This window comes from Streptomyces sp. NPDC002779, from assembly GCF_042888685.1.
GTDB lineage: Bacteria > Actinomycetota > Actinomycetes > Streptomycetales > Streptomycetaceae > Streptomyces.
This window is the reverse complement of record NZ_JBIAQC010000018.1, coordinates 19,232-74,916: the sequence shown is the minus strand read 5'-3', so window position 1 is coordinate 74,916 and position 55,685 is coordinate 19,232. Positions and strand designations below refer to the sequence as shown.

Below are 55,685 nucleotides of genomic sequence, written 5' to 3'. Positions count from 1 at the left end.
ACTCGGCCATCGCCTGGAAGACGGCCCTGTGGTACTGGAACACCCAGACCGGACCCGGCACCATGACTCCGCACAACGCCATGGTGAACGGCGCCGGTTTCGGCCAGACCATCCGCAGCATCAACGGCTCCCTGGAGTGCGACGGCAAGAACCCCGCGCAGGTGCAGAGCCGCGTGAACAACTACCAGCGGTTCACGCAGATCCTCGGGACGTCACCGGGCGGCAACCTCTACTGCTGACGGCGGGACACCGGATGCCGTGACACACGGGATGCATGCCCCCTGGCCAGTCGGGCCCAGGGGGCATGCATCCCGGCTGCGTGCAAGCGCGCCCCCGACCCCCACCAGCCGCCCCTGCACCACGTCAGGTAATCGGGCATATGCGCCAAGGCTGAAGGGCACCCCGTTCGGCCGGTCAGGGCGCTTTCGTGCCGTCAGACTCCTGGAAGGGAACGCTCCGGTGGGGCGTGGGCAGGGGTGATACGGGGTGGGTGTGGCTGAGTGGGGCGGGGCCGACGCCGAGGTGCGTCCAGACGTCGGGCCGGCGCGTGTGGTGCCGCGGCACGTGGCCTGCGTGATGGACGGCAACGGCCGTTGGGCGCTGCGGCGTTCGCTGCCCCGCACGGCGGGACACCGGGCAGCGGAGAGCACCGTCATCGACATCATCGAGGCGGCCCGTACCGCCGGTGTCGAGTGGCTGAGCCTGTACGCGTTCTCCACCGAGAACTGGAACCGTCCCGGCCCCGAGGTCGACTACCTCATGCGGCTGGTGCGCCGGGTCGTGCGCAAGCACGCGCCGCTGCTGCTGGCCCGCGGCATCCGCTGCCGCTTCCTGGGCGCCGCGGACCGGCGCATCCCCGGGGAACTGGCGCAGGACTTCGCCGACTTGGCGGCGCTGACCGCTGACAACCGGGGGATGACGCTGACCGTGGCCTTCGACCACGGCGGGCGCCGCGACATCGTCGAGGCCGCCCGGTCCCTGATCCGCAGCGGGACGCCCGCCGACGAGGTCAGCGAGCGGCTCTTCGCGGACCACCTGCCCTTCCCCGACACCCCGGACGTCGACCTCGTCATCCGCACCTCCGGCGAGCAGCGCATCTCCAACTTCATGCTGTGGCAGGTCGCCTACGCCGAGTGGGTCTTCCCTGAGGTGCTCTGGCCGGACTTCCGGGCCCCCGACTTCCTCGCCTGTCTGCACACCTACCGGCGCCGCGACCGCCGCTTCGGTGGCGTGCCGCCCCGGACGAACGGAGATCCGTCGTGACCGCATTACCCACCCAAAGGGCCGAGGAGACACCCCTGTTCGGCCCCGAGTCACACTTCAGCGCCTTCTTCGACGACCCGCGCTGGGCGCTGGCCATCATCCGTGCCACCGTGCTGGAGGCCGCTCACCCGCAGATCGGCGCCGCCCTCGTCGACAACTCCACCTTCGTCGCCCACCCCTGGCGCCGGCTGCGCAACACGTTCCTGAGCATGCGGCGCATGTTCGGCGCCGACCCGGTGGCACGCGAGCGGGAGGCCGCCCGGCTCAACCGGCTGCACGCCCGCATGAGCGGCACCGACGCCCGCGGGCGCGCCTACGACGCGATGGACCGGGCGACCCGGGCCTGGGTGGTCGCCACCCTTTTCGAGAGCGCCGTCACCATGTGCCGACTGAGCGGCCAGCCACTCGATCAGGACACGATGGAGCGGATGTACGCCGAGTACCGCTCGTACCTCGCCGCGCTCGACGGCGACGCCGGGGAACTGCCCGAGGACCTGCACGACTTCTGGCGGTACTTCGACCAGGTCGTCGAGAACGAGCTGGAGAACACCGAGGCCGCCCGGGTCATCCTCTACCGGCTCTTCGACCACCTGCCCGCCCCGGCGCTGTTCGAGGGCGCGCCGACCCTGTGGGCGGCAGGCCGGGCGGTGGTCGGTCCGCTCCTCGGCGCCATCACCGTCGCCTCGCTCCCCGAGTCGTACCGCCGCCGGGCCGGACTGATCGAGATGCCCGGCGCCGCCACCCTCATGCAGGGGGCCTACCTCGCCGCCGGGCTCACCCGTTTTCTGCCCGAAGGCTGGATCGACGCCGAAAGCATCATCGAAGTCGTCTCCCTGTCACCCGACAGCGACGACCCCCGCGCCCGGACCGTGACCGCCCTGCGCGCCCGCATGAAGCGGGCATCGGCCCTGATGCGCCTCCTGACCCCGCTGAGCGGCGACGCCGCCTCCGCACCGGCCCCTGCGGCGGGCACCGGGGAGAGCCGGCGCTCGGCGGAGGAGTTCTTCCGGCAGGTGCTGGACCAGACCGGCGACGGCTACCTCGACTGGCCCGACCTCGCCGCCATGGCCCGCGAACTCGCCACCCGCCTCGACCTGGACGAACCCGCGGAGACGCGGCTCTACGACGCCTTCGCCGCCTGGTGGCGCGAGCTGCAGGCGGCCCTGGACACCGACGGCGACGGCCGCGTCAGCGCCGAAGAGTACGCCGCGGCCGTCCCCGCCCTTGCCGGACCCGCGCTCATCCGCGTCGCGGAGGTCCTCTTCGACGCCACCGACAAGGACGGCAGCGGAACCATCGACGCCGACGAGTACCAGGCCCTCTTCCGCACTGCCTTCCACCGCGACCTCACCGCCACCGACGGCAGCTACGGCCAGAGCGCCTTCGTCAGCGACTTCCTGTCCTTCATGTCGGGCCGCCGGACGAACACCCCGTACGACCCCCTTCTCGCGGACGCCTGACGAAGCCGGTGCCCGGCGGGAGACGGCGGCAGGAATCAGGTCGCCGTCGAACGCGGGCACCGATCCGCCCGGCCGGTGCCATCAGTCCGCCATGGCCTGCTCGACGCTGGGGCGGCAGGGGATGACGTCGTCGACACCGACCAGCTGCAGGACGCGCAGGACTGACTCCTGTGCCGCGGCGATGCGCACCCAGCCGCCCGCGGCGCTCACCTGCTGATAGGCGGCGACGAAAACATTGATGCCGCTGGAGTCCATGAAGGTGACCTCGCTGAGGTCCGCCACGATGCGGGGCCGCTGAGCACCGGCCTCCACGCGCAGAGCCTCGCCGAGCACGTCCCTGACGTCGTGGTCGATCTCGCCGCGGAGGGACACGACACGGATACCGGAGACGATGCGCAGCTCGCTGCAGAGCCGGGCGGGCCGGTTGGCGTTCTCGATGGGGGTCACCGTCTCTTCGGCTGCGTGGGGCATGCCCGGATCGGGGCGTGCGCGGACGATTCTGCCCCACCGCCCAGCCGGATTCACTCGAACGGCTGTACTGGGCACCCCCTGCGGGCATGCGTGGCGAGGAATCGGGTACTGGCGCGCGCATCAGCGGGGAATGAGGGCGAGGCCAGTGGAGCAAGCCGACGGTGACGGCTGTACGACGCCGGATGAATGTCTGATGCGGGCCGGTTACGCGCTGGAGGGCGACGACGCGTGCATCGCGCATGCCCGCCACCACGCCGCGGCCTTCCTCGACAGGGCCCATGCCGACCACCGGCTGCCGGTCTCCGCCTGCGCGAGAGATCTCACGCAACTGGTGGTGAGCGAGCTGGTCACCAACGCCCGCAAGTACGCCCCCGGACCGGTCCTGATGGAGCTGCGCGTCAGCGCCCGCGCGGTGGACGTCGTCGTGTGGGACAGCGATCCGACGGTCCCCGTGGCCCGGCCCGCCGATCCGAGCCGGGTCGGCCAGCACGGTCTGGAGATCGTTCACGCGGTCACCGAGGACCTGACCGTCGAGCAGGAGCCGGTCGGCAAGCGGATCACGGCCCGTATCAGCCTGGCCGACACCCTCAACGGCAGCCGGACGTGACGCGGACGAAGGCGTAACCCCGCGCGGGTAGCCCGGTGGACAGGCGGGCAGTACCTGCCTGTCCCATCAACGCAGTTTTTGCAGACTTCCCGCGCCGCCAGCTCCCGTCGAGCGGCGGGTGTTCGGCAGCGCTCGACGAGACGGCGGCGCGCTTGGCTCACCGAGGTGATGGCGAGGCGGGGCTCGTGGGGGCCTCCTTCGGCGGTGAGATGCGGGCGACGAGGAAGAGCAGCACGCCGCAGGTGGCGACCAGGATCCAGCCCGGGCGGGAGGCGTGTGCGAGTTCCGTCGGCCCGGCAGCGGCGACCAGGCCCCCGGCGAGAGCGATGCCGATGGCGGAGCCGAGTTGCCGTGCGGTGGAGGTGATCGCCCCGGCCACACCGGCACGGTCGCGTGGCAGTCCATTGACCGCGGTGTTGGTGATCGGGGCATTGGCGAAGCCGAACCCGATGCCGATGAGCGCGTAGGCGGCCAGCAGCAGGAACACGCTCGTGTGCGGGGTGAGCCGCACCAGGCACAGAGCACCGGCCGTGATGAAACCGCCGGCCAGGAACAGCGGCAGCCGCGGTCCCGTGCGGCCGACCATGCGGCCGGACCAGGGGGCGCACAGGGTCGCTCCGAGAGCCAGGGGCAAGGTCGCCACGCCGGTGGCCAGCGGCGTCCATCCCCGGGTGTGCTGCAGGTAGAGGGTGTTCAGCAGCAGCGTCATGCTCAAGGCGACGAAGACCGCCACGGCGCCGACGGCGGCACCGCTGAAGACCGGGCGCCGGAAAAGCTGCAGATCCATGAGCGGCTCAGGTCGGCGGGACTCGACCCACACGAATGCGGCTGTCGCCGCGGCGCCACCCGCGTATCCCGCCAGCGCCGCAGGCGAGGTCCAGCCGATGCGCGGCCCTTCGATCAGCACGCCGACCACGACGGCGAGGACCACGGTCAGCAGGATCTGCCCAGGCAGGTCGAGCCGCCGGGCCCGCGGTGCCCGGGACTCCGGCACGAACACCGCACTGAGCAGCAGAGCGGCGCCGATGACGGGAGCGTTGATCCAGAACAGCGCCCGCCAGTCCAGCACCGCGAGCAGCGCGCCACCCGTCAAGGGCCCGGCGGCCATGCTCAGCCCGAACACCGACGCCCAGATACCGATCGCCTGCGCCCGTTCCTTCGGGTCCGGCATCGCGTTCACCACGATCGCGAGCGCCACCGGACTGAGCATGGAGGCACCGACGCCCTGCAGCGCGCGGGCCGCGATGAGTACGCCCGCTGACGGGGCGAGCGCGCACAGCAGGGAGGCCACGCCGAACACGGCCAGCCCGCACTGGAACACCCGGCGGCGTCCGAAGCGATCCGCCAGCGCGCCGGAGGAGATCAGCAGACTGGCCAGGACGAGGGTGTAGGCGTCCACGATCCATTCCAGACCGTGCGTGTCGACATCCAGGCCAGCCCCGATGGCCGGCAGACCCACATTGACGATGGTCGTGTCGAGGCCCACCAGGAACATGCTCAGACAGCAGACGGCCAGTACCGTCCAGCGTCGGCGCGCACTGAGCAGGGGTGGAACAGAGTGTGTCGTGGCGGTCATGGCCTGCCTCTGATCTGCGGGAACAATGCCCGGCTAGGCTCACCCCGAGCGGGGGTCGCGGCCCAGCAGTTTTGCGAACACTGCAAAACTGGGTCCATGAACACAGAACGCGAGGACGCGGAGCTGGAGCAGATCCTCGACGGCATCGGGCCCCGGCTGCGCAAGCTGCGCCAGGAACGGGGACTCACACTCGAGGCACTCGCCACCACGACGGGGATCTCCGTCAGCACGCTGTCCCGGGTGGAATCGGGCAAGCGCCGCCCTACGCTGGACCTGCTCATCCCGCTGGCACGGGCGCACCACGTCGCACTCGATCAGCTGGTGGCGGCACCGGCCACGGGAGACCCCCGGGTGCACCTGCGGCCCGTGCGCAAGGGGCGCGGCAGCGTCCTGGTACCCCTGACGCAGTACCCGGGCCGAGTGCAGGTCTTCAAGCAGGTGCTGGCACCCCGTGAGCCGGAACTGGTCACCCACGAGGGCTACGAATGGCTCTACGTCCTCGCCGGTCGGCTGCGCCTGATCCTCGGGTCGCAGGACGTCACGCTGCGGCCGGGCGAAGTGGCCGAGTTCGACACCACCGAGCCCCACTGGTTCGGCCCGGCGGACACCAACACCGTGGAGATCCTGCACCTGTTCGGCCCCCGAGGAGACCAGGCTGTCGTCCGCGCCAAACCGGCCGCCAGCGCTTCGGACGTACCGTCAACTGGGTGATGACCGGGCCCCGTCGAGGGTTCCGTGCCGGTGAACCGCTCCGGCGTGTGGTTTTCCCCACCCTCAAGGGGGGCTTACCGGATGGGCAACGAGGAGGGTGCGCTGCGATCGTATGCCCCAAGGACGACTGGCCGGCCGTTCATGACGAAGGGACACCTCATCGATGCGCATCCTCCTGATCGGGCCGCCCGGGGCCGGCAAAGGCACGCAGGCGGTGCGTCTTGCCGCGCATCTGTCGATCCCGCACATCTCCACCGGTGACCTGTTCCGCGAGCACATCGACCAGGGAAGCGAGCTTGGGCGGAACGCCCACGCGCACCTACGCGCCGGCCGTCTGGTACCGGACGACGTCACGATCGGGGTGATCGAGGAGCGTCTTGCCCGTCCGGACACCGAGGCGGGATTCCTGCTGGACGGCTTCCCGCGCAATCGGGCCCAGGCGGAGGCGCTGGACGGCCTCCTGGCCGACTCGGGGTCGAAGTTGGATGCCGTGCTGGAGCTGGAGATTCCCGAGGCCGAGGTGGTCGAGCGGATCGCTGGACGACGGTTGTGCCGTCAGGGCCGCGACCACATCTTCCACGTCGATTACAGCCCGCCTGCAGCGCCAGGAGTCTGCGATGTCTGCGGCGGCGAGCTGTACCAGCGCGATGACGACCGCGAGGCGACTATTCGTAAGCGGCTGGAGGTCTATCGCAGCGAGACGACACCGGTCGTCGACCATTACCAGGCTCAGGGTGTGGTGACCGCGATCTCGGCCGTCGGCCAGGTCCAGGAGGTCCTGGACCGCGCGCTGATCGCGATCGGCCACCGCCGGGACGATGCGTCGGGCGTGTAGAGCGGACGAACCGCACCTTGAGCGCCAGCTCGATCCGCCGCTCAGCAGCCGGGCGGGATCCGGTCCTGGGGCTCATCACCCCTCTGCGCCGCGCCGTCGTCCCTCTGCGAGCGCCCGGCCACGGCCGGGTCGGTCGAGTCGGAGATCAGCTCCGCGATGCGCAGGGTGCACTCCCACTCCGACAGCTTGCCTTTGATCACCACCAGGTATGTCTCCTGGTCGGTGAAGCGGTACACGCGGCGCCGCTTCTCGACGATGTTTCTGCTCGGTACATACGTGTGGACGGCGGCACGGAGCGCCTTCAGCGCCTGGTCCTCAGTTTCCAGCCCACGGCGGATGAACTCGGTCCTGTACACGTCGCTGTAGTACTCCGCGATCACGACCCAGTCGCCCATGCCCGCTCCCCGCTCGGCGCCGTTGCCAGTCAGTCACAGCTCAGGTTCCGGAGCAAGGGTGCTGCAGCGGAGGAGACGCTGACGTGGGCTGGGCGTATCACCTTCAGTGCGCACACCTCAAAGCCGAAACGAACACTCAGCTTTCGCCGAGGACACGGTTGAGAGTGTCCCGCACGACGGTGGCTGCTTCCAGCTTTGCGTCTGCTTGTTGGCTGCTTCCTTTGTGCGGGGTCAGCTTGTCGATTTCCGCTTGGGCATAGTCCCGCCCTGCCCGGACGTTCGACGCATGGAGGGTATGGTTGCCGGCCATTCCAGCCGCACCGCCCCGGGCTGCCCCTTTCACTCCCTCCTCGAATTCACGAAGCACCCTCAACTTCTTCTTGAACTCCTCGTCCCTGCTCACTGTGCTCCTCCATCGCATGCGGTGGCCTGATCGAGGTGTGTGCACTTCTAGGGGTCGGCAACCGCGGCACGTGACTTATCGCCCGCATGCCGATCATGACCACCCTGACAGTCGACAGAGCGTGACTTCCCTGTGACGAGCCGGGCCGCGTCTGTGCTCATCCGTGGGGCCGGAGTGTCACATTCGCACTGCTGTGCTTATCCCCGGATGAGCTGGGAACTCGCAGGTCATCACAACCGCCCAGCGTCGAGGGACGGGTCTCGTACCCGCCGAGGGAACAGCGCTCGGATACGTAGGAGTGACATTGACTATGCGCATCGGTGTGGAGGAGGAGTTTCACGTCCTGGAGGTGGAGAGCGGACTGCTGGTGCCGCGCGCCGACGCGCTCCTGCGGCGGCTTCCCCAGAAGACCTTCACGACAGAACTGCACCAGTGCACCGTTGAGGCGAACAGTTCGGTGCACGCGACTCTGGACGGCCTGAACGCCGACCTCACCCGCCTGAGACGGCAGCTGGACGCGGCCGCGTCCGCGCAGGGCCTGGCCGTGGTGGCCGCGGGGACGGCCCCGCTTGGGCCCGCGGACGCGGCGAGCCCCACAGCCGACGCCCGCTACCTCCATATGGCCGAGGAGTACCGCAAGGTCGCCGACGAGCAGCTCATCTGCGGTGCCCAGGTTCACGTGGACGTGCCCGACCGCGACACCGCCGTACAGGTCATGTGCGAGGTCGCGCCCTGGCTGCACGTGCTGCTGGCGGTCTCCACGAGTTCGCCCTTCTGGCAGGGGGCCGACACGGGGTACGCGAGCTGGCGTTCCATGGTGTGGCAGCGCTGGCCCACCGCAGGCCCGGCCGGCTGCTTCTCCGGCGCGGCCGAGTACGACGCGGCGGTGGAGGACTCCGTACGCGCCGGGATCATCAGCGACCCGGGGATGATCTACTACGACGTCCGCCCTTCCTCCCATCTGGACACGCTGGAACTGCGCATATGCGATGCCTGTCCACGTGCTGAGACCGTCGTGCTCATCGCCGGACTCTTCCGCGCCCTGGTGACCGAGGCCCTCGAACGGCTGCGCGAGCGCGGTCCCAGTTGCACCGGTCGGCACGAGTGGCTGCGGGGCGCGGCATGGCGTGCCGCCCGGTCCGGCCTCGAAGGTGCCCTGGTGGACCCCGAGACCCACCGCGCGGCACCCGCACGCCAGGTCCTGCGCAAGCTGCTCGCCCGGCTGCGGCCCGCCCTGGAGGCCCACGGGGACTGGGACACCGTCCTCGGGCTGACCGAGGCGGTCCTCGCGGACGGAAGCGCCGCCCGGCGCATCCGCCGTACGGCACAGCAGGAGGATGTCCTCGCCTGCGTCGACATGCTGATCGCCGAGACCCGCGGCGAACGCGCACCTCGCCGTTCCACGCCGCTCGGCCCCCGGCTCACCCCGGCCGTCGCCGGGCGCGGCCCGCGTTCTTCCGCCGGTTCCGGGGCGCCGGGGGCCATCGGCCTCTGATGGGTGGTGCGTGTCATGAGACCGCCACCGGTCCCGCAGCTTCCGCGCGCAGCGCCGGGCTGCAGGCGCTCGCCACCTCCGTCGGCCCGGCCTTCTCGGGCATCACCGCCCGCCGTGGTGCGTTCCGCCCCCGTTGTGGAACGTATGTCCTGTCCCCGTGCAGAAAGGGTTTTGTCATGTCGTGCAGTACCCCCCGGATCCCGTCCGGAGGGCGGGCACCGCTAATTCCGTCGCGGCGCACCGCCGCCGGTACCCGGAAGGGAGGCGGGACGTCATGTGCGGTCTGAGCGGGGAGATCCGTTTCGACGGCGAGCGGCCCGACCTGGCGGCCGTCGGACGCATGACCGACGGGCTGGCCGACCGCGGACCCGACGGGCAGGGCACCTGGACGCGGGGCGCGGTGGCGCTGGGACACCGGCGACTGAAGATCATCGACCTGTCGGACCGGGGAGGGCAGCCGATGACGGACGCCCGGGGAGAGGTCACCGGCGTCTTCAACGGCTGCATCTACAACTATCCCGAGCTGCGCGAGGAGCTGCGCCGCCTCGGGCACGTCTTCGAGTCGACCTCGGACACCGAGGTGGTGCTCAACGCCTACCTGCAGTGGGGCACCTCCTGCGTCGAGCACTTCCGCGGCATGTTCGCCTTCGCGATCGTCGAGCACCGGACCGGCCGGGTGATCCTCGCCCGTGACCGCCTCGGCATCAAGCCGCTGTACCTGGCACAGACACCGCAGCGGCTGCGGTTCGCCTCCACGCTGCCCGCCCTCCTCGCCGCCGGAGACGTAGACACCTCACTCGATCCGGTCGCCCTCCACCAGTACCTGAGCTGGCACGCCACGGTCGCGGCGCCGCACACCGTCCTCAAGGGCGTGCGCAAACTTCCCCCGGCCACGGTGCGGGTCATCGAGCCGGACGGCACCCACCAGGATCACTGTTACTGGCAGCCGTCCTACACACGCCGGGCGGAGTACGCCGGTATGAGCGCGGACGAATGGCGGGACGCGGTCCTGGACGCGCTGCGTACGGCCGTGCGCCGCCGCATGGTCTCCGACGTGCCGGTCGGCGTGCTGCTCTCGGGCGGGCTCGACTCGAGTCTGATCGTCGCTCTGCTGGCCGACGAGGGCCAGCGGGACCTGAAGACGTTCAGCGTCGGGTTCGAGACGGAGGGCGGTGAGAAGGGCGACGAGTTCCTGTACTCCGACCTGGTGGCCAGGGAGTTCGGCACCGACCACCGCCGGATGATGGTTCCCTCCGAGCGGGTCTCCACGGCGCTGGACGGGGCGGTCGCCGCGATGAGCGAGCCGATGATCAGCCACGACGTGGTCGCCTTCCACCTGCTGTCCGAGCAGGTGTCCAAGGAGGTGAAGGTCGTGCAGAGCGGGCAGGGCGCCGACGAGGTCTTCGCCGGCTACCACTGGTACCCGCGGTTGGCCGAGGTCTCCCGCGAGGACGAACCGGAGCGCTACGCCGAGACGTACTTCGACCGGTCGCACGCCGATCTCGCCCGCATCCTGCGCCCGGAACTGCTACCCGACGGTGACGTCTCGGGCGACTTCGTCCGCGACCACATGGCGGTTCCCGGCGCGCAGACCGCGCTGGACGCCGCGCTCCGCCTGGACACGCACGTCATGCTCGTCGACGACCCCGTCAAGCGGGTCGACAACATGACCATGGCCTGGGGCCTGGAGGCCCGCGTGCCCTTCCTCGACCACGAACTGGTGGAGCTGGCGGCAGCCTGCCCGCCGGAACTCAAACTGGCCGACGACGGCAAGGGCGTGCTGAAGGCGGCGGGCCGCAAGCTTCTGCCCCGCGAGGTCGTCGACCGCCCCAAGGGCTACTTCCCGGTACCGGCGATCCGGCACATGGCCGGACCCGTCCTGCAGCGGGTGCGCGAGGCCCTCGAGGCACCGGAGGCCAAGCAGCGCGGACTGTTCCAGGAGTCGTATGTCGCCGAGCTGCTCCAGGCGCCCGACGAGCACCGCACCAGGCGGGGCGCGAACGCCCTGTGGCAGATAGCTTTGCTGGAGATATGGCTGCAGACGCACGGAATCAAGTGACCGGCGACCGCGGCATGCGGGCGGTGGACGGCCCGGCGCCGGCCCCGCCCGCTCCCGGCACCCTGGGTCCGGCGCCCGTATCGCTGAAGGACGGCCGGACGTCGCTGAAGGACGGTCCGACGTCGCTGAGGGACGGCCGGACGTCGCTGAAGGACGACCGGACAGAGGACCGGCCGAGCACTGCCGACGCCGCCGCGCCCGCGCCCGCACTGGTGACGCTGCCCGAGGCGGGCGGCCCCCGAGACGCCGTGACCCGCCTGCGCGCGCACGGCTGCTGGTACCCCTCCGCCAACGCCGAGGGCACCGAGGCGGCCTTCATCTGCGACCGGGGCGGCGTGCCTCAGCTGTGGGCCGGTCCCGTCGGCAGCCACGAGGTGCGCCTGCTGGACTCCTCACCGGATCCCGTCAAAGAGGTGTCCTGGTCACCGGACGGCCGCTGGATCGCGTACACCACCGCGCCGGGCGGGGGCGAACACACGCGCGTGCTCTGCGTACGCCCCGACGGCACCGGCCGCCGCATTCTGGCCGGGGCCGATTTGGCGGGTTCCGCGTATCTGGGGTGCTGGGCGCACGACGGCTCGGCCGTCGCCGTCACCGTCGCGGCTCCGGCCCCGGTGGGGCAGACCCTGCTGGAGCACGGCGGCCGGGAGGACGGCCTGCTCACCGGGGCCCGCCCGGGGGCCGACTGGGCGGAGCGGGACGGTCACGCGACACTCCTCGGCCCGGCCGCGTACGACGCCACGTCGAGGACCGGGCCCACCGGGACGCCGGCCGACACCACGGCTCCCGCCGCCCGGCCCGGCGGCGGCCTGTCGGTCTACCTGATCGACCCCGACGGCCTCGCCTCCCCCGTGCTGCTCACCACGGAGACACACGCCGCCTCCCTGCGCGCGTGCGACCTCAGCCATGACGGCCGCTTCGCACTGCTGCGCCGGGGGCCGCGCGGACGGCGCGAGGCGGTCGTCCTCCGCACCGCCGACTCGGCCACCACCTGCGCCCTGCCGGTCGCCGACGGCGACCCCTGGATCGGACGGTTCTCCCCGGACGGGCGGACGCTGTGGCTGCGCAGCAACGCCGACCGGGAGTACGCGGCGCTCGTCGCCGTCGCCCTGGACGCCGGTGGAAGGCCGCAGAGTACGTCCGTCGCAGCGGAACGCGACGGAAACGACCTCGAACTCCTCGCCATCGCACACGACGGTTACACCGCCGCCCTGGCATGGAACGTGCAGGGCGCCAGCGAGCTGGAACTCGTCGAGACCTTCCCCACCGGGCAAGCCTCCGACGACACCGGAGCAGCCTCCGACGACACCGGCCCGCCACGTCCCCTGCCCCTGCCCCACGAGGTCGTCACCCGGGTGACCGCCGCCGGAGCCGGGCGGCTGCTGGTCGCACTGTCCGGGTCGCAACGCCGACCGGGTGTCTGGTGGGCCCACGAAGGCGTGTCCGTGCTGCGCACGCCCTGGTCCGCCCAGGACGAGGACGCCGTCCCGCCGGGGCGCCCACCGGTACGACCCGTCCCCTTGCGACTGACGGCACGCGACGGGCTGCCGCTGGGCGGCTGGTACTACCGGGCGCCCGGGCGCGCCCCCGACGAACCCGCACCGTGCGTCATCCACCTGCACGGAGGCCCCGAAGAACAGGAACGCCCGGTCTTCAATCCGCTCTACCACGAGCTGACCGGGCGCGGCCTGGACGTCTTCGCCCCCGACGTCCGCGGATCCCTGGGCCACGGCCGGTCGTTCGTCGACGCGGACCTGGGCGCGGGCCGCTTCGCCGCGTTCGACGACGTCGCGGACTGCGCGGCGCACGCGGTCACCGCGGGCCCCGCCGATCCGACGCGGCTGGCGGTCATGGGCCGCTCGTACGGCGGCTATCTGACGTTCGCCTCCCTCGTGTGGCACCCGGACCTCTTTCGCACCGGAGTCGCCGTCTGCGGCATGTCGGACCTCCTGACCTTCTTCGCCGGTACGGAGCCGTGGATCTCGGAGTCCGCGGCGCACAAGTACGGCCACCCGGAGCGCGACCGCGAGCTGCTGCGCGCCCTGTCACCGATGAGCCGCATCGAGGCGCTGCGTGTTCCGCTGCTTGCCGTGCACGGCGAACACGACACCAACGTGCCACCGGGGGAGTCCCAGCAGTTCGTACGGGCGGCGCGGGAACGGGGCATCCACGCCGAGCTGTTGACCCTGCGCGATGAGGGTCACGACTTCCTGCGCGCGGACAACCGGCGCCTGTTCCGTCGTGCGGCGGCCGACTGGCTGGAACGGCATCTGAACTACCGCTGATGAGATGTGGTGTTGGTGAACGCTCGTCGGCTGTGTACGAGCAACTCGCGCACCGCGGGGTTGTGCGCGCTTCTCCAGACCAGGGCAAGCAGGGCCGGTACGTCGACGTCATCGATGGTGCGGGCGGTGAGCTGGTCGCGGTAGCTCTCGGCCATCGATTTGCTGAGGACGGCGACGCCGAGCCCGCGGACGGCGAGGCCGGCGATGGCATCGGCGGCGCTGGCCTGCAGCGTGATAGTGGGCTGGAGGTTCTGGGCGGCGCAGGCCTGGTCGAACACCGCGCGCAGGCCCGTGCCGGGCGGCATGCACACGATCGGGTGGGCGGTCAGGTCGCGCAGGGTGACCCGCCGCCGCTTCGCCAAGGCGTGCCCGGCCGGAACCGCCGCGACGAGGCGTTCGCTGATGACGGTCAGCGCGGCCAGACCGTCGGGGGTGGCGGTTGCGGTACCGATGAGCGCCATGTCGACGGTGCCTGTACGCACCCCTTCGGCGAGCCGGTCGGAGCTGTCCTCCAGCAGCGAGATCTCCACTCCGGGATGTGCCTCGTGGAATGCGGCGAGGGCGTCGAACAACGGGGTGATGGTGCAGCCGATGACCATCCCGACGGTAAGCCGGCCTCGGATCAGGTCCGTCACCTCGCCCACCGCCTGGCCGACCGCCCCGGCTGCCGCGAGTGCGGTACGGGCGTGTTCGAGCGCGGCCTTCCCGGCGGGCGTGAGGGTGACGGTGCGGGCGGACCGGTCGAACAGCTCGGCGCCGAGTTCCCGTTCGAGCTGGCGGATCTGGGCGCTGACGCCGGACTGACTGATGTGCACCCGCTCGGCCGCACGCGTGAAGTTGCGCTCCTCGGCGACGGCGATGAAGTACTCCAACTGCCTCAGCTCCATAACTGGAAATTCTAGTGTTCAGAAAATCCAGCTGCTGGACTTCTGAGAGACCGCCGACCACGCTGAGAGGTACCGGAACCCGACCTCGCACGGAGGAAACCCATGCCGGAGTACGAGAAGGCCATGCGGCCCGAAGACATCACCCGCTTGTTCGTCGAGCGATCCAACGCGGGTGACGCGGCTGGGGTCGCCGCGCTCTACGAAGAGGATGCGGTGCTGGCCTACCCGCCCGGCGAGCTGACGGTGGGCCGGGAGGCGATCCGCGCGCTGTGGGAGAAGGTGCTGGCCAACGCTCCCCGCTTTGAGCCGGAATCACCCCTGCCGACGCTGGTCAACGGCGACATCGCTCTCGCCTCGACCCCACCCAAGGTTGGGGCCGGCGCCCGGGCACAGGTCGTCCGGCGCCAGCCCGACGGAAGCTGGCTGCGCATGCTGGACCAGCCCGAGTTCGTCCCACCCACTCGCTGACGCTGAATCGGCTCGACCCGGAAGCCGAGATCAAGCGGCGTGAGACGATCGGCGACCGCGTGACCGGGTGGCGGATCCTCCCCTCCCGCCCTGAATCAGCCGCAGGTGACGGGGCCGGGCATGGCGAGGCGCCTTGACCGAGCGCATCAACCAAGCCTCCAGCCGGTCCATACCGAACAGCAGGACCCCCACCACCGGCAGCACCATGCATGCAACGAGGACCACGCCCAGGCCTCCTCCGCGACCGACAACCCCTTCCTGGGTGCCCGGGCAGCGCCAGGCCAACAAGTCCCCGTGTGAAGAAGCCGTGCCGCTCCGGCGTTCCTCACGTGTTGGCCGGAACCACAACTGCCGTCGCCCGAAACTTAGTTGCCCCAGGCCACACTGGTTGACAGACTCGCTCCGCCGTCGCATGGATCACGGTCGCTTCGGCAACGGGGTACTTCATCTCTCAGGGGGAGATCAATGAGACTCAGCGCGCCCAAACGCGTCCTGGCCCGCGCCACAGCCGTCCTCGTACTGACCTTGGGCATGGCCACCGGCACGACCGGCCTGGTGTCCGGCACCGACGCGCACGCTCTGCCCGTCACCGAAGGATCCTTGAGCTTCAGCGGCGACGAGGGCGACTGGATCAGCCAAGGCCAGTCCTACGCCTACTCGACGGCGTCTGAGGACCGGCTGGACATCTCAGCCGACAACGCCAACAACTCGGTCCGCCTCTGGGTCGACGCGGCGAACGGTGACTGGTGGTCCCTCGATCTCGCGGCGCCCTCCGGCAACACCCTCGCGCCGGGTACCTACACCGGCGCCACCCGCCACCCCTTCAACGAACCGACCGAGCCGGGGCTGGACATCAGCGGGAACGGGCGCGGCTGCAACACGCTCACCGGCGAGTTCACCATCTCCGAGGTGGAGTTCGGCCCGCAGGGCTATGTGAAGAAGCTCGATGCCACCTTCGTGCAGCACTGCGAGGGAGGCACCGCCGCAGCGCGCGGCGAGGTCCACATCGACAACCCGACTCCGCCGGCCGAGCTCGACCTCGGCCTCGCCGTTGCCGTGGAGGGCACCGCGAGCACCCTGAACGGCGAAGCCACCCTGCACGGGACGGTGAGCTGCAACAAGCCGGTACAGGTGGACGTGTCGGGCGACGTCACCCAGGTGAAGAAGCAGAAGCTCATCCGCGGCTCCTTCACCACGCCGGTGTCCTGCACGCCGGGCTCTCCCGCGGCCTGGACCGCGACGGCCGTACCCACCGGAGACGTTCCCTTCCAGCGCGGCGACGTCGAGGTCGAGGCCCGCGCGACGGCAACGGACCCGGACTACGCCCAGCCGGTGACCGTCAGCGAGACGGTGGCGGTGCACCTGAAGCGGGCCTAGAGCAGAGGGCTTGCCCCGGGGCCGTCCGCATCAAAGCCGCGGCACCCGGGGCCTGAGCCTCCCGCACGGAGGCGAGCCGCAACACTCGTCCGGCCAATCGAGGGCTGTGACGTTCGGTGCCCATCTACGGTGCCGCGTCGAGGGTCACCGTCGCGGTTGACCGGTGCCGGGCGGAGGATTGGGCGGCGGGTATCAGGCCGCCCGCTGCTTATGACCGCCGCCGCTGACGAGAGCTCGGCGGCCCCAACATGCGCACCGCCTCCGTAGGTCGCGGACTCACGCGTCCATCAGGGCGTTCACCACCGCTTTGGCCACCCGGCTGGCCCGTTCCGGTGTCCAGTGACCCGGCTCCTCGATGGAGGAGATGTAGTAGCCGCGGGTCAGCAGAGACAGGACGTCGGCGGCGAGGGTGGCGTCGGCGACTCCCGCGTCGATGGATGCCTCCAGGAACTCCTGGCGTGTTTCACGGGGTTCCTGGCGGTCGACGCCCCCCGGGTCGGTATGTGCCGACGACAGCATCTCGACCCAGAGCATGCGAAGCAGCAGGTCCTCGGGTTCCGTGCTGAGGTGCCACTCCACCGTCGCGCGCAGCCGGTTGGCGCCGGTCAGGTCCTGCACCCGGGCTTCCAGGTCGGTCCGCCACCGCGACTCCGCGGCGCGGACGGCGTTGGTGATCAGGGCCATCCGCGTAGGCACGTAGTTCGTGACCATCGCCGTGGACCCGCCGAGTTCTTTGGCCACGGCACGGATGGTGACGGCTCGCGCACCGTCCCGGGCGGCGACAGCGAGAGTCGCCTCGGCGATTGCCTCGCGGCGCTGGACTTCGTCGACGTCGATCGGCATGGAAGCAACCTAGCTCAGAGGGGGGTTGACGTTAAACACACCTGGATGCAACGCTGTTATATCACGTTGTTTTCTAAAGATTCGCCCCGTGGAGGGCCTCATGAGCCTTGCCGTCCATCGCGTCACGCCCGAACCCGTCCCCGCGCAAGCGCGGCAGTACGCCGTGCGCATGCGCGACGGAGTGCGGTTGGCCACCGATGTGTACGGCGCCGGCCAGGAGGAGCCGGCGCCGGCTGTCCTGGCCCGCCTGCCCTACGACAAGAACAGCCGGTATGTGTTCTTCGAAAGGATCGCGGAAAGGTTCATCGCGCACGGCTACGTGGTGGTGGTCCAGGACGTCCGCGGCAAGTTCCGTTCGGAGGGGCGGACTCTGGGCTGGACCGGAGAGGTCGACGACGGCTACGACACCCTGGAGTGGATCACCCGCCAGCCGTGGTCCGACGGGACCGTGGGCATGTTCGGCGACTCGTACTACGGGTTCACCCAGTGGTCCGCGGTCTCCAGTCAGCATCCCGCTCTGCGAGCCATCGTCCCCCGGGTGACGTGCACGACGAATGCCCCCGGCACAGCCGCGTACGACCCGGGCTCCGGACGGCAGCCCGTGTGGTTGGAAGGAACCACGTACCAGGCGCAGGTGTGGATCGACAACGACAGTTACGAGTTCGACGTCGATCTCACCAGGCGCCCGGTCGTCGCCGTCTACGAGGAGGCGTTCGAGGCGATCGGGAAGCGCTCGCCGGGCTTCGACCTCATTGTCGGTGGCATCCCCCTCGATCCGTACAACGGACCGCACCCCTACGACGCTCGTCCCGTGCCGGTGCTGCACTGCGTGGGCTGGTTCGACAACCTCGGCACGGCCCACATGCGTGACTACGCGGAGCTGGCCAAGCGCCCCGGCTGGGCGGCCGTGCAGTATCTGATCGCCGACACGATCGACCACGAGAACTACTTCCTGGAGGACGCCCCGGCATCCCCTGCCACCGATCACCTGGCCGACGACGCCGCCCTCGAGCGCATGCTGGACTCCTACACCGGCCCCGCGATCGAGTTCTTCGACATCTTCCTCAAGGGCACCGCTCCACCGGACTCCCTGCCGCGAGTGCGCTGGAAGCTGGGCCATGAGGGCTGGCGCACCGCCGCCAGGTGGCCACTGCCCGAAGCGGCGACGATCCAGCTGTACCTCGCGGAGCCGGCCGCGTCGACCGGCACGGTCCCCGGCGGGACGCTCGCACCGCGTCCGGCGCAGACGTCCGACGCGGTGGAGTGGAGATACGACCCGGACGACCTCGTGCCGTCGGCCGCAGCCGACACCTTCTCGCAGTTGCGCGACCACGTCGACGAGCGTTCCACCCTCGACCGGGACGATGTCCTCGTGTTCACGGGGATCGCCTCCGACCGGCCGCTCGACCTCGCCGGACCCGTGCACGCGGTCCTGCACGTGGAGAGCACGGCACCCACCTTCGACGTCTTCGTCCGCCTCCTCGACCTGGCCCCGGACGGCACGGCGCGGCTGATCCTACGGGGCTGCGCCCAGGCCGACGCGCCCGGAGAGGTGGAGATCGCCCTGGGACACACCGGCTACCGGGTGCGGCCGGGACACCGTCTCGCCCTGATGATCGCCGGCAGTGACTTCCCGAACCACCTGCCCAACTCCGGCTCACAGGAAAGCCCGTGGCGGACGACCACCCCCAAAGCGAGCCTCCAAACGCTCCGGACCGGCTCCACCCACCTCTCCCGGCTGTGCCTGACCGTCCTGCCCACCAGCGGCGAATAGCCCCCGCACCCTGGAGGGCACATGCTCCCTCTGCGACAACTCCCCAGCACACCACGGGACATCGGCACCGCAGTGCACCGGCGTCTCCCGGCCACCGCACCCCACCGCGAGGGAAGTGATCCGAGGTGACCGGCCGCTTCATCGCCATCCGGCTGGGCATGCTCCTCGTCACCGTGGCCGTCTCCAGCCTGGCCATCTACGGCGCGATGTTCCTCACCCCGGGAGACCCCGCCACCCTGCTCGTCGGAGGCAGCCGGAATCCTGACCCGGCCGTACTGGCGCAGATCCACCGGGAGTACCACCTGGACGACCCGTTCCTCCAGGGCTACTGGCACTGGTTCAGCAACTGCCTGCAGGGCGACTTCGGGAAGTCTCTGGTCTACCGGGACTCCGTCGCCGACCTCATCGGCGCCCGCGCCGGGGACACCGTCGCACTCGTCGTCTACGCCTCCGTCCTGGTCCTCGCCGTCGGCACTGTGGCCGGCACTGTCGCCGCACTGCGCGGCGGCCGCACGGAGACCCTCGTCACGACCCTGACAGCCGGCGCGATGGCGGTTCCGACCTTCGTCATGGCGGTTCTGCTCATCTGGCTCTTCGCCGTCCAACTCCCCTGGTTCCCCGTCTACGGCGCGGGCGAGGGCTTCACCGGCACCCTCACGCACCTGACGCTGCCCGCGGTCGCACTGGCCCTGACCTGGATCGGATACGTCGCCCAGGTGACGCGGACCGCCGTCCGCGCGGAGACACGCTCGGAGCACGTGGAGACCGCCCGCAGCCGCGGTGTCCCCGAGCGCACGGTGATCCGACGGCACGTACTGCACAACGCGTCCGGTCCGGTCTTCGCCGTCTCCGGCGTCGGCATCGCCGGAATCATCGCGACCGCGGCGGTCGCCGAGCAGGCGTTCGGTACCGGAGGGCTCGGAGCGCTCATGATCGAGGCCGCCGCCAAGCAGGACATGGCCGTCGTCCAGGCCGTGTCGCTGATCTTCGTGGTGGTGTTCGTCGTCATCAACACCACCGTCGACCTGGTCAGCGCCGCCCTCGACCCCCGGGCCGCGCAGAAGGAGGCCCGATGACCACCGCCCTGCTCACCCCCCTGGTATCCAAGCGGCGTACCGGACGCCCGCGGGACCACCTGACGTTCGGCGCGGGCTGCGTCGTCGCGCTGTTCGTTCTGCTGGCGCTCGTCGGGCCGCTGCTCGCCCCGCACGACCCCAACGCGGTCGATCCCCTGAACGTGCACGCCGGACCGTCCACCGCTCACCTCCTGGGAACGGACGACACCGGACGCGATCTCCTCTCCCGGCTGATCACCGGAACACGCGCCAGCCTCGCCGCCCCCGCCCTGATCATCGCCGTCTCCACCCTGCTCGGCACCCTGCTCGCACTGGCGGCGGCCTGGTTCGGAGGCTGGCCGGACCGGCTGATCTCGGGCGCTCTGGACGTCATCTTCGGCTTCCCGGGACTCATCATGGCCGTCCTCGTCGCCGCTGTCTTCGGCGCCGGGCTCACCGCACCGATCGTCGCCCTGTCGATCGCGTACCTCCCCCTGATCACCCGCGTCGTCCGCTCCGCGGCGATCAAGGAGCGCAACCTCCCCTACGTCTCCGCGCTCCAGCTCCTCGGCGCACCCACCGCCCGCATCTGGCTGCGGCACCTGCTGCCGAACCTGCTGCCCCTCGTCCTCGTCCAGGCCACCATCGGCTTCGGCTACGCCCTCCTCGACGTCGCCGCGATCTCCTTCCTCGGCCTCGGCAGCCAGCCGCCGGACCCGGAATGGGGGCTGATGGTGACCAACGGAGCTCCCTCCATCCTCGCCGGCCAGCCCCAGCAGTCGCTGTACGCGGGCATCGCCATCCTGATCGTCGTCGTCGCGTTCAACCTGCTGGGGACGGGACTGTCCCGACGTCTGCTCGGAGAACACGCATGAGCCCATCGCCCCTGCTCCGGATCGACGCCCTCGGCATCGACCTGCCCCTCGACGGCGAGCTCCGGACCGTCGTCCACCGCGCCGACGTCAGCATCCCCGAGGGAGCGGCCGTAGCCCTGGTGGGGGAGTCCGGATCCGGCAAATCTCTGACGGCCCGTTCCGTTCTCGGCCTCCTGCCCCAGGGTGCCCGCGTCCACGGCGATGTGCTGTTCGCGGGGGAGTCCGTCCCGCGGATGAGACCCGACCGCCTCCGCGCCTTCCGGGCGAGTGAGGTCGCCATGGTGTTCCAGGACCCACGGGCCCACATCAACCCTGCCCGCAGCATCGGTGACTTCCTCGTCGAAGGTCTGACCACCACCAGGGGGGTCCGGGCCGCCGATGCCGTCGAGAAGGTCACCGGCATCCTGCGCGAGGTCGGCATCATCGACGCCGATCGGCGCATGCGCCAACGCCCCCACGAACTGTCGGGCGGCCTGCTTCAGCGCGTGATGATCGCCGCCGCCCTGGCGGCCGAGCCCCGCCTGCTCCTCGCCGACGAGCCCTCCACCGCCCTCGACGTGACCACGCAGGAGGAGGTGATGGCCATCATCGGAGAGGCCCGCGAAGCGCGCGGTCTCGCCATGCTGTTCATCACCCACGACCTCGAACTCGCGGCCGCCGTGTGCGAGCGCGTCGTGGTGATGTACGCGGGCACGACCGTGGAGGAACTGCCCGCCGACCGACTGCGCGGACGGGCCGCTCACCCTTACACCCGCGCGCTGCTCGCCTCGCGTCCCTCGGTGCTTGCCATCGGCGCGGAACTCCGTTCGATCCCGGGCAGACCGCTGTCCGGCTTCGAAGCACCCGACGGATGCGCCTTCAGCGACCGATGTCCTCGCGTCCAGGACCCCTGCCGCAGCCACCGGCCGGAACCGAGCCCGGCCGGTGACGGCACCGCCGCGTGCCACTTCCCCCACGCGTCCGCTTCCGAGGAGACCGCCCGCCATGCTTGAAGTACACAGCCTCCGTAAGGAGTTCGGCGGCTTCGTCGCCGTCGATGAGGTGACCTTCTCGCTCCCGGAGCGGGGCTCCTTGGCCATCGTCGGCGAGTCGGGGTCGGGCAAGACGACCACCGCGCGCATGATCGCCGGACTGGAGAGACCGAGCCGGGGCCGCGTCACCTTCGCCGAGGAGCACGTGCCGGGCCGTTCGGGCGGACACCGCCCCCGAGGGCGGCAGATTCAGATGGTCTTCCAGGATCCCTACTCCTCCCTGGACCGGCGCCAGCGCGTCGGCGACGCCGTCGCGGAGGCAGTCGCGCTGAATCGGCGCCTGCCGGCGGACCGGCTCCGCGCCCGCGTGGCCGAACTGCTCGACATGGTCGGCCTGGACGACCGGCAGGCGCGCTCGCTGCCGAAGGCACTATCCGGCGGACAGCGTCAGCGCGTTGCGATCGCCCGCGCCCTGGCCGCCGATCCGCGCGTTCTGATCCTGGACGAGGCCATCGCCGCCCTCGACGTGTCCATCCAGGCACAGATCCTGGGCCTGCTGGCCCGCATCCGTGCGGAGACGGGAGCCGCCCTGCTGTTCATCACGCACGACCTCGGGGCCATCCGGCACATCAGCGACGACGTCATGGTCATGCGGGCGGGGCGGGTCGTCGAACACGGCCCCGTCGCCACAGTCCTCGCCGATCCCCAGGACCCGTACACCCGGCGTCTGATCGCTTCCATCCCGAAGCCGGGGTGGAAGCCGCAGCGGCGAACGAACGAAGCTGCCGCCTGACCCACGGCACACACACGGTCCACCCGTCGACGAAGGACGTCTGTCCTGGCAAGCAACCGGACGGGCGTCCTTTCGCTTGTGTCAGCACGGCCGGTGGCGAGCTCGAGCACACGTGTGCACGCAGGCAAAAGAAAGCGGCGTGGGGGGGGCGGGGGGGGGGGGGGGGGGGGGCCCCCCCCCCCGGGGCCGCCCGCGGCGGGGGGGCCCCCCGGCCGCCCCCGCCCGGGGGGGGGGGGGGGGGGGGGGGGGGGGGCCGGCCGGCCTGGGGCCCCCCCCCTACAAACGCGGGGGGGGGGGGGGCTGGTTGTCGGCCCCCCCCCCCCCCCCCCCCGTCCGTGGGCCGCGCGGCGGATGGTCAGCCCGTCTGCGCCCAGGGCAGGGTGGGCCGGGTGCGCGGTGCTCTCGCCTCGATGGCCGTGGCCACGTGCAGCAGCAGATCTTCCTGGAAGCGTCCGCCGATGAGTTGGACGCCGGAGGGAAGGCCGTCACGGACGCCGGTGGGCACCGAGATGGCAGGGAAACCGAGGACCGGGACGCACTGCATCGGCCACTGCGCGGCCAGCAGTTGGCCCATCCGGATATCGCCGGCGAGGTCGGCGTCCTGCTCGAACGGCGGCTCGGCCGCGACCGGCGTCAGCACGATGGTGTCGCGGCCCAGGTACTGCTGGAGACGGCCGATCAGGGTGCCACGGCGGGCGTAGCCCCGGATGTAGTCGGCCAGCGTGGGCTGCTGGCCCCAGATCTCCGCGGCGGCCCGGAAGGAGGACGCCAGCGAGTCCCGGACCGCGTCGTCACCGAACAGTTCGATCTCGGACGTCATCGTTTGCAGCTCCTGGTAGAGCAGCAGTGACCACAGCCGGGCGGCCTCGCCGAGCTGGGGAAGCTCGACCTCCTCCACCTCGTGACCGGCCTCGGCGAGCCAGCGGGCGGCGTCGTCGATCGCGGCGCTCACGGCGGGGTGAGGCTTGACCACTCCGGCGTCGCGGACGACGGCGATCCTGACCTGGCCGGGCTCGCCCAGCGGTGGGCGCACCGGAATCCCGACGGGGTCGTTCAGGTCTGGCGTCACCATGGCGTGCAGTCCGCGCCGGACGTCGTCCACGGTCCAGCCGAGCGGTCCGTGCACCGCCATGGTCTGGAACGACAGCGGGCTGTCGAACTCCTCCGCCCCGCGTGGTTCCACGCCGGAGACCAGGCCCACGGTGGGTCGCAGACCGACGGCGCCGCAGCAGTAGGCAGGGAAGCGGACGGAACCGCCGATGTCGTTGCCCTGCGCGATCGGCGTCATTCCGGCAGCGACCGCTGCGGCGGCTCCTCCCGAGGAGCCGCCCGGGGTGTGGCCGGGGTGCCACGGGTTGAGGGTCCGGCCGTGCAGGTCGTTGGCGGTGAACCAGCGCACGGCGAAGGCGGGGCTGTTGCTCCGGCCCAGCAGCGTCGCCCCGGCCTCACGCAGGGCGGCGACGCAGACCGCGTCGTCCGAGGCGACGGCGCCGGCCCAGGCGACGACGCCGTGCGAGCTGGCGTACCCGCGCTGCGAGGTATTGATCTTGGTGGACACCGGAACGCCCAGCAGCGGGGGGAGGTCCCTGCCCGCGGCCACCGTCGCGTCGGCGTCGGCGGCCTGGGCGAGCACCTCGTCGGGCCGGATGTCCACGAGGGCCTTGAGGGCAGGGTTGGTCTCCTCGATGCGCGCGAGGAACGCCTGGGCGACCTCGGTCGCCGAGAAGCTTTTGGTCCGGATGCCGGCGGCCAGTTCGGCTGCCGAGCGGTCCCACAGTGGCTGGTCGCCCGTGGTGTCGGTCATCGTCGTCTCCAGATACGGGGCAGAGGGCCGGCTACTTGTCGGTGCCGCCGAGGTGGGCGGCCCACGGCATGCTCATGTAGGCGAATGAAGCGGGTGCGCCGCTGACCCGCTTGTTCATGAACATCCGCTCATGGGTGGTGGCGAGGAACACCGCCGGGGTGGTGGGGGTGAAGAGCGCCTGGGCCTTGGCGTACGCCGTGGCCGAGGCGTCCGGGTCGGAGGCGGTGCGGGCCTGCTCGAGCAGGCGGGTGACCTCGGGGTTGTCGTAGTTCGTCCAGTTGAAGATGCCCCCGGGAGTGACGCTCTCGGCGACGTAGGACGCCGGGTCGGGCATGCCGACGTAGCCGAAGGTGAGGATGAGGTCGAGGCTTTCGCGGGCTGAGGGATCGTAGAAGAGGGAGGACATCTCGGTCGGCTGCAGTTGCTTGATCTTGATGTCGACGTCGATCTTCTCGGCCGCGGCCTGGATGAAGGTCATGGCCTGGAGCGATCGCTGGTCCCCGGCGGGAATGGCGGCCACCAGGGGGCGGGTGAGGGGGTCGGCCTGTGCGACCAGTTTCCTCGCCTTGGCCGCGTCCGGCTTCGGGGTGTCGGGCAGCGCGGCGTAGGCCGCGTCGTACCGGGCGGCGGCCTTGTCCCCGTGCCAGGTGAACGGCGGAACGAGCGACTTCAGGGTGGTGGCGTCGCCGCCGAAGACGTTCTTGATCAGTGCTTCGCGGTCGATCACCAGGGACAGCGCGTCCAGCACCTTGCGATCGGCCGCGGGCGACGCGGCGTTCCCCGGGATCAGCAGCACGTTCTGGGTCGACGGGCCGAGGTGCACGGCCCCCTTGTCGGTTCTCGCCAGGGCGGTGGCGCTGCTCGGCGGCAACTCGTACGTGCCGTCGACCTCACCCGACAGCAGTGCGCCCGTCAGGCTGTTGTTGTTGGTGATGAACCGGAACTCGATCCGGCGCGCCTTGGGCTTGAGATCGGCGTCCCAGTAGGAGTCGTTGCGTTCCAGGGTGATACTGCCGCCGGACTTCCAGGACCCCAGCTTGAACGGCCCCGTACACATCAGGCCGCCCCTGGCCGTCCCGTACGCGGCCCCCGCCTGTTCGGTGTACGCCTTCTTGCTCACGGCGCCGAACGACGTCGACAGCGCCTTGGGCAGCGTCTGGTCGAACTCCTTGGTCCGCAGCGTCACCTGGTGGGGACCGGTGGCCTTGATCGACGTCACGGCGGTGAGGTAGTTCCCGTACAGCGCCTGTGTCTTGGGGTCGCGCTGGCGCTCCAGGCTGAAGACGACATCCTCGGGCGTCATCGGTGAGCCGTCCCAGAACGTCACTCCCGGGCGGAGGTCGAGCACCAGGGTGCTGTCGTTGCTCCAGGTGACCTTCTCGGCGAGTCCCGGCCGTTCGGAGAAGTCCGCGTTCATCCGCGTCAGCGTGTCGCAGAGGTTCGCCCCGACCGTCTGCGGCGAGTAGTCACCCACCTTCGCCGGGTCCAGGGTCGTCGGCTCACCGTAGGGCAGGGCCCAGGTCACGCGGTCGACCTGCGCGGTGCCGGGCGCCGTGGTGGTGGTCAGGCGGTCGGACTCGGCGGTCTCGCCGTTTCCGTTCGACGAACTGGTGCAGGCGGTGGCGGCCAGCAGTCCCACGCTGGTGAACACCGTCAGCACCGTCTTCTTCGCAGCCATAACTGATGCTCCTTGCCGAGAGCAGTGAGGGAAGAGGGGGACGCCCGACGCCGGGAGGTGAGAAGGGAAAGGTGACCAGACGTCGTCGTAAACGAGTGTCATATAACGCTGTTGCATGTCACGCTTGCATCTGATGAGCTAACGCGTCAAGAGCAGGACGCGACCATCTCGGGCCCCACAGGTCGCCCCTCATTCACAGAAGCGGAGAACCGCCATGTCCTTCACTCCCGCCCTCGACTTCGTCTTCGAGATCCGTGCTGAAGTGTCCGAGACGCTGCACATCGGCAACGGTGACGGAGAGGTCACCGAGTTCACCCCCATCACCGGCGGCAGCGTGGACGGGCCCCGGCTGCGGGGGAAGGTCCTGTCCGGCGGTGGCGACTGGAGCAGCACCCGCGGGGAAGTGTGCGAGCTGGAGGCCCGCTATCTCCTCCAGGCGGAGGACGGCGCCGTGATCGACGTCGTCAACCGCGGCTACTACCGGCCGAAGGCCGACACCCCGGACCAGTTCGACGGCGATCTGCAGGTCTCCGAGGCCGGTCACTACTACCGCACCTCACCGGTCTTCCGCACTGACGCCGCCGCGCACCGCTGGCTCGCGGAGACAGTCTTCGTCGGGCTCGCCCGACCGGACGGCGACGATGCCGTCATCATCCGCATGTACGCACTCCGGTAGAGGTCCCGCCCGCTCGGGTGCGCGTGGCCCTGCCGGTACGACGGCAGGAAGTACAACAGCTGGGCCGCCCGGTCCCGGGGATCCGCGACCGAGCGGGCGGCCGCCACTGACGGCGGCCGCCCGGTCGGGAACTCGCTGTCGTAGCGATGTGGCATGGATCACGCAGAGCGCGGCGAGATCTTGGAATGCCTGACTCCGTACGGCTGCTGCACTCGTTACGGGCTTTTCATGCCCAGGGAGCGCCGGGCAACGAGGCACGGCACCACCCCGTCCCCGACCAGCCGCACCGTCGCGGCCGCACCCGCTCCGAAAGGTTCTCCTGCGCCATGCCACTGGCTCTCCTGGCCCTGGCTGTTGTCGCTTTCGGCATCGGCACCACCGAATTCGCCACGATGGGGCTGCTGCCCCAGATCGCTGACGGGGTCGACGTGTCCGTGCCGCAGGCCGGCAACGTCGTCTCCGCCTACGCGCTGGGTGTCGTCGTCGGAGCCCCGGTGCTGACCGGCCTCGGCGCGCGCATACCCCACAAGCGGCTGCTGCTCCTCCTGTCCGGGCTGTTCGTCATCGGCAACGTCGCGTCCGCACTCGCCCCCGACTTCGGCCTGCTCTTCGCCGCACGCTTCCTGGCCGGCCTGCCCCACGGAGCGCTCTTCGGCGTCGGCGCGGTCGTCGCCTCCCGCCTGGTCGCCCCCGACCGGGCCGCACGCGCGGTGTCGAGGATGTTCCTCGGGCTGACCATCGCCAACATCATCGGCGTCCCGGCCGGTACGGCCCTCGGACAGCAGCTGGGCTGGCGGTCCGCCTACATCGCGGTCGCCGTCATCGGCCTCGTCGCCCTCGCCGCACTGGCCGCCTTCATCCCCCACCAGCCCCGCGGGGACCAGGCGGGCATCCGGCACGAACTGCGCGCCATGGGCAACCGGCAGGTGTTCATCGGCCTGGCCACGGCGGTCGTGGGCTTCGGCGGCTTCTTCGCCGTCTACAGCTACCTGGTCCCCATGCTGACGAACCTGACGGGCTTCTCCGACTCCTCGACCACGCTCGTCCTCGCGCTCTACGGCGTCGGCATGACGCTCGGCACCCTGGCCGCAGGCCCGCTCACGGACCGCGCTCTGCGCCCGACGCTGTACGCGGGCCTCGCCCTGCTGTCCTCGGCTCTGGTGGTGTTCTACTTCACCGTGCACAGCACCGTGCCCGCCCTGATCACGATCACCTTCATCGGCGCGATGGGCGCCCTCATCACCACCCCCGTCCAGATCCTGCTGATGGCCAAGGCGAAGAACGCCCCGACCATGGCGGCAGCCTCCAACCACTCCGCCTTCAACCTGGCCAACGCGGGCGGCGCCTGGCTCGGCGGCCTCGCGATCTCCGCGGGCTGGGGCTGGGCCTCACCGGCCCTGGTCGGCGCGGCCCTGGGCGCGGCGGGGTTGGGGCTGGCGTTCATGGGGGGCCGCATGGACCGGGGTGACCGGCACTCCGAGGTGATCACATCGTCGGGCCAGCAGACCGAACAGGTCGCTGCCGCTCAGTCCCAGAGCGGATAGGACACGGTCTGCGCGACCCGCTCCGGCCGGCTGTCCGTGTAGACGAGCGTGATGCGGGAGTAGTGCGAGAGCTCGGGCCGCTTCTTCCAGGGCTCCGCTCGGTCGAGCCGTACGGTCACCGGGTAGGCGTGGAAACGGCCCGCCGCACAGTACGGCTTGCAGTCGTTGACCCAGTTCACGCCCTCGGCCCGCGCCGCGCCCGCGTCCCACCGGGACCAGCGCAGGGAGGCCAGGCGACTGTTTCCGTCACCGCAGGCGAGGATGAACTCGGTCGGGCGCACTTCGGGGCGCCAGAAGCAGTCGACGAGGACAGGACGATCTGTGGGCTGCTGAGCGATCCGGGCGGCGGGCTCCGGGGCCGACCGGCTTTCGGTCGGTATGCCCGCCGCGGTGGTGGAGGCGGCCAGCGCCAAGAGTGTGACCGTCGTGGTGAGTGCGCGCATGTGCATGGCCGTTCTCCGCTGCCGCTCGCTGCCGGATGTCCCGGTTCCGACGCTACGACCGGGGACCTGATGGCACCACTCGAACGGCGTAGCGAGCCCTTCCGTCACCGCGAAGCTCGACGCATTGGAAGACGGTCCGCGTAAGATCACCGCCCGAGGGAGTGGTGGCATGACCATGAGGAACGACCGGTGGTCCGTGGCGATCGCGGCGACCCTGCTGCTGACCGGCTGTGGCGGCGACGCGGAGAGCGGCAGCGGGCACGGCAAGGCGGTGGCGCTGACGAAGGAACAAGTACGCGAGGCGTTGCCGGATGCCGAGGCCATGACGGGGTGGAAGGAGTCCGCTCCGCCCACGGCCGTCGAGATGGACAACCTCTACCGCTCGCAGGCCTGCCCCATCAAGCACGACGCGGGCTGCGAGAACTCCCGCTTCTACGGCGCCTCGACCTTCCGGCGCGACGACAACGCCGCCACCGCCAGCTTTCTCATCGTCGCCTACGACAGCGAACAGGCCGCCCGTCAGGCGTACGACGTGCTCTGGGACGGTTACTACGGCAAGAGGGCGGGACTGAGGGCCGAGGCGTTCGGGATCGGCCCGATCGGTGACGAGCGCGACGCCCGATTCGGTTCCTCCGGCTACAACGGCGAGCCCGGCGCCGTGACCCAGACCCGGGCCGGCACGACGCTGCTGTGGACCGAGACGGCTTCCGCCAAGAAGGGCGGCATCGACGAGGAGCAGGTCCGGGACCTGGCCACGGTGCTCGCCACGAGGGCCCAACAGGTCCAGAACGGGGACGCGCCCTCCGCCACGCTCGACGGCTGACCGGCTGACCGGCTGACCGGCTGACCGGGGGCCGGGGGCCGGGGCCACCATTCCGGGCCCCCCGCTGCTGCAGATCAAGCGACTCGTCCGCCCGGGTGGCGGCGCTCGGACCGGTGCTGGTGGAGGCCTGCGCGGTCAAGGACGGCGACCGGGTGCTGGACGTCGCCGCCGGGTCCGGGAACGCCACGATCCCGGCCGCGTTGGCAGGCGGGGATCTGGTGGCCTCCGACCTCACGCCCGAGTTGCTGGCCGTGAGGCGGCAGGAGGCCGAGGCCCGCGGCGCCACGCTGAACTGGCAGGAGGCGGACGCCGAGGCGCTGCCCTTCGAGGACACCAGCTTCGACACGGTGATGTCCTGCGTCGGGGTCATGTTCGCCCCGCAAGGCCGCCATCTCCGGCATCCCATCGCCGACCGCCTGCCGGACGACCTCAATGCGCCACGCCTGCCCGGGGATGGCAGGTTCTCCCCCTTGATGATCTGCGTCACCGCGTCATGCTGGCACGCCGCCCCGGTCAGGTCCACGGGCGGGTGAGACTAACCCAACAACCGGCGCCAGCGGTCCGCCAAGGTTTCCCGAGTACGCAGGTATGTCTGCTCGTGCACCAGCTCGGCAAGGGTGATACGGCACAGGATCCGCTTGTCGTCTTTTCCCGTGACCTCGACAAGCCACGAGCCGTCGACGGCTCGGAACACCTTGCGCGCGGGTGTGTCTTCCGGCCCCACGCTGACCTCTTTGGGGACGTACTCCATGGCGATCGTGCGCGCGAGTTCGTCGGCCGCCGCACGACCTCCTTCTGGGACAGGGCGCGTTGCCACGAGCTGCCAGCGGTGGTCCTCGTAAGCGGGGCAGGTCTCGGCCTCCACAAGGACGACCCACTTACCTTCCTTCTGCGGAACCACGTCATTGATCACGACCGCAAGGTAGTACCTGTTGCCTTCGCGGGTGAAGGCCCGCAAGGGGAGCCGAAATGGGGTGGCCCTGACGCTGTGAGCACACCGCTGTCGCCCGTCGGCGGAGCTCCGTGTACGGCGGGCTGCCCCGGGCTGTGGGTCGGTGATGGTGTCGCGAGACATTCCTTGACGAGAATATTCATGGTGAGGAATGCTTCTAGGCATGGACGCACTGCTCACCGCTTTGGCCGACCCTGCCCGCTGGAGGCTGGTGAAACTGCTGGCCGAGCGGCCCCGCTCGGTCGGTGTTCTTGCCCAGCTCGCCGAGGCGCGCCAGCCGCAGACGACCAAGCACCTGCAGACTCTTGAACGTGCTGGCATCGTGACCTCGCAGCGCACCGGCCAGCGCCGTATCTACGCGCTCCAGCCAGCCCCCTTGCGGGACCTGGCTGCTGTGCTGAACGGGCTCGCCGACACCGCGGACCGGGACGGTGGCTCACGCGCGACCTACGACCGCTACGGAATGAGTCTCCGCGCGGAGCGGTCCGCCGCGGAAGAGTCAGGCTGGGCCGACGGCCGCTCGTTCAGGTTCCACCGGTCGCTGGCGGGGCGCCCGGAACTGGCCTGGCGATATCTCACCGAGGCACCCCTGCTCGTCCGCTGGTGGACGCCGGAGGACCTGCGCGTCTCCGAGCTCGTCTTCGAGGCGCGACCGGGCGGCCGGATCGTCCAGGAGTACCGCGACGCCGAGGACACCGACGGCTCCGACCAGGTCGTCGGTCGCGCCGAGGGAGTCGTCGAGGACGTATGCCCTGGTGAACGCCTCAGTTACCGACTCTCTCCCGTGCTGCCCGACGGAGGCATCGCGTTCACCGCCCACGTCGACCTTGGCCTGCAGCCCACCGCTACCGGCACGGACCTCGACGTCCAGTGGCGGATCACTGACAGCACGGTCGACTCCGCCGACTTCATCGCAGGCATCGAGATCGGCTTCGGCCAGAGCCTCGACAAGCTCGTGGCGGCCCTCGCCGCAGACCCCCACCACCCCACCGACAGCACCGATACAAGGAGCGCGAAATGACCAACTCGACCGGCCGCAGAGTGACCGCGAACCTGGCTCTCAGCCTCGATGGCCGTTACAACGGTCCAGGCGGAGCCAGCGATTTCGGTGCCTTCATCCCGTACGTGACCACCGAGGTCGCGCGAAACCATCTCACTCGCATCTGGGAGAACGCGACGACGGCGCTTCTCGGCAGGATCAACGCCGAGGGCTTCCTGGGCTACTGGCCGTCGGTCGCCGCTGACGAGAACGCCGATCCGCGCGATCGTGGATATGCGAAGTGGTTGGTCGACACGGAAAAGGTGGTCCTCTCCACCACGCTGGCCGAGGCGCCGTGGGACCACAGCCGCGTGGTGAACGCTCCTGCTGCGCATGTCGTCGCCGACCTCAGGGCCACCGGCGAGGGCGACATCCTCGTCAACAGCAGCGCCAGCGTCATCAAGGCGCTTCTTTCCGCAGATCTGCTGGACCGGCTGTATCTCCTGATCTTGCCCGAGATCCTCGGGGGCGGGCAAAGGCTGTTCGACGACGGCCTGCCAAGCTCGAAATGGAAGCTCACCTATCAGGAGACCGGTGATCTGGGCGAGATCGCGATGGTCTACGACCGGGTGCGTTGATCCGGCCGGTCAGCTTGCTCCGCAGCCGAGAAGGACCCTCACCTCCCTGTACCCGGCTGACCACTCCCGTTCCTGTGGTGGTCTCGGCGGTGCGTTGGACGGCCGTTGCCGTGTGGCTGCTCGTGTGCAAGGCCGCCAGGCCACCCCTCGCCGGCGCGGGCACCCGTTGGCGGGACGGCCTGTTCAAGACCGTCCCTCTCTGCGTCGGCCGCTCGGGTTAGAGCTGGAATTCCGTGGGGGAGAGCCCAAGGGTCGTGCACGCTTCGCGGAGGATCATCTGCTCGGCTTGGGAGAAGTGGCCGTCGGCGCCGGCGATGACCATGCCGGTCTGGATGACCGCCCGGGCCTCAGTGGGCTTCTTGGCGGCCTTGGCGATGTCCTGCAGCGCCTCGGCCTTGCCCTGCGCGAAGTTCCGGGTGAGCTGATCGACGTGCTTGTGGAAGCGCTGGCGCAGCTGCTCGGGGGGAAAGTTCTGGAGCACCTCGTTGTTGAGGATCATGGACTCCATCTGCTGGATCTCGTTCGCGTCGACGTGCCCGTCGGCCGCGGCGACCAGCGCGCACATCGCCATGCTCGCGTCCCGGTAGGCACCGCTCTTCAGCTCGGTCTTGATCGAGCTGAGCTGGGTCTTCAGCAGACCCGTCAGCTGCGCGCGGGAGCCACCGCGCGAGCCTCCTTGCGGGGCACCGCCGTGCGAGCCGGCGTGCGGGGCACCGGCCTGCCTGCCCTGTGCCTGCTGCTGCAAGGTCTTGGCCTGGTCCTTGAGCCGGTCGAACAGTGCCATCGATTGTCACCTCGGTGCTCGAGCTGTGTGATCTTTTCCCGTGAACGCCCCGCCGCCGGAAAAGGTTCCACCGTCGGCGGGGCGGGTGACCGACCGTATACGCGGCCGCCCGGCCCTCCGCTGTCGCACTCACCGGGCTGCTCTCACCATCGGCCTCCTGGGCGCCGATCTGGAGGACTGCTCCTGTGCATCACGACCCGCGACATGGCGCCGAGCTGCCCGTGATCCCCATTCACCGGCTCGTTCCGGAGGCGTCGCCGAACAGAAGCGCAGGGCAACGCCTCTCCGGCGCCTGCCAGGGCTGGCGCCGATTTCGCTGGTCAGGGGTTTTCGGGGTGCTGGCCGGGGCGTTGGTCGTATCCGGCGAGGGGGGTGGGGGAGAGGTCGGTGGGTTCTTCGTCGGGTTCGAGCAGGGTGTCGGCGGCGCCGACGATGAGGGGGTCGGGTTTGCCTACGGCGGTGTGGTCTTTGGCGGGGTAGTCGCAGCGGTAGAGCAGGCTGCGCATGGCTTCGAGGCGGCCGCGGCGTTTGTCGTTGCTTTTGACCACGGTCCAGGGGGCGTGGGGTGTGTCGGTGGCTCGGAACATGTCGACTTTGGCTCTGGTGTAGTCGTCCCAGCGGTCGAGCGAGGCGAGGTCGGTGGGCGAGAGTTTCCAGCGGCGTACCGGGTCTACCTGCCGGATGGCGAAACGGGTGCGCTGTTCGGATTGGGAGACGGAGAACCAGAATTTTGCGAGCAGGATGCCGTCTTTGGTCAGCATTTCCTCGAAGAGGGGGGCCTGTTCCAAAAAGGTGCGGTATTCGGCCTCTGTGCAAAAGCCCATGACGCGCTCGACGCCGGCCCGATTGTACCAGGAGCGGTCGAAGAAGACGATCTCACCACGGGAGGGCAGGTGGGTCACATAGCGCTGGAAGTACCACTGGCCCTGTTCCCGTTCGGTCGGCTTCTCCAGCGCCACGACGCGGGCGCCTCGCGGGTTGAGCCGCTCGGTGAATCGTTGGATCGTGCCGCCCTTGCCGGCTGCGTCACGGCCCTCGCACAGCACGACGACCCGTTGGCCGGTCTCCTTCACCCAGCGCTGCAGCTTCAATAGCTCGATCTGCAGGACCCGCTTGGTCCGCTCGTACTCGGACCGCTTCAGCTTGTGGTCGTAGGGATAGTTCTCCCGCCAGGTGTCCAGAGGACTTCCGTCGGCTTCGAGGAGGATCGGCTTCTCCGGCCGCCGTTCGTCGACGCTGAGGCCGTCGAGCAGGTCCTCTTCGGCTGTCGTCGCGTCGTCCTCATGCGAACGGGCCGCGTCGTCGTTCTCTGGCATGACATATCTCCCGGTTGTTCCTGGGTGCCGACGCGGACGGTGTGCGCCCGACGCGTCGGCGAGTGTGGCTGGAGGACGGCCGCCGCGGCGGCCGGGGCTCACAAGGCATTACGGAAGAGGGCGGCGGGTCCCGGGGCCAGCGGAACTGCTGCGGCCGACCGCGCGGGAGCCGGAGCTGAAGGGCGTACTTCGCAGCCTCTCCAGTGTGCCGGGCGCCTGCGGCCGGGCGTGCCAGCCGGGGCCATGGCTGCGGTTCGCGCCGCTGTGCGGATGCGGAGACACAAGGGGGCAGGAAGGCCGGTACGGCCAGGACGGCACAGGCGGCAATGACCATGACGGACTCCCGGACCTCGCTGAGACGTCGTAGGACTGCGATCTGCTGGACCGCGTGCCCTTTCTGCCCGGGATCACGCCAGCTAGGCGGTGTTGTGGAAGCGGCCGGATGCGCCTGCTTCGCGTCGCAGATGATCTCGGTGTGGGGTGAGGGGATCCTGAGCGGGACCGCATCCGGCCGTCGCCCTGCCGCCGGTCTACACCGCCCCCCTCGGAGGCCCAGGAGCAGGTGCCAGTGACACCCGGGCTCCAGGAGATCGCGGCGGGGAAGCGCAGCGCCTTCTCGTGGACTGGGGCGCCGGCGATCCACGCTCTCGCGGTCGCGGGATATACCCAGCTCAGCCAGCTCAGCCAGCTCGCCAGCGCGTCGACGCCACGGCGCGGTTGTACCCAGGTGGCGCGATCGGCAACGAGCGCGGCCTCTGTCGCGGGTTGTGTCACTACACTGCCGCGTGGCATCGCAGGACGCCCACAGCAAGTGAGCGAGAAGAACGGGGAGTCGCATGGCTACGGGGGCATGGGGGCCGGGTCACGGCCCCGGTCAAGCTGACGGCAACGGACCAGGAGGCATGGGCGGTTCGGGTGCTCCCTACGGATCACCGCAGGGCGGCCCGTATGGTCCACCACCACCGAATCCGGGCCCGTACCCGAACCAGCCTCCCTATCCCTACGATCCCCAGTTCGCGAGGCCCGCCGTCCGGCGTTCCCGCGGCTGCCTGTCGTACCTCTCACTCTTCGGGCTGGTCTCCGCGATCCTGCGCTCCGCGCACCGCGTCGCCACCAGGCTCTTCGCACAGGAAGGCGAAGGCCGGATCGTGGACCGGGTCGTGGACCGGGTCCAACTGGCCCGCACGGTGCTCGGTGCTGCCGCCACCATCGCCCTGGTCCTCGCCTACAACGCGGACCGCGACCGCTGGGAGGACGCGGCCTGGGGCGGCGTCGCCAACCTCATCGTCGCGCCATTCGTGCTGCTCATCGCCGGGCCTTTGGTCATCCTCGGATTCATCTACTACGCGCCCCCGCACCAGCGACCGCATCTGCGCTCCCGGCTGCGCGCACCGCTCAAGGCGGTCGGGTGGTACGTGCTGACGCTGGCCGTGATCGGCGGAGTCCTTGTTCTCGCGCCCCAGATCGATGCCCACGACGGGAGGAGCCTGTGGGAATACGCATGGGCTGTCGCCGCGCTCATCGTCATCCTGTGGGGTCTCCCCTTCTTCTTCCTGGCGTCGCTGTACTCGGCCCGCAGTACCTTCAACAGCGCCCAGGTACACCCCATGCTGCCGCCCATCCTCACCCTGGCGCTGGTGTGGGTGTTCGCGGCCTTCAACCTCATCGACACCGGCATGCCGGGAGGCCCGCCCGTCGTCCAGTTCTCCTCCATGCTGGGGGGACCGCTGTCGGTGACGGCCGTCGCACTGTGGGAACTGCGGCGGATGAGGACCCGTTACGGCGTCACCCTGCGCGTCTGATCAGCCCTACGCATGGACCGAGACCGCGGACGAGATCGTCGCAGTTGCCGTCCGACTTCAGCACGGGCTGACCCGGCCGCGGCCGCCGGCGCACCCCCCAGCACGCCGGCGAATCGGCGCTCGCCGTATGAGCGCCGACCCGTTCCCCCACCCGGTCAGCAGACCGGGACTCCGGGCACCTGGTTGTCCGGCACGCTGAGGTAGATGTTGGTCATGTAGCCCCCGTACTGCGGCAGTTGGGCCCACCAGTCGTTGACGTAGGGCGGTTGGCTGACCTGCTGGCCGCGCTTCTGGCAGCCGACCAGGACCTCGACTCCGGCGGGCAGGGTGGTGATGGCCCCGGAGTCGGTCGTCGCCTGGGTACGGACCCGGACCCCGCTGCCCCAGGTGCCGATCCACGTACCGGCGGGGCGGGAGGCGCCGGGGACGTTCAGCGAACGGGTCAGCCGGCCGATGTCCGTGTAGGCCTTGCCGTAGGACGTTCCGCCGGCGTGCAGGGTGAAGACCGCCACGATGGAACGGTCACCCGCGCCCACCACACCCGTCGAGTGCAGTGCCGGACGGGAGAGGTCCACGGCGTCGGCGCCCGCCGGCGTCGGGGCGGCGGACGTTCCCGTCGGTTCCCCAGCGGCCTCATCGGCTGCAGCGGCCTTTGCGGCCGCCGACGTCGGTGCCGTACAGCCGCCCGAACTGAAGCCCGACCAGCCCTGCTTGACGGCCCAGGGGCGGTTGAAGGAGCCAGCGATGCCGAAGTGCTGGTCGTAGCCGTCGGTGGCGCAGCGGGTGGACTGCCGCAGGTTGCCGAGGAGGTAGTCGCGTGTCGCCGCCGGGGCGGAGTCCAGCAGATGGCGGTATATCTTCACGGTGTCTCGGGCCGAGAGAGCCGTGTAGCCCCAGAAGCCGGGGTGGGTCGACGGCGGGCGGGCGGTGTCCGTCAGGCCGAGCCGGGTGACCATCCGGTCGATGATCGCCCCGGAGCCGTTGTTCGACCAGAACGTGCTCGCGGCGGTGTCGTCGCTGCCGCGCAGCATGGTGTCGATCCGAGCCCGGTCGGTGGCCGTCAGGGCGTCGGGGCTGCGGTTCCAGAGCACGTCCAGGGCGATCAGCAGCTTCACCACCGACGCGGACCTGAACTGCGCGGAGGTGTTCAGCTGTTCGGTGAAGGTGCCGGTCTGGCGGTCGAAGACGGCGACGCCCGCCGTCACCCCGGCCGGCACGTCGGCTTGCACCGCCGCGGGGCGCGGCGAGGGGGACTCGGTGGACGCGACGGAGACGGTGGTCGCGGTGGTGCACAGGAGCGCGGCGAAGGCGGCGGTCAGCACGCCCGCCCGCGCCGCGCCCCGTGCGCTGCTCAAGGTGATCATGGTTGTCCTCAGGATCGGTGGAGAGGGGGGTGGTGGAGATGGAGATGGAGGCGGAGCCGGATGTGCGTCGCTCACACCACACGTAGGACGGGGGCACGTCCCGTGCCGTATGAGAGCCCAGATGGTGGATGAGAGCCCGAAACGCCGGATGCCCCGGGACCTGTCGTGGTCCCGGGGCATCCGGTCGGCGCGGGTCGTCGCTCAGCAGTTCGGCAGACCCGAATCCCGCTCGTCGTTGCCGCCTCCGACGAGGAAGATCTCACTCATGTACGAGGACGGGGCCATGCCCACCGCCGGGGTCTTCACCCACCAGGTGTGCCAGTAGTCGCCGTAGGTCGCACGGCCGCCCTTGACCTGGCACAGCACCATGAGGAAGCCGTCGTCGGGCGACGTGGCGGTGACCGGGGCCTGCGGATCGGGGGCGGAACGCAGGTTGATGTTCGAGCCCCAGATCGGGCACCGGAACCAGCCCTTGTAGTTCGGGTCAGGGGTGCAGGGCGCCGAGTCGGCGGCCTGCGCGGACGAGGTCAGGGCGGGGGAGAGGAGCAGCCCGGCGGCCAGCGCGACCGCTGCGGCCCCCTTTGTACCGGCGCGGAAGCGGCTCAAGGTGGCGGTCAGCACTGGTTCACTCCCGGCAGCCAGGCGTCGGGGTGGTCGATGTAGATGTTGGTGATGTAGCCGCCGAGTGCCGGGATGTAGGACCAGGCGTCGTTGGTGTAGCCCTCGGCGGTGACCGAGTCGCCGCGGGTCTGGCACTGCACGTAGACCGCGGTCGGGCCGGTCAGCGTGCGCACGACCCCCGCGTTCAGCCGCGGCTCCGTCCGGACGCGGACCGAGGTGCCCCAGGTGGTGAAGTTGGTGCTGGGCGTTCCGGCGCCCGGGGTGCACGGCAGGCTCACACCGCGCGCGGCCAGGTAGGGACCGGGGTCCATGCCCCGGGTGCTGGCCGTGGAGGCGTGCGCCTCGAAGTGCAGGTGGGGCCCGGTGGACTGGCCCTCGGAGCCCATGCGGGCGATCAGCTGGCCGCTGCTCACCCGCTGGTTCACGAAGACCAGACGCTCGTACATGTGGCCGTACTCGGTGACGGTGCCGTCGTCGTGCTTGATGCGGATCCACTGGCCGTAGCCGCTGGCGGTGCCGGAGACGATGACGGTGCCGGCCCCGGTGGAGTAGATCGGCGTGCCGCGGTTGTTGGCGATGTCGACGCCGTCGTGGCCGGAGTGGTACCACTGGGTCACGGTGCCGGCGGTCGGGCAGGAACCGGCGGCCGCGGCTGCGGCGACCGGGGCGGCGTCGGCCGTGCCGGCCGCGAGCGGGACCAGCCCGGCCGCGGCGACGGTGGCGATGAACAGGCCGATGGACTTGCTGCGCTTGAGTGTGCGCATGACGGAGTCTCCTCTGTGAGGGATGTCGGGTGCGAGATGTCGGATGCGAGGTGTCAGGTGTGTGCGGGATGTGGCGCGCCGGCCCTGTGGATCAGCAGGTGGGGACCCCGGGCAGCCAGGCCGCCGGGTCGTTGATGTAGATGTTCGAGATCCAGGCCTTGTACTTCGGCAGGTAGGACCAGGCGTCGTTGGTGTAGCCCTCGGCGGTGATCGACTCGCCGTGTGTCTGGCAGAGCACGTCCACGGCCGTGGGGCCGGGCAGCCGACCCACGGGAGGCTGCCGGGTGCTGGGATCAGGACGCAGGCTCACATCGGTGCCCCAGGTCATGAACCGCTTGGTGCCCGCGGGCGGCTGCTCGCCGCCGACGATCCGCATAGCCCCCGCGTACTGGGAGTTGAGCCGTACGTCACTGACCATCACCAGCGTCCCGGACTCCCGGGCCTCAACCATCTTGCCGTTGCCGAGGTAGATGGCGATGTGGTGGACGCTGCCGAGGTTGGCCGGGTCCGACCCCCACAGCAGCAGGTCGCCCGGCTGCAGCGGAGCGATCCCCTGGGCGCGGGAGAACCGGGCGGTGGCACCGCTCCACTTGGCCTGGTTCCACGTCCCCTCGGGCAGGGCGATGCCCGCTCCCTGCCACGCCGCGTACTGCACCAGGTGCGAGCAGTCGAAGCCCTTCACCTGGCTGTCGTGGGCGCCGGGACCGCCGCCGGGGTAGTCCTGACCGTACGTCGGCCCGTGGACGGAGCCACCGCCCCACGAGTACGGCACCCCGATCTGTGAGCACGCGGCGTTGACGATCGCCTGTGCCTGGGCGGACGCGTCCACCAGGGGACGGCAGTCGGCGGCGGCCACGGCCGTCGAGGAGACCGGCGACGAGGCGGCCATCGCCGTACCGGTACAGGTCAGTGCGGTGGCGAGCAGCAGTCCTCCCGCGGTCGCGAGAGTGCGGTTGGTACGGCGCATGGGTTCCCCCTGGTGTGGTCGGTGCGATGTACGTGGGTGCTGTACGGGTCGGCGGCGTCCGGCAGTTGGTCGGACTGCCCTCGTGCTGCCGTCGTGGAGGAGGCGGCTGGTGCGGCGGTCGGTTCCTGTGTGTCCAACGCGTCCTATGTGTCCAAGAGGTCCTATGTGTCCAGCGCGGCGCGGATCTTGGCCAGCCCGCGCATACGGTTGCGCTGGACCGTGCCGCGGTGGGCGCCGAGCCGTTCCCCCGCCATGTCGTGGGTCAGGCCCTCGATGTCGACCAGGATCACGGCCGCCGCCTCCTTGGGAGACAGCCCGCGCAGCAGCGCGGCCGTCACCGCCTCGGCCTCCCGGCTCGCGAAGCCGCCGTCCCAGCCGTGTTCCGGCAGCCGGTCGGTGCAGCGCTCCTGACGCGAGGGGTGCCGCCACAGGTCGCGCAGCAGGTTCAGCGCCGCCGCGCAGGTGTAGGCGTACGGCTGCTGTTGACGCGTCAGGGTGTGGGCACGTGCGCGGCGGGAGAGTCTCAGGTAGGTCTCCTGGAGCAGGTCGTCGGCGTCGTGCGGGTTGCCGGTCAGGGCCAGCAGTCTGCGCCGCAGCCTCGGCATCACGGCGGTGAACGCCTCGTCGAACTCGGCGGCGGTCATGTGGCTGGCGAAGGCCGCCGTGTTCGTGCCCCTGTTCGTGCTCGGCGTCGTAGTGTCGGACGTCTTGGACGACGTGGACAGCGTCGTCGCGATGCAGGTGTTCTCCACGGTGTATCCCCCGGGTCCGGCTGTCTCAGACTGTGGTTGGGCTCAGGGAGGCGGGACCGTACTTGGCCGTCGGCGCTTCCGTCAGGAGCGCCCAGTACCGGTCCCCGTACGACCAGTGCCACCACTCGGTGGGGTAGTTGACGAACCCCGCCGCCGTCATGGCCCGGCCCATCGCCGCCCGGTTGGCGCGGGCGTCGGCGTCGATGTTGAGCGCGGCGGTGCGGCAGCCGCCCTCGCTCTCCTCGGGGGTGGCGTTGACCTCGGTGCCGAGAGGCAGTTCGGCACCGTCGTCCGTGCACAGCGTCAGGTCCACCGCGCCGCCGCTGACGTGCGGTGCGACCTCCGGGGGCGAGATGTACGCGCTCGCCAGGTCGCGGATCCGGTCCGCTCCGGCGTCCGGATGCGCCGCGCGCAGCGTCGCCGCGTACTCCTCGAAGTAGCGGCGCTGCAGGGCGGGCGGCCGGAAGCCCTCCACCATCAGCAGGCGGATGCCCGGGGGCAGCGCGTCCTGGGCGAGCAGGAGCCGGCGCAGTACGTCGGCCCTGAGATGGGCGTACGAGCCGTCGTCGTCCGTCTTCCGCGTGTCGACCCGCAGTGCGGCGAACTCCCGGGCGTCGACCAGGGGTTCACCGTTCTCGGTGACACGCGTGGCGGAGACCCGGGGGTCCGAGAGCAGGATGATGTCCGTCACGCTCACAGCGTTGAGCCGGGCGATGCAGGATCGATGCAGATCCTCTGCAGAGCGCATGCAGCGCGCGGAACGGGCGACTTGCACCGGGAGCATGCGGTGCCCGGAGCGGTCCACCCGCACCGGGGTGCATGCGGTGCCCGGAACGGTCCACCCGCACCGGGGTGCATGTGGCGCCCGGAACGGGCCGCTCCGCACCGGCAGACCCGACGGGTTCCGGCCACCCCGTACGCCACATCGGTCAACCCTGAAACCGGCACTCCGGTTTCCGGCGTGAGGGTCCCTGGGGGCCGATAAGTTGTCCCTGACTGCGGAAACGTGAAATCGGGGGACACGGTGGACGTCTGCCTTCTGGGTCCGGTCGAGGTGGTGAGCGGGGGACACCGGATCGCGCTGAACGGCGCCAAACCGACCGCGATTTTCGCGGCTCTCGTCGTGCATCTCGGTGAAGTGCTCTCCGTCGAGCGGCTGGTCGATCTGGTCTGGGAGGAGGAACCACCCGCCACCGCACGGGCCCTCGTCGCCTCACACGTCTCCGGACTGCGCCGGTCCCTGGCCGGTACGGAGGGCGCGGAGGCCATCCGTACCCGCTCCCCGGGCTACGTCGCCGAGTTCCCGCCCTCCGCCGTCGACGCCCGGTGTTTCGAGGAGGCGTTCGCGGCCGGCCGGAGGGCGGCCACCGAGGGGCGGGCCGAGGAGGCTGTCGAGATCCTGCAGGCGGCGTCGCGCCTGTGGCGAGGCCGGGACGCCCTGGAAGGGCTCGGCCAGTCCTTCGCCCGTGTCGAGGCCATGCGCCTGAAGGAACTCCGGCTGGAGGCCGCGGAGTTCCGCTTCTCCGCCGAACTCGACCTGGACCGGCGTACGGATCTCATCTCCGAACTCGTCGCCCACGTCGCCGCCCACCCCCTCCGGGAACGCCCGCGCGGCCAGCTGATGACCGCCCTCTTCCGCGCCGGCCGGATGCCCGACGCGCTGCGCTGCTACGACGAGGGCCGCCGCCTGCTCCGTACCGAACTGGGCGTGGACCCCGGCCCGGAACTGCGCGCGCTGCACCAGGCCCTGCTCCGCGCCGACACGACGGTGCTGGGAGCACCGGCTGCCCGCAGAGCCGCGCCCGCCGGGAAGAGACCCGCCCCCGCCCCAGCGGTGGCTCCCCCGCGCACGCACGAGGACACACCGGCGACCCACCGTTCCGAGCGGTCCCACGACCACACCCGTCATCCGGCGCCCAACCAACTCCCGCCCGACGTGGCCGACTTCATAGGCCGCACCGAACAGACCGCCTGGGCGACCGCCCTTCTGGAAGAGGTCCGCAACCCGCAGCGCACCGCACCGCCCATCGGGGTGATCTCCGGCCGGTCGGGCACCGGCAAGACCGCCCTGGCCGTCCACGTGGGCCACCGCACCGCCGCGCTCTTCCCCGACGGACAGCTCTTCGTGGACCTGCGTGCCTCGGACTCCGAGCCGGTACGGACCGCGGACGCCCTGACCCGACTGCTGCGCGCCCTCGGGGTGGACCCGGAGAGCCCGGCGCGCGACGAGGAGGACCTCCTCGGGCTGTACCGCACGCACATCGCGAGCCGCCGGGTCCTGCTCATCCTCGACAACGCCGTCAGCGAGTCACTGCTGCGCCCGCTGCTCCCGCCGGGCGGCGGCTCGGCCGTCCTGATCACCGCCCGCCGCCGCCTCATGGCACTGGAGGGCGCCGCCCACCTCGATCTGGGGGTCCCGTCCGAGACGGAGGCACTGGACCTGCTGGCCCGCGTCGCCGGCCCGGCCCGGCCCGCCCTGGAGCCCGAACGTGCCACGGAGATCGTCGCGCTGTGCGGTCGGCTTCCGCTCGCCGTCCGGATCGCCGGTGCCCGTCTCGCCGCGCGCCCCCACTGGACACCGGCGCGGCTCGCGTCACGCCTGAAGGACGAGCGCCGCCGGCTGGACGAACTGCAGGCCGGCGACCTGGAAGTGCGTGCGAGCCTCGGACTGGGCTACGCGGACCTGGACAAGCAGGAGCAGCGCGCCCTGCGCCGGCTGGCCCTGATGGATCTGCCCGACTTCGCCGCGTGGGTCGCCGGGCCACTCCTGGACGTGAGCGAGGACGACGCGGAGGACGCGGTCGAACAACTCGTGGACTGCCACTTCGTGGAGGTCGTGGCCACCGACGAGACGGGCAGAACGCGCTACCGCATCCACGACCTGGCGCGCGAGTACGCCCGGGAGCGCTGTCTGGCCGACGAGTCCAGGGAGGAACGGGAGACGGCGGTCCGCAGACTGGTCGCCCGCTGGCTGGACATGGCCCGCGTCGCGGCGGCCCACGGACCGGGCGGCGCGTCCCGGCTCCTCTCGGTCACCACGACGGCCGCGCTGGCACGGGGCGGGGGCGCGCAGGCGTGGGAGGTGGAGGGGGCGGCGCACGGGGTGGAAGCGGCGGCGCGCGGCGTGGAGGGCTCGGCGGAGGTCGCGGGCGGATCGGACCGGACCGCGGGCTGGGCCGCGCGCGTCTCGGACGGGTCGTCGGCCCTACCGACGCACACGCTGGCCCACCTGACGGACGAGCCGGCCGCGTGGTTCGCCGCTGAGCAGCCGTGTCTGCTGGCCGCCGTCATCCACTGCGCGGACCACGGCATGTTCGACGCCGCCCGCGAACTCGCCGCCACCCTCATGGCCGCTTCCGTGGCCCTCTACAACCAGTTCGACGCATGGTCCCGTTCCCACGACGTGGCCCTGGCGGCGGTACGGCGTGGCGGGGACGTCGAGGGCGAGGCCTGGCTGCTGAACGGCTTCGGCCAACTCCGCCTGGAGCAGGACCGATTCGACGAGGCGCACACGTTCTTCACCCTGGCGCTGCGGCTGTTCGAGGAGCGATCCGTACGCATCGGCTGCGCGGACGCGCGCGCCGGAATGGGTGCGGCCCGCCGCGAACAGGCCCGTTTCGACGAGGCCTTGCCCCTGCTGACCTCGGCGCTCGAACAGTACCGGGAGCCGGAAGACACCTCGTCCATGGCCCATGTGCTGTACGGCATCGGCTACGTCCACCGTGAACAGGGCCGCGACGACCAGGCGTGGGAGGCCCTCTCCCGCGCCCACCAGCTCTACGTCACCGCCTGGGACCGGCACGGCGAGGCGCTCGCGCTGCGCTCACTGGGCCTGTGTCACCGGGCGCGGGGTGACCTGGCGGCTGCCGAGACCCTCCTGCGGCAGTCCCTCGCCATCTTCGAGGAGACGGACGACGCCTACGGCATCATGTACGCGAGCCAGTCCCTGGCCAAGGTCGAGTTCCGGCAGGGCCGGATGACCGAGGCCCGGCAGCGGCTCGACCGGTGCCTGGAGATCACCCGCGAGCGTCAGGACATGTTCGGCGAGGCCCTCGTCCTGCGCACCATCGGCGAGTGGCACCTCGCCGCGTCCGACTGGGAGACGGCGACCGAGACCCTGCGACAGGCCCTCGTCCTGTGGGACCAGCTGCAACTGCCGCTGTGGCGCGCCCGCACCCTGCGGGACCTGTCCCGCGCCGCACTGGCCCAGGGCGAGACCGAAACGGGACGCGAGTTCGAGCAGGAGGCGTACGAAATCTTCCACCGGCTCGGCACCCGCGAAGCGCTGGAGCCACGGAGCGGTGCGGGGGACTGAGGCAGCCGCCGTACTCATACGAGAGGCGACCACCCCCCGTCGCTGGTGTGTACGGCGCGGCACCCGCCGCCCGCGACCACTGCCCCTGTTGTTGCGAGGGTGTCGCGGTCTTCAGGCCGGGGGAATCGCACTTCTGGACTGCTCTGGCCTCAACCGTGGGCATGGATGTGCCCTGCCTGCCCGCGCCCATGGCTGGCGGCATTCAGTCCGGGCGCTTTTGCTGTGCGATGCAGTCCTTGAACAGCTGGAGCGGCGCGCCGCCGCATGAGTCGGCGAAGTAGAAGGGCGACGAGAACCGGCGTGCATGATCGCCCGGTTGGCCCTACCGGTGAACTCCGCGCGCAGGCAGCGGGAGGGCACGCCGTTGAGGCTGTTGACCAGGCTGGCGAGTGCGACTTACGTCGGGTAGTGCGCGAGCAGGTGGACGTGGTCGAATTTGCCGTTGAACTCCTTGAACACTTCTCATCTTGAGCGCCAGGCGATCTCGATGGCGTGAACGGCAGCGACCGTGCGCCCGATGCGGTTGGTGCTGCACCGGGCCTTGCGGAGGGTCTGCCATTGCTTGAGGCGGGCGAAGGCGCGTTCGTCTGGTGCTCGCAGCCGGGCATGGTCCTGGTTGTACTGGTGGTAGTGCTCGGGAAGTTTGTGGTGGCGGTAGTAGGGAGGTGCGGACGGTGGTGCCGGCGCCCTGGTAGGCGCGGTCGGCCAGGACGAGGAGCTGACGGGACAGGCAGGGGTGGATCACACCGTGTGCGCGGGCTGCGGTCAGGTCGTGCGTGCGGCCGGGCAACGCTCGCGAGATCCACCGGGGGTGTTCCGTCCGGGGCGGTCACGACCTGCACGTTCATCCCGTGGCGGCGGTGGTTCATTGAGTAGTACGGCTCGTCCGCCGCGATAGGTCGGTGGCGATCAGGGTGCCGTCAAGGATGACGAAGCCCTCCGGCGGCGGCTTCGCGCAGGGCCTCGTGCAGGTCGGGGCGCGTTCGGCGAGGAGGTCGACCGTCTCGCTCACGTACCGGCCGGCGGTGGCGGTTAAGACGCCGAACCCCGCGGCGACCTGGGCCAGAGTCTCGTTCTTGCGCAGGTGAACCAGGACCAGCAGAGCCTGCCGGAAGCAGCCCAGCCTGCGCCAGCGGGAGTTCAGCTCACACTCGGGCGTAGATGAGCCAGGAAACGTGCTCAACGACGTCGTGAGGGACGTCGAGCATGGCACGATACGGGACCAACAGGGTTCCTGTGTCGAGACGTTGGCGAGTGTGATCACCAGCCGCAACGATCAGGAGCCCTGCCGCGTCACGGGACCCGGCCACCGGCCGTCATCACCCTCGAACCACAGGATGAGAAGCGGTCCTTGAGCTCTGCGTTGAAGTCCTTGCGCACTTTGTGTATGACTTCTTCGCAGCGCGTCAAGCATTCCTCGTTCATGACTCCGCGCCGATAGAGTGATTGTTGTGCAGCTTCGGTACAGCTTCCGCTTGTACCCCAGTGCCGGTCAGCGCACGGCGTTGGCGCAGGCGTTCGGGTGTGCGCGAGTCGTCTTCAACGACGCGTTGCGCGTCCGCGAGGAGGCCCGCGCGACGGGGCTGGGGTTCGTCACCTTGGCACAGCTGTCCAAGAACCTGACGGCCTCGAAGAGGACGCCGGAGCGGGTCTGGCTGGGCGAGGTGTCCTCAGTAGTCCTCCAGCAATCCCTGAGGGACCTGGAGACCGCGTACCGGAACTTCTTCGACGGCCTCAAGGGCAAACGCCCGCGCATGGGTGCGCCACGGTTCAAATCGAAACGGGACAGCCGGCAGTCGATTCGCTTCACCGCGAACGCCTCGTGGCGGATCACGCCGGGCGGGAAGCTGCGCCTGCCGAAGATCGGCGACCTCAAGGTGAAGTGGTCCCGGTCGCTGCCCTCGACGCCGTCCACGGTGACGGTCGTCAAGGACGCGGCCGGCCGGTACTTCGCCAGCTTCGTCGTCGAGACCGGCGCCGCAGAGGTGCTGCCCGCAACGACGGCCGAGGTCGGCATCGATCTGGGCCTGGGGCACTTCGTCGTTCTCTCCGACGGTCGCAAGGTTGACAGCCCACGCTTTCTGCGCCGGGCGGAGAAGCGGCTGAAGAAGGCCCAGCGGGAGTTGTCCCGCAAGGAGAAGGGCTCCAGCAACCGGGGCAAGGCCAGGGTGAAGGTCGCCCGCGCTCACGCGCGTGTGGCCGACGCACGCCGCGAGTTCCACCACCGGCTCTCCACACAGCTGATCCGCGAGAACCAAGCGATCGCCGTGGAAGACCTGTGCGTGAAAGGGCTCGCTCGCACGCGCCTGGCCAAGTCCGTTCACGATGCCGGGTGGTCGGCGTTCGTGGCCATGCTGGAGTACAAGGCCGCCCGGTACGGACGCACCCTGGTGAAGATCGGCCGTTTCGAGCCGACTTCCCAGGTGTGTTCCGCCTGCGGCGTGAAGGACGGCCCCAAGCCCCTGAACGTCCGCGTCTGGACGTGCTCGGCGTGCGGGACCGTCCTCGATCGGGATGTGAACGCGGCCGTCAACGTCGCCAAGGCCGCCGGACTGGCGGTATCAGCCTGTGGAGCGCAGGTCAGACGGGCAGCCGTGCCCGCACCGCGCAGCGAAACAGGAACCCACCAAGAGCTACCCACCGCGTCATCGCGGTAGGAGCAGATTGGAATCCCGGGCCTTTAGCCCCGGGAGGACGTCAATGCCAAAAGCAGGCGAGCCGAGCTGGAGCTCACTCAACAGCGACTCCGGCTTCCTGGAATCACTGAGCCAGCAGTGGGGCTGGGTGAACAACGTGTACATCACGGGGGACGAGCACCTGGCAGGCGTCAGCGACTGCGCGTTCTGACAGGAAAAAGTTCGCGAAGGTGGCCCGTGACACTGTCATACGGACGCACCGCCCCTTCCGTCACAGAGCCGAACAGCAAACATCCACGGCAGAACGGCAAAGGGGAAAACGATGGCGATGCGATCCAAGCTGGCGGCAGTGGGACTGGCGCTGGGCGCGGCTGTCTCCCTGCTCGGTACGGCCGGCAGTGCGGAGGCCGCCGCGCAAGGCGTGAACACCACGGTCCAGGCCGGCAGCAACATCCGGGAGGCCGCCACCACGAACAGCCGGCTCGTCGGCACCACCGAGTTCCTGAGCACGGCGTACATCCACTGCTACACGCGCGGCCAGCACGTGACGGTCGGCAACTACGGCACCAACGTCTGGTACTACGGCAACGTCTTCGATGACGACGCGTCACCGGCGCACTTCTACAAGAACGTGTGGCTGTGGGGCGGCAACGTCAACGTCGGCACCGACCCGTCCCCCGACGTCGCGCCCTGCTGATGCCGCTGATGCCGCTGATTCCAACACCGAACCGAGGAGCACCCATGACCAGGCGAAGTGTGTCGACCGCGGCTGCCGGGCTGGCGCTCGGCGCGGCGCTTTCCCTGCTCGGCGCCGCAGGGACCGCCGAGGCCACCTCCAGCAACGACGGCTACGCGGCGACCGTGCAGGCGAACAGCAACCTGCGCGACGCCCCCAACACCAGCAGCCGGATCTGGGGCACCACGACGAAGGTGACCGAGGCCGGCATCGCCTGCTACACACGCGGACAGTACGTGACGGTCGGCAACTACGGCACGAACGTCTGGTACTACGGCACCGTCATCGACTACGACATCGGCCACATCTACAGCAACGTGTGGATGTGGGGCGGCAACGTGAACGTGGGCGCCGACCCGGCTCCCGGCATCAACCCCTGCTGATGCCGAACCGAATCGAACCGAGGAATACACCCATGACAAGGCGAAGTGTGTCGACCGCGGCCGCTGGCCTCGCGCTCGGCGTGGCCGTCTCCACGCTCGGCATCGCCGGGACCGCCGAGGCCGCGCCCACCGGCACCAGTGGCTACGCGACGACTGTGCAGGCGAACAGCAACGTGCGGAGCGGCCCTTTCACCCGCGCCCTCATATATGGCACCACGTCGCAGGTGACCCCGGCCAGCATCGATTGCTGGCTCGATGGCGACAGAGTCACCGCGGGCGGATACACCACCAACGTCTGGTACCGCGGCACCGTCCAGGGCTACGACCGCAGCAACGCGTGGGTGTGGGGCGGCAACGTGAACGTGGGCGCCGACCCGGCCCCCGGCATCCCCGGCTGCTGACCGACTCACCCCGCCCGTTCCCCGAGGCGTCCTGTTCGGATGCCCGGGGGCACGGCCGTGTCCGGGACGAGGCGCAGGGTCCCGAAGCGCGGTGGACCGGCGTGGTGGGAGAGCGGGCGGGGCTCTGCGGAGGCGACGGAAGTCAGTGGTCGCTGTCGGCGGGGAGATTCAGGGGGTTGGCGAACAGTCGGGCTGCCACCGACCGTAGGGCGAGGCATCTCAAGAGCAAGAGCAAGAGCAAGAGCAAGAGCACGAGTCGGAGGCGGCGGCTTCAGCCGGTGGTCAGCGCAGCGTTCCACACGGGGCTGTCGACGTAGTGGTTGTCGTAGCGCTCCGAGGACGCCTTGATCTCCTCGAAGTCGGCCTCGCCGCGCATCACCCGTCCCAACAGCCGGAGATAGTCGAAGCGTGCCATCCCCGGAGTGAAGGTGAACAGCACGTCCGCCGTGCACCCCGGAGCAGCGGCGAAAGCGTGTGGCGTATGCGGCGGTACGAGCAGGAAGTCACCCGCGCTCAGCACGGTGATCGTTTCGTCCAGCAGGACGCGCAGGGATCCATCGATGACGAAGAACATCTCCGCGGCCCGCGTGTGGAAGTGTGCCGGTGCTCCTACCGCTCCCTCGGCGAAGGTCGAGCGGTAACTGGTCAGCAGCCCGCCTGTCGTTCCGGAGTCCGCCAGCAGCGACATCTCACTGCTGGGGTCGCTCGTCGTCTCCGCCTCAGCGGCCCGGGTCACGACCGGTGCAAAGTGGGTACGGCTGCTGCTCATCGAGTGTGCTCCCTTGGTAGCCGGCGCCTCTGGTCGCCGTGTGATTACTATTCTGGGCGACGAGTTGACCGGCCACTTGGTGCAATCCGTCCATCATCTGGTGGGTCAATCAGCAGGTGATGCCCCGTCCGTAGTGCAACGCACGGGCAGGGCCGCGTGCCCTCATCAACTGGACGTTCAACTTCCGTATATGGGGGGCCGTTTGGGTGCGTGTGGTGACAGAGCCCGGGTATTCGACAAGTCCAGATTCGGACGAGGGGAGTGACGGCTCGTGGAATGGCGGGATAAGACCGCGAAACGAAGGCTCGGCACCTTGGAACGCGGAACCGCTCAGCGTGCCCAGCTGCGTGTCCGGCTCGCCGACATCGCATGGACCTGCCTGTGTGTCGTACTCGCCCTGTGGGCGGCCGCAAGCTCGGTCGGAGCGGCACGCGGGACAACGGCCTGGGCTTACTGCGCAGTCGCCTGGGTCCTTCTGGCGGCCGCGTGCGCCATGGTGCTGGCAGGCCACAAGCGCAGGAAGCGGATCTGACAGCTGAAGGAGGCAGGGCATGAAACGGATCCGGGATTTCCTGGCGCGGCACCTGTGGGCACAGATCGCCCTGTCCATCCTGGCCGCCAGTGTGCTGGTCATGCTGCTCTATCCAGGGCGCTCGTTCGGGACCGTGGTGCTGCGTACCGCCATCATGTCTATCGGCGGAGTCTGCATCGTGGTGATCGCGCGCCGCAAGGAGAAGCGAGCCGCGGGCGGGAAGACGAACGACCTCGTATCCCTGGACCAGAAGCTGCGCAAGGGCGACGTGCCGCAGGACCCGCGAGAGCAGAGCGCGATGCGTGATCTGGTCGCGCAGCGGCTGCACCGCACCCGGCACCGCGTGGCCGCGCTGATTTTCCTCGGCGCGCTCTTCACCGCGGTCACCGTGGGGACCGCTCTCACTCAGGGGCCGCGACAGACCATCGGCCTGTCCGTGCTCAGCGTGGCGTTCATCGGGTGGATGATCTACTACAGCAACCTCCAAAACCGCCGGCTGCTCACCATGCGCGCGGCACTTGAAGACCGGGTGCCAAGCGGCGCCACCAGCGGCGCGTCCTCGCTTCGCGCCTCGGAATGACACGTCACCGCCGGTTTCCGGATGTGTGGTCCTGCGCCCGGGCCACCAGCCCGCGGGTCTCCGCTGTGTTGATCATCCGCACGGCAGGGCCAGGTGGCTCTCAGACGTCGTCGGCGGCAGATCGAGGGGTCGATGCAACGAGGGTGCGGGCCGCGAACGATCGCGTTGTCCGCGGTCCGCTCCCCGAACCAGTTGCATGCCCCGACCGCGACACGGCCCCGACGGCGAGCGCTTCATTCCTGGGGCCAGTAACGGCGCCTACGCCGAGCCCGCTATTGCCGTGCATCCCCGGGCAGCGCCTGCCAGTCGGCCAGAGAGGCCCGTCTGTACTGCGTGAGGTTCTCGTTGATGTCTTGAAGCCATGGACAAGAGGCCGGTTGGCAGTCGGACCAGCGTGCATGTGACGCCAACGCCGCCCGCGACCGGCATGCGATTGCCCGCAGGCAGGCGGTGCCGCACGCACCAGTTGCTCGCCCACCGGCCGCGGCGGGCGCCGAGCGCAGTGGAGCTGACCGCTGATCGCCCGGCCAGACAGCGCTTGCTCTACAGGGGCGTTGACCCACCGCAACCGGCCGCGTGCGGAAGCGGAACGAGGGCCTTCCCGCGGCTTGCCGCCGAGGCGAGAGGCGGAGAACGACGCGAGCGCGAGCGGCCACCCCGAACGGACGCGGGGCGCGTAGGCGGCACGCCGCCTCACGCGAGCACCAGCGCGGGTACCCCCTTCTGCCGACGGCGGGGCGGGCCGAGAGGACGCCCGGGGCGATGAACTCGTGACGTCGCGTAACGCATCGCACGTACCGTAGCTCGCTGATCGGCGACCGCCCCCGCGCCGGCCCGAACTCCCCGCGCCTCGGACCGCGTTCCTCCACGGCCGTCACCAGCCGCCCCCGCCGCTCGTCCGGCAGCCGCCGTCACACCCCCCGCCGCAAAGCAAGTTGGCCGCTTTGGTTCAAAAGGTTGACAGCCCTCAAGGCACCTGGCTTCATGAACAGCGCGCAATTTTGGGAGCGCTCCCATCGCTGTTCCGTGCTTCTTGTTCCGGCCGTGCGACAGAAAGGGACATCGTGGGACTGTCATCAAGACGGGGCCGCAGTCGGCCATTGCGGCGCATCTCGGTGGTGCTCGCTGCGGCGTTGACCACAGGCTTGCTGTTCGGGACCGGCCCAGCGCTCGGGGCGGAGGAGCGCCCGGCCCCCGCGCGCAGTGAGGCGGCCGTCGCCGCACCCGGCGACGACTGGCTGCACACCAAGGGCAACAAGATCGTTGACGCGAACGGCGACGAGGTCTGGCTCACCGGCACCAACTGGTTCGGCTTCAACGCCGGCGAACGGGTCTTCCACGGACTGTGGTCCGGCAACATCATCGACATCACCAAGTCGATGGCCGACCGCGGCATCAACATCGTCCGCGTGCCCATCTCCACCCAGCTCCTTCTGGAGTGGAAGAACGGCCAGGCCGCCGTCCCGAGCGGTGTCAACGCCTACGCCAACCCCGAGATCGCGGGCAAGACTTCCCTTGAGGTCTTCGACCACTGGCTCGCCCTGTGCAAGCGGTACGGCATCAAGGTCATGCTGGACGTGCACAGCGCGGAGGCCGACAACTCCGGCCACGTCTACCCGGTGTGGTGGAAGGGCACCATCACCTCCGAGGACTTCTACACCGCCTGGGAGTGGGTGACCACCCGCTACAAGAACGACGACACCCTGGTCGCCATGGACGTCAAGAACGAGCCGCACGGCACGGCCAGCACGTCCCCGCGGGCCAAGTGGGACGGTTCGACGGACCAGGACAACTTCAAGCACGTGTGCGAGACCGCGGGCAAGCGGATGCTCGCCATCAACCCCAACCTGCTGGTGCTCTGCGAGGGCATCGAGATCTATCCCAAGGCCGGTGTGAGCTGGACCTCCACCACTGGCACCGACTACCACTCGACCTGGTGGGGCGGAAACCTGCGCGGTGTCCGCGACCATCCCGTGGACCTCGGGGCGCACAACGACCAGCTCGTGTACTCCCCGCACGACTACGGGCCGCTGGTCCATCAGCAGCCGTGGTTCACCGGTGACTGGAACCGCACCACGCTCGAGCGCGACGTATGGGACCCCAACTGGCTCTACCTGCACAAGGAGAACAAAGCCCCGCTGGTGATCGGCGAGTGGGGAGGCTTCCTCGACGGCGGCCCGAACCAGAAGTGGATGACGGCACTGCGGGACCTCATCGTCGAGCACCGGATTCACCAGACGTTCTGGTGCCTCAACCCCAACTCCGGTGACACCGGCGGCCTGTTGCTGGGCGACTGGAAGTCCTGGGACGAGGAGAAATACGCTCTGCTCAAGCCGGCGCTGTGGCAGCACGGCGGCAAGTTCGTCAGCCTCGACCACGAGGTTCCGCTGGGCGGTACCGGCAGCACCACCGGCATCAGCCTGAGCGGCGTGTACGACGGGCCGACGGACCCCGAGGACACCCAGGCGCCCACCGCCCCCACCGGCCTGGCCAGCACCGCCAAGACCTCCACCAGCGTTTCGCTGTCCTGGACGGCGTCGACCGACAACACCCGGGTGACCGGGTACGACGTCTATCGGGGCACGACCAAGGTGAACGCGGCTCCGGTGACCGGCGCGACCTACACCGACACCGGGCTCTCGCCCTCCACGGCGTACAGCTACACCGTGCGGGCCCGGGACGCGGCAGGCAACGTCTCCGCTCCCTCGGCGGCGCTGAGCGTGACCACGCAGTCGTCGGACACCCCGTCCGGGGCCGTGAAGGTGCGGTACAAGAACAACGACAGCTCCGCGACGGACAACGCCATCCGGCCCTCGCTCCAGGTCGCGAACACCGGCAGCTCCGCCGTGAAACTCGACGCCGTCACGGTCCGCTACTACTTCACACGCGACGGATCGTCCTCCGTGAGCGCCTGGTGCGACTACGCGGCCGTGGGCTGCGCGCAGGTCAAGCTGCGGGTCGTGCCGCTGGCGACAGCCGTCTCGGGCGCGGACGCCTATCTGGAGGTGAGCTTCACGGGCGGCTCGCTGGTCACCGGCGGCAACACCGGTGACATCCAGTTGCGGATGAGCAAGGCGGACTGGTCGAACTTCAACGAGACGAACGACTACAGCCGTACGACCTCGACGACGTACACCGACGCCCCGGCCGTTCCCGCGTACACGGGCACGACCCTGGCCTGGGGCACGCCCCCGGCCTGATCCGCCACACAGCGAACAGGGGGGAACCCATCCCCACCCTGTTTTGGGAGCGCTCCCATTTCAAGCTCTATCGGCAAACGAGGAGAGAGTGTGAAACGTCTACTGGCCCTACTGGCGACCTGCGCGATGGTCCTGGGCCTCACCGTTCTCGTCAGCCCACCGGCGGCGGCCGCCACGGGCTGCAAGGTGGACTACACGATCACGAACCAGTGGTCGGGTGGGTTCCAGGCCGGGGTGAAGGTCACCAACCTGGGTGATCCCATCAGTGGCTGGACCCTGAAGTGGACCTGGTCCGACGGCGGGCAGAAGGTGACCCAGGGCTGGAACGGCACCTGGTCGCAGTCCGGCTCCGCGGTCAGCGTCACCAACGTCGACTGGAACCGCGCCCTGGCCACCGGCGGCACCGCCGACCTGGGCTTCACCGGAACGTTCACGGGCGCCAACCCGAAGCCCGCCGCCTTCACGCTCAATGGCGTGGCCTGCACCGGCTCCGTCGGTGGCGAGGAGCCCCCGCCGGACCCGGATCCCGACCCGCCCACCGGTACCCCGGTCGGCATCAACGGGCAGCTCAAGGTGTGCGGCGTGTACCTGTGCAACCAGTACAACCGCCCCATCCAGCTGCGCGGCATGAGCACGCACGGCATCCAGTGGTTCAACAAGTGCTACAACAACGCCTCCCTGGACGCGCTGGCCAAGGACTGGAAGTCGGATCTGTTCCGCATCGCCATGTACGTGCAGGAGGGCGGCTACGAGACCGACCCGGCGGGCTTCACCAGCCGGGTGAACAGCCTCGTTGACATGGCCGAGGCGCGCGGCATGTACGCCATGATCGACTTCCACACCCTGACGCCGGGCGACCCGAACTACAACCTCGAGCGGGCCAAGACGTTCTTCGCGTCCGTTGCCGCCCGCAACGCCGACAAGAAGAACGTGATCTACGAGATCGCCAACGAGCCCAACGGCGTGAGCTGGGCGGCCATTAAGAGTTACGCCGAGCAGGTCATCCCGGTCATCCGGGCCGCCGACCCGGACGCCGTCATCATCGTCGGCACCCGCGGCTGGTCCTCGCTGGGCGTCTCGGACGGCTCCAGCGAGTCGGAGATCATCAACAACCCGGTCAACGCCACCAACATCATGTACGCGTTCCACTTCTACGCCGCCAGCCACAAGGACAACTACCGCGCCGCGGTGAGCCGTGCGGCGACGAAGCTGCCTCTGTTCGTCACCGAGTTCGGAACGGTGACCTACACCGGCGGGGGAGCGGTCGACCGCGCCAGCTCCACGGCCTGGCTGGACCTGCTGGACCAGTTGAAGATCGGCTACGCCAACTGGACCTACTCCGATGCCAATGAGGGCAGTGCGGCGTTCAAGCCCGGCACCTGCAACGGCACCGACTACAGCAGCGGCGGTGTGCTGACGGAATCGGGGGCGCTGCTCAAGAGCCGCATCAGCACCCCGGACACCTTCCCCACCAGCTGACACCAGCTGACCCCTCGGGGGGGGGGGGGGGGGGGGGGGGCCCCCCCCCCCGGGGGGGCGGGGCGGGGGGGGGGGGGGGTTTTTTTTTTTGTAAAGTTTTTTTTTTTTTTTTTTTTGTTGTTTGTGTTGGGGGGGGGGCCCCCC

The 55,685-nt window shown here is 69.9% G+C and carries 52 protein-coding genes and 1 pseudogene (1 of these 53 cut by a window edge); 32 read left to right on the top strand and 21 right to left on the bottom strand.

The genetic code is table 11. The features are described from left to right. The 3 genes from ACFYW5_RS33360 to ACFYW5_RS33350 all read left to right on the top strand — a co-directional run. Nucleotides 1-239 carry the end of a glycoside hydrolase family 19 protein gene (locus ACFYW5_RS33360; protein WP_389420878.1) on the top strand. It extends 655 nt beyond the left edge of the window, so only the last 239 of its 894 coding nucleotides appear in the window; the start codon falls outside the window, past its left edge; the stop codon is at nt 237-239. Nucleotides 240-492: 253 nt separating this feature from the next. Beyond that, entirely contained in the window at nt 493-1,263 is a 771-nt protein-coding gene (gene uppS / locus ACFYW5_RS33355; protein WP_389420877.1) for a polyprenyl diphosphate synthase, read from the top strand. Continuing rightward, complete coding sequence (locus ACFYW5_RS33350; RefSeq protein ID WP_389420876.1) at nt 1,260-2,723, top strand: oxygenase MpaB family protein; 1,464 nt, start codon at nt 1,260-1,262, stop codon at nt 2,721-2,723. Before uppS ends, ACFYW5_RS33350 begins: the two co-directional genes overlap by 4 nt. 81 nt (nt 2,724-2,804) lie before the next feature. Here the strand turns inward: ACFYW5_RS33350 and ACFYW5_RS33345 are convergent, their stop codons facing one another. Further along, the gene (locus tag ACFYW5_RS33345) at nt 2,805-3,194 is read right to left on the bottom strand and encodes an STAS domain-containing protein (RefSeq protein WP_389420875.1); all 390 of its coding nucleotides are present in this window, start codon (nt 3,192-3,194) and stop codon (nt 2,805-2,807) included. 193 nt (nt 3,195-3,387) lie between these two features. Between ACFYW5_RS33345 and ACFYW5_RS33340 the strand changes: the two genes are divergently transcribed. Continuing rightward, nucleotides 3,388-3,801: an ATP-binding protein gene (locus tag ACFYW5_RS33340; RefSeq protein ID WP_389420903.1), complete on the top strand. Its 414-nt coding sequence runs from the start codon at nt 3,388-3,390 to the stop codon at nt 3,799-3,801. 157 nt (nt 3,802-3,958) lie between these two features. Here the strand turns inward: ACFYW5_RS33340 and ACFYW5_RS33335 are convergent, their stop codons facing one another. Then, nucleotides 3,959-5,377 carry an MFS transporter gene (locus ACFYW5_RS33335; protein ID WP_389420874.1) on the bottom strand — a complete coding sequence of 473 codons (1,419 nt, stop codon included), beginning with the start codon at nt 5,375-5,377 and terminating at the stop codon, nt 3,959-3,961. A gap of 96 nt (nt 5,378-5,473) precedes the next feature. Here ACFYW5_RS33335 and ACFYW5_RS33330 point away from each other — a divergent pair, with 96 nt between their 5' ends. Both ACFYW5_RS33330 and ACFYW5_RS33325 read left to right on the top strand, forming a co-directional pair. Continuing rightward, nucleotides 5,474-6,088, top strand: coding sequence for a helix-turn-helix domain-containing protein (locus ACFYW5_RS33330; RefSeq protein WP_389420873.1), 615 nt, complete (start codon nt 5,474-5,476; stop codon nt 6,086-6,088). A 163-nt stretch (nt 6,089-6,251) separates the two neighbouring features. Then, complete coding sequence (locus ACFYW5_RS33325; RefSeq protein WP_389420872.1) at nt 6,252-6,923, top strand: adenylate kinase; 672 nt, start codon at nt 6,252-6,254, stop codon at nt 6,921-6,923. Nucleotides 6,924-6,964: 41 nt separating this feature from the next. On the opposite strand, the gene ACFYW5_RS33320 is transcribed toward ACFYW5_RS33325, so the two are convergent. Then, nucleotides 6,965-7,318, bottom strand: coding sequence for a hypothetical protein (locus ACFYW5_RS33320; RefSeq protein ID WP_389420871.1), 354 nt, complete (start codon nt 7,316-7,318; stop codon nt 6,965-6,967). 136 nt (nt 7,319-7,454) lie between these two features. Continuing rightward, the gene (locus ACFYW5_RS33315) at nt 7,455-7,721 is read right to left on the bottom strand and encodes a hypothetical protein (protein WP_389420870.1); all 267 of its coding nucleotides are present in this window, start codon (nt 7,719-7,721) and stop codon (nt 7,455-7,457) included. A 310-nt stretch (nt 7,722-8,031) separates the two neighbouring features. Here ACFYW5_RS33315 and ACFYW5_RS33310 point away from each other — a divergent pair, with 310 nt between their 5' ends. From ACFYW5_RS33310 to ACFYW5_RS33300, 3 genes are all read left to right on the top strand, one after another. After that, complete coding sequence (locus ACFYW5_RS33310; protein ID WP_389420869.1) at nt 8,032-9,216, top strand: glutamate--cysteine ligase; 1,185 nt, start codon at nt 8,032-8,034, stop codon at nt 9,214-9,216. A gap of 274 nt (nt 9,217-9,490) precedes the next feature. Further along, the gene (locus ACFYW5_RS33305) at nt 9,491-11,275 is read left to right on the top strand and encodes an N-acetylglutaminylglutamine amidotransferase (protein ID WP_389420868.1); all 1,785 of its coding nucleotides are present in this window, start codon (nt 9,491-9,493) and stop codon (nt 11,273-11,275) included. Then, nucleotides 11,248-13,560, top strand: a complete 2,313-nt coding sequence (locus ACFYW5_RS33300; protein ID WP_389420867.1) for a S9 family peptidase — start codon at nt 11,248-11,250, stop codon at nt 13,558-13,560. The genes ACFYW5_RS33305 and ACFYW5_RS33300 overlap by 28 nt, the downstream gene beginning before the upstream one ends. Here the strand turns inward: ACFYW5_RS33300 and ACFYW5_RS33295 are convergent. Then, complete coding sequence (locus tag ACFYW5_RS33295; protein WP_389420866.1) at nt 13,551-14,447, bottom strand: LysR family transcriptional regulator; 897 nt, start codon at nt 14,445-14,447, stop codon at nt 13,551-13,553. The genes ACFYW5_RS33300 and ACFYW5_RS33295 overlap by 10 nt on opposite strands. Before the next feature lie 102 nt (nt 14,448-14,549). On the opposite strand from ACFYW5_RS33295, the gene ACFYW5_RS33290 reads away from it, so the two are divergent. Together ACFYW5_RS33290 and ACFYW5_RS33285 are read left to right on the top strand one after the other, a co-directional pair. Continuing rightward, a complete protein-coding gene (locus ACFYW5_RS33290) occupies nt 14,550-14,915 on the top strand; it encodes a YybH family protein (RefSeq protein ID WP_389420865.1) in 366 nt (121 codons plus the stop codon). Nucleotides 14,916-15,380: 465 nt separating this feature from the next. Then, nucleotides 15,381-16,292 carry a hypothetical protein gene (locus ACFYW5_RS33285; RefSeq protein ID WP_389420864.1) on the top strand — a complete coding sequence of 304 codons (912 nt, stop codon included), beginning with the start codon at nt 15,381-15,383 and terminating at the stop codon, nt 16,290-16,292. Between the two features lie 276 nt (nt 16,293-16,568). On the opposite strand, the gene ACFYW5_RS33280 is transcribed toward ACFYW5_RS33285, so the two are convergent. Further along, nucleotides 16,569-17,135, bottom strand: a complete 567-nt coding sequence (locus ACFYW5_RS33280; RefSeq protein WP_389420863.1) for a TetR/AcrR family transcriptional regulator — start codon at nt 17,133-17,135, stop codon at nt 16,569-16,571. Between the two features lie 100 nt (nt 17,136-17,235). Here ACFYW5_RS33280 and ACFYW5_RS33275 point away from each other — a divergent pair, with 100 nt between their 5' ends. The 5 genes from ACFYW5_RS33275 to ACFYW5_RS33255 all read left to right on the top strand — a co-directional run bounded on the left by ACFYW5_RS33275 (nt 17,236) and on the right by ACFYW5_RS33255 (nt 22,603). Next, a complete protein-coding gene (locus tag ACFYW5_RS33275) occupies nt 17,236-18,909 on the top strand; it encodes a CocE/NonD family hydrolase (protein ID WP_389420862.1) in 1,674 nt (557 codons plus the stop codon). Nucleotides 18,910-19,034: 125 nt separating this feature from the next. Then, nucleotides 19,035-19,985: an ABC transporter permease gene (locus ACFYW5_RS33270; protein ID WP_389420861.1), complete on the top strand. Its 951-nt coding sequence runs from the start codon at nt 19,035-19,037 to the stop codon at nt 19,983-19,985. Beyond that, the gene (locus ACFYW5_RS33265) at nt 19,982-20,839 is read left to right on the top strand and encodes an ABC transporter permease (RefSeq protein ID WP_389420860.1); all 858 of its coding nucleotides are present in this window, start codon (nt 19,982-19,984) and stop codon (nt 20,837-20,839) included. The genes ACFYW5_RS33270 and ACFYW5_RS33265 overlap by 4 nt, the downstream gene beginning before the upstream one ends. Beyond that, the gene (locus ACFYW5_RS33260; protein ID WP_389420859.1) at nt 20,836-21,831 is read left to right on the top strand and encodes an ABC transporter ATP-binding protein; all 996 of its coding nucleotides are present in this window, start codon (nt 20,836-20,838) and stop codon (nt 21,829-21,831) included. Before ACFYW5_RS33265 ends, ACFYW5_RS33260 begins: the two co-directional genes overlap by 4 nt. Further along, nucleotides 21,824-22,603, top strand: coding sequence for an ABC transporter ATP-binding protein (locus ACFYW5_RS33255; protein ID WP_389420858.1), 780 nt, complete (start codon nt 21,824-21,826; stop codon nt 22,601-22,603). The genes ACFYW5_RS33260 and ACFYW5_RS33255 overlap by 8 nt, the downstream gene beginning before the upstream one ends. Nucleotides 22,604-22,958: 355 nt before the next feature. Here ACFYW5_RS33255 and ACFYW5_RS33250 read toward each other — a convergent pair whose 3' ends face one another. Beyond that, entirely contained in the window at nt 22,959-24,407 is a 1,449-nt protein-coding gene (locus ACFYW5_RS33250) for an amidase (protein ID WP_389420857.1), read from the bottom strand. A gap of 31 nt (nt 24,408-24,438) precedes the next feature. After that, a complete protein-coding gene (locus tag ACFYW5_RS33245; protein ID WP_389420856.1) occupies nt 24,439-26,085 on the bottom strand; it encodes an ABC transporter substrate-binding protein in 1,647 nt (548 codons plus the stop codon). A gap of 214 nt (nt 26,086-26,299) precedes the next feature. Here ACFYW5_RS33245 and ACFYW5_RS33240 point away from each other — a divergent pair, with 214 nt between their 5' ends. Together ACFYW5_RS33240 and ACFYW5_RS33235 are read left to right on the top strand one after the other, a co-directional pair. Continuing rightward, nucleotides 26,300-26,761 carry a DUF3237 domain-containing protein gene (locus tag ACFYW5_RS33240; protein WP_389420855.1) on the top strand — a complete coding sequence of 154 codons (462 nt, stop codon included), beginning with the start codon at nt 26,300-26,302 and terminating at the stop codon, nt 26,759-26,761. Nucleotides 26,762-27,087: 326 nt separating this feature from the next. Beyond that, entirely contained in the window at nt 27,088-28,305 is a 1,218-nt protein-coding gene (locus tag ACFYW5_RS33235) for an MFS transporter (protein ID WP_389420854.1), read from the top strand. Here ACFYW5_RS33235 and ACFYW5_RS33230 read toward each other — a convergent pair. Continuing rightward, nucleotides 28,287-28,754: a hypothetical protein gene (locus ACFYW5_RS33230; protein WP_389420853.1), complete on the bottom strand. Its 468-nt coding sequence runs from the start codon at nt 28,752-28,754 to the stop codon at nt 28,287-28,289. The two genes, ACFYW5_RS33235 and ACFYW5_RS33230, sit on opposite strands and share 19 nt — an antisense overlap. 163 nt (nt 28,755-28,917) lie before the next feature. Here ACFYW5_RS33230 and ACFYW5_RS33225 point away from each other — a divergent pair, with 163 nt between their 5' ends. Both ACFYW5_RS33225 and ACFYW5_RS33220 read left to right on the top strand, forming a co-directional pair. Then, on the top strand, nt 28,918-29,571 hold the full coding sequence (locus tag ACFYW5_RS33225) for a hypothetical protein (RefSeq protein ID WP_389420852.1): 654 nt from the start codon (nt 28,918-28,920) through the stop codon (nt 29,569-29,571). Nucleotides 29,572-29,666: 95 nt separating this feature from the next. After that, the gene (locus tag ACFYW5_RS33220; RefSeq protein WP_389420851.1) at nt 29,667-30,104 is read left to right on the top strand and encodes a class I SAM-dependent methyltransferase; all 438 of its coding nucleotides are present in this window, start codon (nt 29,667-29,669) and stop codon (nt 30,102-30,104) included. A gap of 2 nt (nt 30,105-30,106) precedes the next feature. On the opposite strand, the gene ACFYW5_RS33215 is transcribed toward ACFYW5_RS33220, so the two are convergent. Then, complete coding sequence (locus ACFYW5_RS33215) at nt 30,107-30,484, bottom strand: hypothetical protein (protein WP_389420850.1); 378 nt, start codon at nt 30,482-30,484, stop codon at nt 30,107-30,109. Between the two features lie 202 nt (nt 30,485-30,686). Between ACFYW5_RS33215 and ACFYW5_RS33210 the strand changes: the two genes are divergently transcribed. Both ACFYW5_RS33210 and ACFYW5_RS33205 read left to right on the top strand, forming a co-directional pair. Beyond that, nucleotides 30,687-31,544 (top strand): metalloregulator ArsR/SmtB family transcription factor, encoded by an 858-nt coding sequence (locus ACFYW5_RS33210; RefSeq protein WP_389420849.1) that lies wholly within the window; start codon nt 30,687-30,689, stop codon nt 31,542-31,544. Next, the gene (locus tag ACFYW5_RS33205; protein WP_389420848.1) at nt 31,541-32,140 is read left to right on the top strand and encodes a dihydrofolate reductase family protein; all 600 of its coding nucleotides are present in this window, start codon (nt 31,541-31,543) and stop codon (nt 32,138-32,140) included. The genes ACFYW5_RS33210 and ACFYW5_RS33205 overlap by 4 nt, the downstream gene beginning before the upstream one ends. A gap of 217 nt (nt 32,141-32,357) precedes the next feature. Here ACFYW5_RS33205 and ACFYW5_RS33200 read toward each other — a convergent pair whose 3' ends face one another. The 3 genes from ACFYW5_RS33200 to ACFYW5_RS33190 all read right to left on the bottom strand — a co-directional run bounded on the left by ACFYW5_RS33200 (nt 32,358) and on the right by ACFYW5_RS33190 (nt 34,747). Then, nucleotides 32,358-32,924, bottom strand: coding sequence for a tellurite resistance TerB family protein (locus tag ACFYW5_RS33200; RefSeq protein ID WP_389420847.1), 567 nt, complete (start codon nt 32,922-32,924; stop codon nt 32,358-32,360). 320 nt (nt 32,925-33,244) lie between these two features. Next, complete coding sequence (gene ppk2 / locus ACFYW5_RS33195; RefSeq protein ID WP_389420846.1) at nt 33,245-34,240, bottom strand: polyphosphate kinase 2; 996 nt, start codon at nt 34,238-34,240, stop codon at nt 33,245-33,247. 108 nt (nt 34,241-34,348) lie between these two features. Continuing rightward, nucleotides 34,349-34,747: a DUF6411 family protein gene (locus ACFYW5_RS33190; protein WP_389420902.1), complete on the bottom strand. Its 399-nt coding sequence runs from the start codon at nt 34,745-34,747 to the stop codon at nt 34,349-34,351. Nucleotides 34,748-35,388: 641 nt separating this feature from the next. Between ACFYW5_RS33190 and ACFYW5_RS33185 the strand changes: the two genes are divergently transcribed. Continuing rightward, nucleotides 35,389-36,042 (top strand): hypothetical protein, encoded by a 654-nt coding sequence (locus tag ACFYW5_RS33185; RefSeq protein WP_389420845.1) that lies wholly within the window; start codon nt 35,389-35,391, stop codon nt 36,040-36,042. A 155-nt stretch (nt 36,043-36,197) separates the two neighbouring features. On the opposite strand, the gene ACFYW5_RS33180 is transcribed toward ACFYW5_RS33185, so the two are convergent. The 6 genes from ACFYW5_RS33180 to ACFYW5_RS33155 all read right to left on the bottom strand — a co-directional run bounded on the left by ACFYW5_RS33180 (nt 36,198) and on the right by ACFYW5_RS33155 (nt 41,201). Beyond that, nucleotides 36,198-37,406, bottom strand: a complete 1,209-nt coding sequence (locus ACFYW5_RS33180; RefSeq protein WP_389420844.1) for an SH3 domain-containing protein — start codon at nt 37,404-37,406, stop codon at nt 36,198-36,200. Nucleotides 37,407-37,607: 201 nt separating this feature from the next. Then, on the bottom strand, nt 37,608-38,027 hold the full coding sequence (locus ACFYW5_RS33175) for a hypothetical protein (protein WP_389420843.1): 420 nt from the start codon (nt 38,025-38,027) through the stop codon (nt 37,608-37,610). Further along, nucleotides 38,021-38,791, bottom strand: a complete 771-nt coding sequence (locus ACFYW5_RS33170; protein ID WP_389420842.1) for a M23 family metallopeptidase — start codon at nt 38,789-38,791, stop codon at nt 38,021-38,023. The genes ACFYW5_RS33175 and ACFYW5_RS33170 overlap by 7 nt, the downstream gene beginning before the upstream one ends. 91 nt (nt 38,792-38,882) lie before the next feature. Beyond that, nucleotides 38,883-39,758 carry a C40 family peptidase gene (locus tag ACFYW5_RS33165; protein ID WP_389420841.1) on the bottom strand — a complete coding sequence of 292 codons (876 nt, stop codon included), beginning with the start codon at nt 39,756-39,758 and terminating at the stop codon, nt 38,883-38,885. 161 nt (nt 39,759-39,919) lie between these two features. Next, a complete protein-coding gene (locus tag ACFYW5_RS33160) occupies nt 39,920-40,402 on the bottom strand; it encodes an RNA polymerase sigma factor (RefSeq protein ID WP_389420901.1) in 483 nt (160 codons plus the stop codon). 133 nt (nt 40,403-40,535) lie between these two features. Next, nucleotides 40,536-41,201 carry a M15 family metallopeptidase gene (locus ACFYW5_RS33155; protein WP_389420840.1) on the bottom strand — a complete coding sequence of 222 codons (666 nt, stop codon included), beginning with the start codon at nt 41,199-41,201 and terminating at the stop codon, nt 40,536-40,538. 333 nt (nt 41,202-41,534) lie between these two features. On the opposite strand from ACFYW5_RS33155, the gene ACFYW5_RS33150 reads away from it, so the two are divergent. Then, on the top strand, nt 41,535-44,825 hold the full coding sequence (locus tag ACFYW5_RS33150) for a BTAD domain-containing putative transcriptional regulator (RefSeq protein WP_389420839.1): 3,291 nt from the start codon (nt 41,535-41,537) through the stop codon (nt 44,823-44,825). A 462-nt stretch (nt 44,826-45,287) separates the two neighbouring features. On the opposite strand, the pseudogene ACFYW5_RS33145 reads toward ACFYW5_RS33150, so the two are convergent. After that, nucleotides 45,288-46,033: pseudogene (locus ACFYW5_RS33145) on the bottom strand (transposase family protein). A gap of 243 nt (nt 46,034-46,276) precedes the next feature. Between ACFYW5_RS33145 and ACFYW5_RS33140 the strand changes: the two are divergent. From ACFYW5_RS33140 to ACFYW5_RS33120, 5 genes are all read left to right on the top strand, one after another. Continuing rightward, the gene (locus tag ACFYW5_RS33140) at nt 46,277-47,482 is read left to right on the top strand and encodes an RNA-guided endonuclease InsQ/TnpB family protein (protein WP_389420838.1); all 1,206 of its coding nucleotides are present in this window, start codon (nt 46,277-46,279) and stop codon (nt 47,480-47,482) included. 43 nt (nt 47,483-47,525) lie between these two features. Next, nucleotides 47,526-47,672 carry a hypothetical protein gene (locus ACFYW5_RS33135; protein ID WP_389420837.1) on the top strand — a complete coding sequence of 49 codons (147 nt, stop codon included), beginning with the start codon at nt 47,526-47,528 and terminating at the stop codon, nt 47,670-47,672. Between the two features lie 111 nt (nt 47,673-47,783). After that, the gene (locus ACFYW5_RS33130; protein ID WP_389420836.1) at nt 47,784-48,158 is read left to right on the top strand and encodes a hypothetical protein; all 375 of its coding nucleotides are present in this window, start codon (nt 47,784-47,786) and stop codon (nt 48,156-48,158) included. 44 nt (nt 48,159-48,202) lie between these two features. Continuing rightward, nucleotides 48,203-48,580 carry a hypothetical protein gene (locus ACFYW5_RS33125; protein WP_389420835.1) on the top strand — a complete coding sequence of 126 codons (378 nt, stop codon included), beginning with the start codon at nt 48,203-48,205 and terminating at the stop codon, nt 48,578-48,580. 32 nt (nt 48,581-48,612) lie between these two features. Then, nucleotides 48,613-48,981 (top strand): hypothetical protein, encoded by a 369-nt coding sequence (locus tag ACFYW5_RS33120; RefSeq protein ID WP_389420834.1) that lies wholly within the window; start codon nt 48,613-48,615, stop codon nt 48,979-48,981. A gap of 271 nt (nt 48,982-49,252) precedes the next feature. Here the strand turns inward: ACFYW5_RS33120 and ACFYW5_RS33115 are convergent, their stop codons facing one another. Beyond that, on the bottom strand, nt 49,253-49,750 hold the full coding sequence (locus ACFYW5_RS33115; protein WP_389420833.1) for a cupin domain-containing protein: 498 nt from the start codon (nt 49,748-49,750) through the stop codon (nt 49,253-49,255). A 551-nt stretch (nt 49,751-50,301) separates the two neighbouring features. Here ACFYW5_RS33115 and ACFYW5_RS33110 point away from each other — a divergent pair. The 3 genes from ACFYW5_RS33110 to ACFYW5_RS33100 all read left to right on the top strand — a co-directional run bounded on the left by ACFYW5_RS33110 (nt 50,302) and on the right by ACFYW5_RS33100 (nt 55,541). Next, nucleotides 50,302-50,862 carry a hypothetical protein gene (locus ACFYW5_RS33110; protein ID WP_389420832.1) on the top strand — a complete coding sequence of 187 codons (561 nt, stop codon included), beginning with the start codon at nt 50,302-50,304 and terminating at the stop codon, nt 50,860-50,862. Between the two features lie 1,133 nt (nt 50,863-51,995). Continuing rightward, nucleotides 51,996-54,062, top strand: a complete 2,067-nt coding sequence (locus ACFYW5_RS33105; protein WP_389420831.1) for a cellulase family glycosylhydrolase — start codon at nt 51,996-51,998, stop codon at nt 54,060-54,062. A 90-nt stretch (nt 54,063-54,152) separates the two neighbouring features. Further along, entirely contained in the window at nt 54,153-55,541 is a 1,389-nt protein-coding gene (locus ACFYW5_RS33100; RefSeq protein ID WP_389420830.1) for a cellulase family glycosylhydrolase, read from the top strand. The last annotated feature ends 144 nt before the right edge of the window (nt 55,542-55,685 follow it).

What these genes read in the sequence shown, in the direction of transcription:
- ACFYW5_RS33345 (WP_389420875.1), bottom strand. Translation starts at nt 3,194, where the DNA reads ATGCCCCACGCAGCCGAAGAGACGGTGACCCCCATCGAGAACGCCAAC.
- ACFYW5_RS33340 (WP_389420903.1), top strand. Translation starts at nt 3,388, where the DNA reads ATGCGGGCCGGTTACGCGCTGGAGGGCGACGACGCGTGCATCGCGCAT.
- ACFYW5_RS33335 (WP_389420874.1), bottom strand. Translation starts at nt 5,377, where the DNA reads ATGACCGCCACGACACACTCTGTTCCACCCCTGCTCAGTGCGCGCCGA.
- ACFYW5_RS33330 (WP_389420873.1), top strand. Translation starts at nt 5,474, where the DNA reads ATGAACACAGAACGCGAGGACGCGGAGCTGGAGCAGATCCTCGACGGC.
- ACFYW5_RS33325 (WP_389420872.1), top strand. Translation starts at nt 6,252, where the DNA reads ATGCGCATCCTCCTGATCGGGCCGCCCGGGGCCGGCAAAGGCACGCAG.
- ACFYW5_RS33320 (WP_389420871.1), bottom strand. Translation starts at nt 7,318, where the DNA reads ATGGGCGACTGGGTCGTGATCGCGGAGTACTACAGCGACGTGTACAGG.
- ACFYW5_RS33310 (WP_389420869.1), top strand. Translation starts at nt 8,032, where the DNA reads ATGCGCATCGGTGTGGAGGAGGAGTTTCACGTCCTGGAGGTGGAGAGC.
- ACFYW5_RS33305 (WP_389420868.1), top strand. Translation starts at nt 9,491, where the DNA reads ATGTGCGGTCTGAGCGGGGAGATCCGTTTCGACGGCGAGCGGCCCGAC.
- ACFYW5_RS33300 (WP_389420867.1), top strand. Translation starts at nt 11,248, where the DNA reads ATGGCTGCAGACGCACGGAATCAAGTGACCGGCGACCGCGGCATGCGG.
- ACFYW5_RS33295 (WP_389420866.1), bottom strand. Translation starts at nt 14,447, where the DNA reads ATGGAGCTGAGGCAGTTGGAGTACTTCATCGCCGTCGCCGAGGAGCGC.
- ACFYW5_RS33290 (WP_389420865.1), top strand. Translation starts at nt 14,550, where the DNA reads ATGCCGGAGTACGAGAAGGCCATGCGGCCCGAAGACATCACCCGCTTG.
- ACFYW5_RS33285 (WP_389420864.1), top strand. Translation starts at nt 15,381, where the DNA reads ATGAGACTCAGCGCGCCCAAACGCGTCCTGGCCCGCGCCACAGCCGTC.
- ACFYW5_RS33280 (WP_389420863.1), bottom strand. Translation starts at nt 17,135, where the DNA reads ATGCCGATCGACGTCGACGAAGTCCAGCGCCGCGAGGCAATCGCCGAG.
- ACFYW5_RS33275 (WP_389420862.1), top strand. Translation starts at nt 17,236, where the DNA reads ATGAGCCTTGCCGTCCATCGCGTCACGCCCGAACCCGTCCCCGCGCAA.
- ACFYW5_RS33265 (WP_389420860.1), top strand. Translation starts at nt 19,982, where the DNA reads ATGACCACCGCCCTGCTCACCCCCCTGGTATCCAAGCGGCGTACCGGA.
- ACFYW5_RS33260 (WP_389420859.1), top strand. Translation starts at nt 20,836, where the DNA reads ATGAGCCCATCGCCCCTGCTCCGGATCGACGCCCTCGGCATCGACCTG.
- ACFYW5_RS33255 (WP_389420858.1), top strand. Translation starts at nt 21,824, where the DNA reads ATGCTTGAAGTACACAGCCTCCGTAAGGAGTTCGGCGGCTTCGTCGCC.
- ACFYW5_RS33250 (WP_389420857.1), bottom strand. Translation starts at nt 24,407, where the DNA reads ATGACCGACACCACGGGCGACCAGCCACTGTGGGACCGCTCGGCAGCC.
- ACFYW5_RS33245 (WP_389420856.1), bottom strand. Translation starts at nt 26,085, where the DNA reads ATGGCTGCGAAGAAGACGGTGCTGACGGTGTTCACCAGCGTGGGACTG.
- ACFYW5_RS33240 (WP_389420855.1), top strand. Translation starts at nt 26,300, where the DNA reads ATGTCCTTCACTCCCGCCCTCGACTTCGTCTTCGAGATCCGTGCTGAA.
- ACFYW5_RS33235 (WP_389420854.1), top strand. Translation starts at nt 27,088, where the DNA reads ATGCCACTGGCTCTCCTGGCCCTGGCTGTTGTCGCTTTCGGCATCGGC.
- ACFYW5_RS33230 (WP_389420853.1), bottom strand. Translation starts at nt 28,754, where the DNA reads ATGCACATGCGCGCACTCACCACGACGGTCACACTCTTGGCGCTGGCC.
- ACFYW5_RS33225 (WP_389420852.1), top strand. Translation starts at nt 28,918, where the DNA reads ATGACCATGAGGAACGACCGGTGGTCCGTGGCGATCGCGGCGACCCTG.
- ACFYW5_RS33210 (WP_389420849.1), top strand. Translation starts at nt 30,687, where the DNA reads ATGGACGCACTGCTCACCGCTTTGGCCGACCCTGCCCGCTGGAGGCTG.
- ACFYW5_RS33205 (WP_389420848.1), top strand. Translation starts at nt 31,541, where the DNA reads ATGACCAACTCGACCGGCCGCAGAGTGACCGCGAACCTGGCTCTCAGC.
- ACFYW5_RS33200 (WP_389420847.1), bottom strand. Translation starts at nt 32,924, where the DNA reads ATGGCACTGTTCGACCGGCTCAAGGACCAGGCCAAGACCTTGCAGCAG.
- ppk2 (WP_389420846.1), bottom strand. Translation starts at nt 34,240, where the DNA reads ATGCCAGAGAACGACGACGCGGCCCGTTCGCATGAGGACGACGCGACG.
- ACFYW5_RS33190 (WP_389420902.1), bottom strand. Translation starts at nt 34,747, where the DNA reads ATGCGGTCCCGCTCAGGATCCCCTCACCCCACACCGAGATCATCTGCG.
- ACFYW5_RS33180 (WP_389420844.1), bottom strand. Translation starts at nt 37,406, where the DNA reads ATGATCACCTTGAGCAGCGCACGGGGCGCGGCGCGGGCGGGCGTGCTG.
- ACFYW5_RS33170 (WP_389420842.1), bottom strand. Translation starts at nt 38,791, where the DNA reads ATGCGCACACTCAAGCGCAGCAAGTCCATCGGCCTGTTCATCGCCACC.
- ACFYW5_RS33165 (WP_389420841.1), bottom strand. Translation starts at nt 39,758, where the DNA reads ATGCGCCGTACCAACCGCACTCTCGCGACCGCGGGAGGACTGCTGCTC.
- ACFYW5_RS33160 (WP_389420901.1), bottom strand. Translation starts at nt 40,402, where the DNA reads ATGACCGCCGCCGAGTTCGACGAGGCGTTCACCGCCGTGATGCCGAGG.
- ACFYW5_RS33135 (WP_389420837.1), top strand. Translation starts at nt 47,526, where the DNA reads ATGCCAAAAGCAGGCGAGCCGAGCTGGAGCTCACTCAACAGCGACTCC.
- ACFYW5_RS33130 (WP_389420836.1), top strand. Translation starts at nt 47,784, where the DNA reads ATGGCGATGCGATCCAAGCTGGCGGCAGTGGGACTGGCGCTGGGCGCG.
- ACFYW5_RS33125 (WP_389420835.1), top strand. Translation starts at nt 48,203, where the DNA reads ATGACCAGGCGAAGTGTGTCGACCGCGGCTGCCGGGCTGGCGCTCGGC.
- ACFYW5_RS33120 (WP_389420834.1), top strand. Translation starts at nt 48,613, where the DNA reads ATGACAAGGCGAAGTGTGTCGACCGCGGCCGCTGGCCTCGCGCTCGGC.
- ACFYW5_RS33115 (WP_389420833.1), bottom strand. Translation starts at nt 49,750, where the DNA reads ATGAGCAGCAGCCGTACCCACTTTGCACCGGTCGTGACCCGGGCCGCT.
- ACFYW5_RS33110 (WP_389420832.1), top strand. Translation starts at nt 50,302, where the DNA reads ATGAAACGGATCCGGGATTTCCTGGCGCGGCACCTGTGGGCACAGATC.